A 55,594-nucleotide genomic window follows, 5' to 3' on the forward strand; every position below is an offset into this window, starting at 1 on the left:
CGACTCGAGCCCGTTGCCGATCCGGGCGATGTCGGACGAGGAGATCGCCATCACGTCGCCGGTCGCGGCCTGCGCCCGAAGCGAAGCGCCCAGCCGTGCGGTGTGCTGGGCGACCGTGCGTTGCGTGGTGGCCGCGCCGTGGATCCACATCCCGTGCGTGGTGAACATACTCGCGGCCACGAACACCGCCTGCGCGATGCCGAGCGCCACGATCAGGCCGATCGGGCCGGCCAGTGACGCACCGCGGCCCACCGCCTCTACCGCGTCGCCGATCGCCAACGGCAGCACCGCTCCGGGCAGCAAGGCCAACACACCCAGTACGCAGGCTGACACGGTGAGTCCGAGCCGCGCCCGCGCGATCGCGCCCAGGAAACGCAGGGGAGTCAGCTCCAGGGGCAGACGCATTCCTCAAACGGTACGAAACCCACCACCCCGGGGGCGACCGATTTTCGGCCCCCACACCCCCGACTGGGGGCAAGCCCCCAGACACTCCGCCCCGCGGGAGCTCCGCCCCCACACCCCGGCTGGAGGCAAGCCCCCAGACGCTCTGCCCCGCGGGGGCTCCGCCCCCACACCCCCGACTGGGGGCAAGCCCCCAGACCCCCTTTACCCTCTTGGGGTGACGGAAACGCAGGTCATCGACACGACGGCGCGTGCCGCGGACACCCCCGACGTGCCGCAGCCCTACCGCGAACTCGGGCTCGCCGAGGACGAGTACGCCCGCATCCGGGAGATCCTGGGCCGCCGGCCGACCGACGCCGAACTGGCCATGTACTCGGTGATGTGGAGCGAGCACTGCTCGTACAAGTCATCGAAGAAGCACCTGCGCTACTTCGGCGAGACGACCACGCCCGAGATGAAGGCCAAGATGCTGGCCGGGATCGGGGAGAACGCCGGCGTCGTCGACATCGGCGACGGCTGGGCGGTCACGTTCAAGGTGGAGAGCCACAACCACCCGTCATATGTGGAGCCCTACCAGGGTGCGGCGACCGGGGTCGGCGGCATCGTGCGGGACATCCTGGCCATGGGCGCGCGGCCGCTCGCGGTCGCCGACGCGCTGCGGTTCGGTCCGGCGGACGCGCCCGACACCCGGCGGGTGCTGCCCGGCGTCGTCGCCGGGGTGGCCGGATACGGCAACTGCCTCGGCCTGCCCAACGTCGGTGGCGAGGTCGTATTCGACCCGAGCTATGCGGGAAACCCGCTGGTCAACGCGATGTGCGTGGGCGCGATGCGGACCGAGGACCTGCACCTGGCATTCGCCTCGGGGGCCGGCAACAAGATCATCCTGTTCGGCGCGCGGACCGGGCTGGACGGCATCGGTGGGGTGTCCGTGCTGGCCAGCGACACATTCTCCGGTGACGAATCCGCCGGTGGGCGCAAGAAGCTGCCCAGCGTGCAGGTGGGCGACCCGTTCACCGAGAAGGTGCTCATCGAGTGCTGCCTGGAGCTGTTCGGGAAGAAGCTCGTCGTCGGCATCCAGGACCTCGGCGGCGCCGGATTGTCCTGCGCGACGTCGGAGCTCGCCGCGGCGGGTGACGGCGGCATGCACATCGAACTCGACCAGGTTCCGTTGCGCGCCACCGGAATGAACCCGGCGGAGATCCTCTCCAGCGAGTCGCAGGAGCGGATGTGCGCCGTGGTCGAGCCGTCCAATGTGGACGAGTTCATGCGCGTGTGCGAGAAGTGGGACGTGCTCGCCACGGTGATCGGCGAGGTCACCGAAGGCGACCATCTGGTCATCAGCTGGCACGGGGAGACGGTGGTCGACGTGCCGCCGCGCACCGTCGCGCACCAGGGCCCGGTCTACGACCGTCCGATCACCCGGCCGTCCAACCAGGACACCGTGCAACAGGACACCCCGGACCGGCTGCCCCGGCCCGCCACACTCGAGCAGCTACGGGAGACGCTGCTGCGCGTGATCTCCTCGCCCAACCAGGCGTCCAAGGAGTGGGTCACCGAGCAGTACGACCGGTACGTGCGGGGCAACACCGTGCTCGCGCAGCCCGCGGATGCGGGGCTGATCCGGATCGACGAGGAAACCGGCCGGGGCGTGGCGGTGTCGACCGACTGCAACGCGCGGTTCGTCTACCTCGACCCGTATCTGGGCACCCAGCTCGCGCTCGCCGAGTCCTACCGGAACGTGGCGACCACCGGCGCGATGCCGCTGGCGGTCACCAACTGCCTGAACTTCGGCGCGCCCACCGACCCCGGCGTGATGTGGCAGTTCGAGCAGGCCGTGCACGGCCTCGCCGACGGTTGCGCGCAGCTCGGCATCCCGGTGACCGGCGGCAACGTGAGCTTCTTCAACCAGACCGGCGAAACCGCGATCCTGCCCACGCCGGTGGTCGGCGTGCTCGGCGTGATCGACGATGTGCGGCGGCGGATTCTGCCGGGCATCGGCGCCGAAGCCGGAGAAACCCTGCTGCTGCTCGGCGAAACGCACGACGAGTTGGGCGGTTCGGCCTGGGCGCAGGTGATGCACGGGCATCTCGGCGGACTGCCGCCGAAGGTGGACCTGGCGCGCGAACGGTTGCTCGCCGAGATCCTGGTCGCCGGCTCGCGGGACGGCATGATCTCGGCCGCGCACGACCTGTCCGACGGTGGTCTCGCCCAGACGCTGGTGGAAACGGTGCTGACCGGCCAGTGCGGTGCGCGGATCGTGCTGGACCCCGACGCCGATGAGTTCGTGCAGCTGTTCTCCGAATCGTCGGGCCGGGTGCTGGTCGCCGTGCCGCGGACGGAGGAACTGCGGTTCACCGAGATGTGCGACGCCCGTGGCCTGCCGTGGCGCCGGACCGGCGTGGTCGACCCGGAGTCGGACGCACTGGAAATCCAGGACGTGGCGACGTTCTCCCTGGACGAGCTGCGCGCGGCTTGGGAAGGCACGCTACCGGCCCTGTTCGGCTGAGCCAGCCATGATGCGTTGATGGCGATGATGGGGCATCATGACATCATGCGCACCACGCTGGATATCGATGACGGCGTACTTGCCGCCGCCCGAGCCATCGCTGAGGCCGAAAAACGGTCGATCGGCTCGGTGATCTCCGATCTCGCCCGCCGCGGGCTCGTGCCGGATCAGCGCGGCGGGAAGTCCTTTCCGACCTTCGACGTCCCCGAAGACGCGGCGCCGATCACCCCTGAACTGGTCAGCCGCGCGCTCGACGAGTAGCCGTGTCCGTTTCTCTACTTGACGTCAACGTCCTCATCGCACTGGCCTGGCCGAATCATGTTCACCATCACGCTGCCCGCCGATGGTTCGAGGCCACAAGTGGTGAAGGGTGGGCGACCACGCCAGTGACCGAGCTTGGCTTCGTCCGAGTGTCGTCGAACCGGAAGGTGATTCCCACCGCGGCCACGCCAGGCACTGCCCTGGAGGTGCTCCGCGCACTCTGTGACCTCCCGGGGCACGAGTTCTGGCCGGACGAAACCCGTCTTGCCCAGCCACCGTTCGCGCTCGATCGGATTGGCAGTTACAAGCAGGTCACCAACGTCCATCTCAGCGCTTTGGCGGCGAAACAGCGGGGACGGTTGGTGACCTTCGACCGAGGCATCCAAAACGGGCTGCACCCAGGCGACCAGGGTCTGGTCCTAGTGCTCCCCGTAACCTGATCAGCCACGATGCTGCGCGCGGGTGGTCAGGAACGCGGGTCGGTGATGCGGGCGCTGCCATCGGGGAGCGGTGACAGCGTCCAGAAGGGCGGCAGCTTGACCAGGTCGGGAACGAGGCCGGGATCGACCAGGGTGTTGTAGAGCGAGACCGGGTCCGGCCGGCCGCTCATCCGCAGATCGGCATACCCGGCGAACCGGGCGCGGTCCAGGTCGAGCGAGGAACCGAAGGACGCATCACGCAGAATCGCCTCGTCGGCGAAGATCGCTTTCCGGAAGTTCGATTCACCACGGAAAGCGGTGTCGGTGAAGTAGACCGGGAAACCGAATTCGGTGCGATGGAACCAGGCGCGGTCGTGGAAGGTCGCGCCCTGGCAGTGAAAGTGGCCCCGCAACCTGCCCTGGCCGAAGGTGGCGTCGGTGAACCAAGCCGGGCCGGTGATCTCGCAACGGTTGAAGTTCGTCCGGCTGAGCAGCGTCGCACGACGCAGGCTGAGCTCACCGATCTTGCGACCGGAGAGATCGAAGTACTCCAAGGACGCGCCGGTCAGATCGAGATCGAAGCTCGCTTGCTCGGAACCCGCCGGCGGCAGCAGGTCGACGATCAGCCGTTGCGCGGTCAGCCGGACCTGGAGCTCACGCTCGGCGCCGAGGTCGCGTTCGACGCCGAGGCCGGATTCGTCGCCGAGATTGTGTTCCTTGCCGAGGTTGGGATTCTCGAACGGCCGGCGTAAATAGGAGCACAGCACGTCGAGGACGGTTTGGCTGTAGTCGGCCCGGTCGCGCGCCAGCGCTGCGAGGGCGTGCAGGGCACCGACGCGAACCTGGTCGGCGTCGTGGCCCAGCAGTTCGACGGACCTGGCGAAGCGCTCGTCGGTGACCCGCTCCCGGTCACGTTCGGCACGCAGCAGTTCGAGTTCGTGGCGTTCCCGCTCGACCCGCTGGCGGCCCTCCTCGACCTGGCGTCGCCGGTCGTTGAGCCAAAGCGCATAGAGCGCGACCACCGCGCCGGCGGCGAGCCCACCGGTCCGCAGTGCGTCGGCCCGGGTGGTCGCCGGGTCGGTCAGCAGCCATCCACTCACCGCCACCAGCAGCACCACGGACAGGGCGAAGGTGAGCACCAGAGGCGACGGCCCTCGCGGTGTTTTCCCGCGCTCACGCATGAACCGGCACCCTAACCGAGACTGCACCGCAGCGACGACGACGCTCGGCTCCGCCGACCGCGCCGATGCGCAGTGCGCCTTTCCCGTGGCGGCAACAGTCATGCGGCCGAGGCGCGCTGGCCTCGGCCGCATGCTTTGCGATCACCAGGAGGAGTGGTCAGAAGGCGGAGAACAGGTCCACGCAGGCGCCACCGCCGGGCGCGTCGTCCGTGCCGATGGAACCGTAGGTGATCTGCTCACCCCCGACCGTGCCCTTGAGCGAGCCGAGGCTGAAGTTGCCGGTGCCGGACAGCTCATCGATGGTCAGGTTGGTTCCGGACACCGCGGCCTCGGCGATGTCGGATTCGTAGTGACTCTGGTCGGCCGAGCACACCAGGTTCAGCGCACCAGACTTGTCCCCGCTGTTGATCTTGTCGAGGAAGGCCTGCGCGGTCGCGCGGTAGCCACTGTCACTGGACCCAGAGCTGGAGCTGGAGCTGGAGCTGCTCGACCGCGACCGGGAGGAGCTGGTCGAAGTGGACGTCGAGGAGGTGGTGCCTCCGTCGTTCACGTCGCCGTTGTCCTTCCAGCACCAATTGCCGTTCTGCTTCTCCATCAGCACGGTGCCATCACCGGACTTGCTGTCGATGGTCACCGAGATCTTCGCGGTGGCCTGGTTGCCGTTCTCGGTGACCCCGTTCAACTTCATGTCTTTGATGCGGCTGACGTTGGTGATGGCAGCCAGCACGTCCTCGCTCGCGTTCTGACACTTCAGTGTGTTCAGCTTCGCCGCGTCGTGCGCGTTGATGCCGTCCACGACCTGCTGCGCGACGCTCTTCGGGTCGGACGACTTGCTCAGGAAGAAGCCCGGGAGCCAGAATCCGGTGATGCCGAGCGCGGCGAGGATCACCACGAGGCCGACGCTCAGCCCGATCCACAACCCCTTCTTGCTGCCACCACCGGGTGGTGGCGTGCCGTATCCGCCAAACTGGCTGGTGGGCGGGTACCCGCCCCCACCGCCCGCGTCGTAGCCGGTGTAGGGCTGCTGCGGGAAACCGCCAGACTGCGGGAAACCGCCTGGCTGCTGGCCGTACGCGCCACTCTGGTCATATCCGCCAGGCTGGCCGTATGCGCCAGGCTGGCCGTATCCGCCGGGCTGCTGGCCATAGGGATTCGGCTGCTGGCCGTAATCCGGCTGCCCCGGTTGCGGTGGATAGGTCATCGACTCGCCTTCCCAGTAGATCGCTCTGTCGCTCGGACGTCACGATCCCGCACCTGGTTCCCCTAACGGGTTAGGGGGTAGCGAGAGCTTCGGCACTCAATCGGTACCGAAGCTGAAGGTAACCGCTTTCTGACCAACCGTACTAGTCCGGGTTCGCGGCGAAGGCCACCAGACGGTCATAGGTGCCGTTGAACGAGTCCTGGTCGATGGGGTTCGAGCTGTACTGCCAGATCGTGTGGAAGCCCCAGCTGTCCGGCAGAGCCCCGACGGCGGAGGCGTAGCGGGCAACCCACAGCGCGTTCGTCGAGCTGAAATCGCCGCTCACGCATTGGTTCCACCAACTCGTGCTGGTGTAGATGACCGGCCACTTGTTGGTCTGGCTGTGGTAGGTGTTGCTGAAATCCAGTATCCAGGCCGCCATGTCGCTCTTGGACAACCCGTAGCAGGTCCCTCCGTTGTAGGGGTTGTACTCCATGTCGAGCGCGCCGGGCAGCGTCTTGCCGTCGGGGGACCAGCCGCCGCCGTGTGCCAGGAAGTAGTTCGCCTGTGCGGCCCCGCTGCCACCGTTGGGCACCGCGAAGTGGTAGGCGCCACGGATCATGCCGACGTCGTAGGAACCGTTGTACTGCTGCCCGAAATACGGGTTGGTGTAGTAGGTGCCCTCGGTCGCCTTGACGTAGGCGAACCTGGTTCCCTGGTTCCAGTTGTCCGTCCAGTTCACGTTGCCCTGGTGACCACTGACGTCGATCCCGCGCACCGTGGCCGTGTCGTCGGATCGCGACCCGGGCTGCTCGCCTTCCACCCGCTGGATCTGCGAGCCCATCGCGTGGTCGTACTTCGCCACGTACTGATCGGTCGGCATGCCGCTCACCGTGGGCGGCGAGTCCGCACTGGCCGGAGTCGGCATGCCGAACAGGAGCACACCGGCGACGGCGATGATCGTCCCCGCGGCGAAGCGCGTCCGCTTTCTTCGTGTGTGCAAAACGAACTACGCCTTCACTGATCGAGGGCGATGTCGCGGAGGCGGTCTTGCGACCCGTCGAACGTGTCCTGGTTGCCCGGCAGCGCTCCCGCGGCGGCGAACTGCCAGATCCACTGACTGGTCCAGCCGGCCGGCAGCGCACCCACCGAAGTGTTGTAGCGAGCCACCCAGAGCGGATTGTTCGGCGCGAAGTTCGGGTTGGCGCCGGTGCACCGGTTCCACCAGGTGGTCGAGGTGTAGATCACCGGGTAACGCCCGGTCCGGTCGCGATAGGTGTCCGAGAAGTCGCGCAGCCACCAGCTCATCGCAACCGGGTCCAGGCCATAGCAGGTATCGCCGTAGGGGTTGTACTCGATGTCCAGCGCGCCGGGCAGCGTCTGCCCGTCGGGAGACCAGCCGCCGCCGTGGTCCACGAAATAGTTGGCTTGATCGGCGCCGCTGGAGACGTCGGGCCGGGCGAAGTGGTAGGCGCCACGGAGCATGCCGGCGCCGTAGGCACCGTCGTACTGCTGGGCGAACCAGGGGCTCGCGTAAGCGTTTCCTTCGGTCGCCTTGACATAGGCGAACCGGGCACCCCCGGCCCACGCCCCCGCCCAGTCGACCTTGCCCTGATGCGAACTCACGTCGTGGCCGGAGAGGCCGTCCTGCCGGCCGGACGGCATCGCCTCCGCACGTTCGTGCTTGGCCACCTGTGAACCGACGAAGGTGACCCCCGCCAGCCGATATTCCTCGCCCGCCGCGGTTGCGGCCGACATCATCAACAAACCAGAAACCCACAGGGCCGTGGCGGCCCCGAAAGCCCAGTAGCGCACGACTTCTCCCATCCTCCGCCAGATGGGATCACCATGCCCCCGCCCTGTCCGCGCCGCGACTCGATGATCACTCGAAAGAGCCGTGCCGCGCGGGATTTTCCTTCTAGCGGCGGTCTTCCTCGGCGAGCGCCTTCTCCAGATGCTCGGCGGGCACCACCGCGGTCACCACATCGTGGGGATTGATCGCGACCGGATGGCCGGCCAGCAGCGGCACGATGTCCCGGCCGAGCACGGCACGGGCGTGCGGCCACTCGCGCGGCACCAGCGCCTTCGAGGTGTATGCCGGCACCAGCACCCGCCCGTCGGTGTTGTGGAAGCCGATCACGGTGCGCTGCACGGGCGAAAGCGCGTAAACGAACAGGGTGGCCTTCAGGATGGCCGGCGGCAGGTCCTCGGCCGGGCGGTGGTCGGTTCGCACCAGTTGCAGCAGGCGTTCGAGGTCGTTGCGCGGCTCCGGGAAGCCGAGTGCCTTGGGAGAGGGGCGATACCGGTCGTTGGGGTGGAAGTCCTCGACGATCTGGCCGGCGGCGTTGACCGGGTAGGCGCCGACGACGGCCCACGACGGCACCGGGCCGTTCGGGTCGAACGCCTCGTCGATCACGTAAAGCCAGCTGTTCGGGTTGGTCCGCGCGTTGGCCCGCATTTCCGCGGTGATCCTGGGCTTGGTGAGCCGTTCACTGGCTTGCGGATTCGGTACGAGCCGGTCTGCTTCGTCCCGCTGCGCCATGTTCAACCCCACGTCTCGCGTGCCTTGCTGCCACTGGCCACTCTACTGTTTCCATGTGTCTTCTTCGCGTACGGGCGACCCCGATCAGTTACGTGCGGCGGTGCTCGCCGTGTGGCCATGGCTGGGCGGAACGGGACCCCAACCGGGCCGGGCCGAGCTGGCGGCCGCGGTGCGGCTGAGCCTGCGTGCACTGGCCGCCGACGCCCCCGGACGCAGCGTCGAGGTGCGCGTGCCGCCGTTCGCCGCCGTGCAGTGTGTCGAGGGACCCCGGCACACCCGCGGCACTCCACCGAACGTCATCGAGACCGACCCGCGCACCTGGCTCGAACTGGCCACCGGCCGTCTACAGTGGACGGATGCGGTGGCGGCGGGCCGGGTCACCGCCTCAGGTACCCGGGCCGACCTGTCGCACTGGCTGCCGATCGTGCGGGTCTGAGCCACCGGATTCCGCGGTCCGCACCGCCACGCAAGCCACGTCAAACGAGTCTCTTGCGGCCGACACCGCCCGCAATGCAGTGCTGCACCTGGTTCAGCGGCCGGCTACGCGGACCATCCGGCCACCAGTCGACGCACCGGGTCACGCCCGGCGGCACCAGGTCCAAGCCGGCGAAGAGCTGCTCAATCTCGGCCTTGGTGCGGAAGGTGCCGGAGCCCAGCGTGCTGCTCCGGAAGGCCTGCTCCATCCGGCGGGCAACCGCGCTGTGCGCGTTCTCCGGATCGATGAAGTGGCTGATCGCGACGAACGAACCCAACGGCAGGTAGTCGAGGTACTCGCGCATGATCCGCGCCGGGCCGTCCCGGTCGCCCTCGTAGTGGTGCAGGGTGCCGACCTGAAGGAAGGCGATCGGCCGGGTGAAGTCGAGACAGGCGCGCAGCCGGTCGCTCTCCATCAGCGGTTTCGGCTGGAAGATGTCGGCCCCGACGAACCGGACGTTGTCGTTGTCGGCCAGCAATGCACGCCCATGTGCCAGGACCACCGGGTCGTCGTCCACGTAGACCACCGTGGCCTCCGGGTTGATCCGCTGCACCACCTGGTGCGGGTGCTCCCCGGTGGGCAGCCCGAATCCGCAGTCGAGGAACTGGGTCACCTCGGGTCGCCGGGCGAGAAAGCGGCAGACGCGGACCAGAAACGCTTGGTTCTCGCGCGCGAGGTCGCGTGCCTCCGGCGCGACCTTGCGTACCCGGCGGAGAACCTCCCGGTCGACCGCGTAGTTGTCCTTACCACCAAGAAAGGCGTCGTACACCCCGGCGATGCTCGCCCGCGTGGTGTCGTCGTCGGCCAGGTCCGGGACGGCGACGATGGGATCCCGCATGCGTGTCCATCTCCGGCGAAATTCGGACTGTGATCAGGCAGTGTTGTTCAGAACGTGGTCGGGTGGACAGGCCGTGACTTCTCCTCGTCGGCCGCCGGTTGACCACGCTGGCGGCCCGCATCCCCGCCCACGTGCATCGTTGTGCGGTGTCACAAACGTGCTCATCTCGCGTTTTGGATCTCTCTCAGGCCAGAACCGGAAAGAGGGTATAGGTATCGATCGTGGTCGTAAACCTGTATACGGCGTTTAAGCCCGTCTCACAGCGGTGTAACTTGAGGGAGCGGGTGATAGATCACTCCGACTTCCCCTGACCCAGGAAGGCGGGCTCCATGGCCTTGATCGACGCCCTGGGTGCCGAGCAAGGCACCGGGCCCACCGCACGCCGGATGATTCTGGGCACTCAGCTGCGCAGACTGCGGGAACGCGCCGGGATCACCCGCGCACAGGCCGCCTGGGAGATCCGCGCCTCGGAGTCGAAGATCAGCCGGATGGAACTGGGGCGGGTCGGCTGCAAGGAACGCGATGTCGTCGACCTGCTGACCATGTACGGGGTCTACGACTCCGACGAGCGCGCGTGGGCCGTCGAAATGGTCAAGCAGGCCAACCAGCCGGGCTGGTGGCACCGGTTCAGCGACCTGGTGCCCCCCTGGTTCGAAAACTACATCGGCCTGGAAGAGGCGGCGAGCCGGATCCGCACCTACGAGCTGTTGTTCGTACCGGGCCTGCTTCAGGTCGAGGGGTACGCGCGAGCGGTGTGCAGCCACGGCAACCCGGACGTCCAGGACGAGAACATCGAGCGGCGGGTCGCGCTGCGCATGCGGCGGCAGAAGGTGCTCACCGGGCCGAAACCACCGCGGTTGTGGGCGGTCGTCGACGAGTCGGTGCTGCACCGGCCGGTCGGCGGCGCGCGGGTACTCAAGCAGCAGATCGACCACCTGCTGGAAGTGACCGAACTGCCGCACATCTCCCTGCAGATCGTGCCCTACGACCAGAGCGGCTACGCGGCCGAAGGCGCGTTCACGCTCCTTCAGTTCGCCGAGCCCGAACTGCCGAACATCACCTACATCGAGCACGGGTACGGCGCGATCTACCTCGAGAAGCCGGACGAGATCGAGCTCTACGGCCGCGCGTTCGACCGGCTCACCGTCGACGCCGAAACACCCGAACGAAGCCGCCAGCTGCTCACCAAACTGCGCGCCGAGATCTGACCCGGTTCGCCCTTCCTCCTGTCGCGAAGTCCGTCCGCACCATGGTGCGTCGAGCCTCGACGCCGGCGTTTGCACGTGCATACAATCGTGCGACTACTAATGGTAATGTGCCCGACACGAATTCGGCGGGCCGTCGACCCGGCACTCGATACGTCAAGAGGTAAGGACATGGCAGACAGGCACCCGACCGGTGATTACGTCAAGTTGCTGGCCGGCGCCCCCTGGCGCAGAAGCAGGCACAGCGGCGCGTCCGGCAACTGCGTCGAGCTCGCGCCGCTCGTCTCCGGCGAGGTCGCCGTCCGCAACTCGCGGTTTCCGCACGGCCCGGTGCTCGTCTACACCAGGGCCGAGATGGCCGCCTTCCTCGCCGGCGCCAAGGACGGCGAGTTCGACGACGTGTTGAGCTGACGGTCGCCGCCCGGCGGCACGGTCGGCGAGCGGGGCCGAACGAGCTGACCGTCACGTTGGGCCGTACTTGTCGGAAACGAGCCCTACACTGGAGTCGGCCCGCCCTCGTCTTCAGGAGCACCTGCGGTGGTTTCCGACCACAATTGCAACCAGACCGACCTCGACCAGCCAGAGTCCGAACCCCGGGAAGAATGCGGCGTGTTCGGTGTGTGGGCACCGGGCGAAGAAGTCGCGAAGATGGCCTACTACGGGCTCTACGCGTTGCAGCACCGCGGCCAGGAGGCCGCCGGGATCTCGGTGTCCGACGGCAACCAGATCGTCGTGTTCAAGGATCTGGGCCTGGTCAGCCAGGTCTTCGACGAGCAGGTGCTCTCCTCACTGCAGGGCCACATCGCGGTGGGGCACTGTCGCTACTCCACCACCGGGTCCTCGACCTGGGAGAACGCGCAACCGACCTTCCGCACCACCGACACCGGCAGCGGGCTTTCCCTGGCGCACAACGGAAACCTGGTCAACACCGCCGAGCTGCGGGACCGCACGAAGGCCGCGGGGCTCAAACCGCATGCCGGGCTGACCGGTTCCTCCAGCGACTCCGACCTGGTCTGCGGCCTGCTGGCCGCGCATGCGGCGGACACCGGCATCGAAGCCGCCGCACTCGAGTTGCTGCCCACCCTGCGCGGTGCCTTCTGTCTGGTGTTCTCCGACGAAGACACGCTTTACGCGGCCCGAGACCCGCAGGGCGTGCACCCACTCGTGCTCGGCAGGCTGGAACGGGGCTGGGTGATCGCCAGCGAAACCGCGGCGCTGGACATCGTCGGCGCGTCGTTCGTCCGGGAGGTCGAGCCGGGCGAGCTGATCGCGATCGACGCCAACGGCCTGCGGTCCTCGCGGTTCGCCAACCCCGAGCCCAAGGGCTGCGTGTTCGAGTACGTCTACCTCGCCCGCCCGGACACCTCGATCGCCGGCCGCAGCGTGCACGCCACGCGCGTCGACATCGGCAAGCGGCTGGCCGCCGAATGCCCGGTGGAGGCCGACCTGGTCATCCCGGTGCCCGAGTCCGGCACGCCCGCGGCCATCGGTTACGCGCAGGCGTCCGGCGTTCCCTACGGGCAGGGCCTGGTCAAGAACGGCTACGTCGGCCGCACCTTCATCCAGCCCTCGCAGACCATCCGGCAGCTGGGCATCCGGCTCAAGCTCAACCCACTGCGGGAAGTGATCCGCGGCAAGCGCCTGGTCGTCGTGGACGACTCGATCGTGCGCGGCAACACGCAGCGTGCGCTGGTGCGCATGCTGCGCGAGGCCGGGGCGGTGGAGGTGCACGTCCGGATCGCTTCGCCACCGGTGCGCTGGCCGTGCTTCTACGGCATCGACTTCGCCTCCCGCGCCGAACTCGTCGCCAACGGCGCCGACCTGGACGGCATCCGTCGCGCGATCGGCGCCGACACGCTGGGCTACGTGTCGCTGGAAGGCCTGGTAGCGGCGTCCGAACAGCCGCGGTCCCGGCTGTGCATGGCGTGCTTCGACGGGCAGTACCCGATTCCGCTGCCGGACGACGCACTGATCGGCAAGCACCTGTTGGAAGGGCTCGAGGGCACCGACGGCCCGGCCCGGCCCGTCGCCCAGGCCGGGTACGGTGCTGGCGACGCCGTCCGGCGTCCTTGAATCCGAATCGAGTCTGGAGTCCGCCCGCCGTGAGCGAATCCACGCGCGCGACCTACGCCGCCGCCGGAGTTGACATCGACGCCGGTGAAGAAGCCGTCGAACTGCTGAAGCCGCATGCCGGGCGGACGAGCAGGCCCGAAGTGCTCGGCGGGGTGGGGGGTTTCGCGGGACTGTTCGCGTTGAAGCCGGATCGGTGGCGGGAGCCGGTACTCGCCTCCTCGACCGACGGTGTGGGCACCAAGATCGCGGTCGCCCAGGCCATGGACAAGCACGACACGGTGGGCATCGACCTGGTCGCCATGGTGGTCGACGACCTCGTGGTGACCGGCGCCGAACCGCTGTTCCTGCAGGACTACATCGCCGTCGGCAAGGTGCACCCGAAGAAGATCGAGGCGCTGGTGAGCGGGATCGCCGAGGGATGCGTGCAGGCCGGCTGCGCGCTCCTTGGCGGGGAGACCGCGGAGCATCCGGGCCTGATGGGCGAGAACGACTACGACCTGTCGGCCACGGGCGTCGGCGTGGTGGAGGCGGCGGACCTGCTCGGCCCGGATCGTGTCCGCCCGGGCGACGTGGTGATCGCGATGGGCTCGTCGGGCCTGCACTCCAACGGCTACTCGCTGGCCCGGCACGTGCTGCTGGACATCGCGCGGATGCCGTTGGAGGGACACGTCGAGGAGTTCGGCCGTACCCTCGGCGAAGAGCTGCTCGAGCCGACCCGGATCTACGCGAAGGACTGCCTCGCGCTCGCCGCGGAGGCGGACGTGCGCACGTTCGCCCATGTCACCGGGGGCGGGCTGGCGGAGAACCTGGCCCGCGTCGTACCCCGCGGGCTGTGCGCCGAGTTGGCCAGGGACACCTGGACACCCGCGCCGGTGTTCGCGCTGATCGCGCACCGCGGCAAGGTCGAGCAGGCCGAGATGGAGCGGACGTTCAACCTGGGCGTGGGCATGGTGGCCGTGGTCAGCCCGGAGGACGTCGACCGGGCGCTGGCCGTGCTGACCGCCCGGCACGTCCCGGCGTGGACGCTGGGTGAGATCCGCCCGTCCGAGGACCCAGACGGCGCGCGCGCCGTGCTTTCCGGTGACCACCCCCGGTTCTGACCTCGCCGTGCTGCCCCGGCTGGTGATCCCGGCCGGGGAGCTGGCGGAACGGTTCTCCCGCTCCTCCGGGCCAGGTGGTCAGGGGGTCAACACCACGGACTCCCGGGTGGAGCTGTCGTTCGACGTCGCGCGATCGCCGTCGATACCCGCCGACCTGCGGCCGCGGCTGCTGGCCCGCCTGGCCGCCCGGCTCACCGACGGCGTGCTGACGATCGCGGCGAGCGAGCATCGGGCACAGTTGGCGAACCGGGAAGCGGCCCGGCTGCGGCTTGTCTCGGTGTTGCGGGACGCGGCCGCGCCGCCGCCACCGAAACGGCGCCCCACCAGGCCGACCCGCGGCTCGAAGGAACGCCGCCTTGCCGAGAAGAAGCGCCGCGGCGAGGTGAAGCGTGGCCGCCGCGCCCGCAACGAGGACGGCGGCTAGCGGTAGGCGATGACGGATGACATCATCCGCCGGGTGAGCACCGACACCGTCCTCGCCTTCGCAGCACTCGCCGCGGTTCTGGTCGCAATTCCCGGCCCGGCAGTCATCCTGGTTCTCAAGAGCGCCATGCTGCGGGGACGGGGATCCGCGATCGTGACCGCGCTCGGCGTACTCACCGCAGACCTGATCTGGGCGACCGCCTCGATCGCCGGCCTCACCGCCTTGCTCGTGTCCTCGCAACTCGTGTTCGACGCCGTCCGCATCGCTGGCGCCGCCTACCTCATCTATCTCGGTATCCGGCTCATGCGGACCCGCGAGTTCCAACCCACGGCAGCGGATGGCGCTCTCAAGGAGCGCGGCAGCGTAACGAGTCGCCGAGCCTTCGTCGAGGGTTTGCTCAGCGACCTGTCCAACCCGAAGACGGTGTTGGTGTACGCGAGCGTGATCCCACAGTTCCTCACGGTCTCCAGCTCAGCGTCGGATGCCTTCGTTCTCGGCGTTGTGTTCGCGCTCGCGGGGTTTCTCTCGCTGCTGGTCTATGCGCTCGTCTTCGGCGCTGCCGGCACGCTGATTCGCAACGGCAGGATTGCACGGAACGTGCTCCGCGGCGGCGGAGGCGTCCTGAGTCTCTTCGGCCTGGGCCTGCTGATCCATCGCCCAGCCCACTGAGTCACGGCCCGGCTCGCCCGGCAACGTCCGGACAGGAGTACCTGGCCGCCACGCGAACCACTGCTGGGCTGGGGAGACATGCCCCAGCCCTGCTCATGCCGCTCACGGGTAGCGCGGCGGGATTCGGTCTGAAACGCTCCTCCGCCTCCTGGTGGTGTCGTATGGTCACAGGGTCGACACGGAGCGGGAGGGGTCGTGGGGTTCGAGGTCTGGCCATGCTGCGCCGTGCCGCCGGGGATGTGTCCGACGCTATTACCGGGCTGCTCAATGGGGTGAAGGAGGTCCACAGCCTCGCAGCCGCCCACGAGTTCACCATCGGTGAAGATGGCAGCATCACCAGCCTTGCGCCGCCCCCAGTGTGCACCGACGCCGACCCCGACGGGTCGCAGGCGACACGCGACCGGCAGCGGATCGCGGTCGAGTTGCAGGATCGAATCCAGGAGGTGCTGCGTTCCGCCGAGGACGTGGACAACGACTTCTGCGCCGTGCTCGACCGCATCCTCTCCAACCGCGTCCTCGACCCGGGCAGCGATCACACGGACCTCGCGGCTGCGGGCAACTCCGGCGCGGCGCTCGGCTCGCTCAGCATCCCGGCCCCACCCCCGGCCGGCGCGACACCGGCAGAGAACGCCGCCTGGTGGGCCACGCTGTCACACGACCAGCAACTCGTCCTCATCCACGACCGCCCCGAACTGGTCGGCAACCGGGACGGGGTGGCCGCGTGGGCGCGCAGCCAGGCCAACCTGGCCATGGTCCCGAAACTGCGCACGCAGTTGCAGCAGCAGTACGACACTGTTCTGGCCCAGGCCAGCGGAAAAGAGCGGAACACCGGGGTCGACGACGCGGTCTTCTTCGGCTCACCCGGCATCACCGACAAACCGGCCCTCGGCCCCATCCCCATCAACGGCAACCCGCTACACGACCTCCAGATCCCCACCGGCCACGCCTACGACCTCGCCGCCAACGGCGACCCCATCGCCAACGACGTCCCCCTAATCGGACGCTTCGGCCCCGCGCCACAGACCCTCGACGGCATGAACCACCTCTCCACCGACGCCGCACTAACCCCCGACGGACAACAACTGACCACTTCCCACGGCCACAGCGAGTACACCACGTCCATCAACGGCATCGACACGACCAGCAAATACAACATCGCAGCCGTCGTCGCCGGACAGCCAGACCTCACCATTCCGGCACGTTAGGAAGGGAGTCACGCTCATTCGGCTTCACATCAGCGCGATCCTCATCGTGCTTGTTGCCACCGGTCTTGCCCTTACCGCATGTGGCGGACGCATTGGAACGGACACGCCCACAACCACCATGAATACCCAACAGCAAGTCCACGAGCTGGAGAGCCGGCCGGACATCAACCAGATCATGGCAAATTACACCGATATGCGAGACAAGCTGGCTCAACGACTGACGGCCGAACTTGACATGGGTGACTGGCAAGACCTTCATGATGGCAGGGAATCAGGGTGCGCAAACGAGTTCCCGAATGTCGACCGCTACGATGTCGTTCGCCATAACCTGGACCGGCTGTCGAATGATCGGAGCATCAGCACGGAGCAGTGGCCTAAGGCCGTGGAAATAATTTCCAACGTAGCTAGCACCTATGGCTTTAACCGCACTGGACCGCGGGTAGACAAGCCCCCGTCACACTACATAACCATTCTTGACCAATACGGTGCCGAGCTGTTTGTGGGAACAGAACAACAGACGGTCATTTCGGTCACCACAGGTTGCCACCTGACGCCGCAGGCGAAGGCACGAGGCACCACAGGTACGACGGCGACTCCGTGACCCACCGTCGGGTCAGTTGGCCGGGGAGAGTGCCTCGCTGCGCAGGTGCTGGAGGTGGAGGCCACGCCGGACATCGCAGGGGGTGGTCCGCGGTGCCAGTGACCGTGCGGTCTCCGCCCGGGCGCCGCCTTCCGGTCAGTCGTACGAGTAGAAGCCGCGACCGCACTTCTTGCCGAGCAGTCCGGCGTCGACCATGCGCAGCAGCAATGGCGGCGGCGAGTACAGGGGCTCCTTGAACTCCTCGTACATGGACTCGGCGATGGCCTTGATGGTGTCGAGCCCGATCAGGTCGGACAGGCGCAGCGGACCCATGGGATGCGCGGTGCCGAACTCCATCCCGCGGTCGATGTCCTCCGCCGAGGCGAACCCGGATTCGATCATCCGCACCGCAGAGAGCAGGTACGGCACCAGCAGCGCGTTCACGATGAAGCCGGCGCGGTCCTTGGACCGGATCACCGTCTTGCCGAGCGCGCCGGTGGCATGCTCGTCCGCCCGCCGGATCGTCTCTTCACCGGTGAGCAGGGACGGCACGAGTTCGACCAGCGGCAGCACCGGGACCGGGTTGAAGAAGTGGATACCGACCACCTGGGCCGGCCGGCCGGTGGCCATGCCGAGCTTCATGATCGGAATCGAGGAGGTGTTCGAGGCGAGAATGGCCTCCGGCCGCTCGACGATCTTGTCCAGCGAGCGGAACACCTCGACCTTGGCCTGCTCCTGCTCGATGATGGCCTCGACGACGAGATCGCGATCGGCGAACGCGCCCAGATCGGTGGTGAAGGACAGCCGGTTCAGCGCCGCCTCGGCGTCGTCCGCGGTGAGCTTTCCGTTGCGGACACCACGCTGCAGCGACTTCTCGATCCGCGCCCGGCCGGCGTCCAGTGCCGGCTGGCTCACCTCGGTGACGATCACGTCGGCGCCCGCCTTGGCATGCACCTCGGCGATCCCGGCACCCATCAGCCCCGCACCGACCACACCGACCTTCTCGATGTCGACCATCCGACCTCCTCATCGGCGCCACGCATACGACAGAGCCGTAGCGTGACCACTCACCACACCACGGTCACGTACACGTCACGACGCGAGGGCAGGCCCGGGGAGACCCCGGGCCCGCCCTCACCTCGTCAACAGTCAACGACGGTAGTCTTCGTCGTATTCGTCGGCGTACGGGTCCTCGTACTTGTCGTCCTCGTCGTGGGAGTTCTGAGAGGATTTACCTGACAGCTCGCGCTGCAAAGCGGCGAAGTCAGTGTCGTGAGTGCTGTACTTGAGCTCTCGCGCCACCTTCGTCTGCTTGGCCTTAGCCCGGCCGCGCCCCATGGCTCGACCCCCTCGCACAGGGACGGGGCGGCCGGGGGAAACGGCGGCCCCGCATCGTCTCGACAACTATTTCCTGTAGACACCGTACCTTGTCGCAGGGGGAGAATGCGACGCGGCTTCTCGTCTCGTGGCGAGAGTCTCCCCTCGGTACACCCGGCGGAGCGGCGACGTGCCACGATGCAAAGGTGCTTCGACCGTTCGTGGCTTATCTGCGGGTGTACGAGCCCCTGTCCACGTTCGGCGATCCGCCCCCTGGGCCGCTCGTCAAGGCGGTGAAGGACACTCGGCTGACCAGCGGGATGGCCGGGGAACGCGAGCATACGATGTGGCTCAAGTCACAGGTTTCCACGCCGGTCCGGTTGCTGCCCGCGGAGCTGGCCAACGGTCGAGCCGCGCCGAGCACGGCGACCGATGTGCTGGTGCTGGACCCGGCCGAGGTACCCGGCGAAACCGGACCCGGTCCGCTGGTCTGTCCGCTCGAACTGCGGGCCCGCTCGGCCGCCGCCCTGATCAGCTTCCTCGACGACGCACCGCCCGCGCTGCGGTCCGCCGTCGGAACGGCCACCGGATTCACCCCCGACAAGGCACGGTCCCGGGCCGGTGCCGCCCTGGGCAACCTGCCCAAGTCGGCCGTCCACATGCTGACCACCACCTGGACGGTCCCGCTGCCGTGGTTCGCGCTGGTCGACCCGGACCAGCGGCGGCTGGAGCTCGGTGACGGCCAGGATGACCCGCGGCGTGAGATGTCCTGGCGGGTGGCGATGCGGGACGCGCGGCGCCGGGTGACCGAAGCCCGGGAACTGGTGGGGCGCACGCTCGGCGAATCCGGGCCGGCCCGGATTCTCACCGAGACCGAGCGGTGGCTGACGAACTTCGATCCCGGCTCGGCGGTCGAACTCGACTACGGCGGCCTCGTACAGCTGATCACCGATGCGGACCTGGAGTCGGACACCTCCGCCGAGGAGGTGCACAGCATCCTGGCGGCGCTCCGGTCCGGGAACATCGAGCGCCTGGCCGAGCTGTTCGACGAGCTGCGCGGATACTGGAACACCATCGCCGCGCGGGAACACGCCAACTAGAAACCGGTCCGAAGTGACTTGCACAGCGGTGCAAGTGGACGGCCTCACCGCAAGCGGCTCCGCCGCTTTGAACGGCGTCAGTCCTCGCGGGCGCGCTCGGCCGCCAGCAGGTCGTCGACCGAGGCCGAGCCGCGGGCGTAACGAGCGGCGATCTCCGCGTTGAGCTGGTCCACCACGGCCTGCACCTCGCGCCGCCGCGCCGACACCGAGGTCTCTTCCTCGGCGTAGTCACCCAGAGTGGCCTCGAGCTTTTCGTCGCTGAGCGAGCTCACGTCCGACAGGTCGGCGTTGCCGACCAGAGCCTCGGCCTGCCGCCGGTGCTGACCGGTACGCGACGGTTCGAGCGGCTGGTGACGCCCCAGACCGCGGGCCGGCCGCAAGGCGTTGTCGGAGAGGATGGCCGCCAGCCGGTCCACGACGCTGAGTTCACCGCCGGTGCTGCGCCGGTCCTGTTCGGCGCGCACGATGTCGATCCGGGCGTGCAAAAGTCTTCGCAGATAGGACAGGTCGGTTTCTTCCTGTGCGGCTTCGTTACGGCGCTCACGCAGCTGGTCCAGAGACAGCTCTTCGAGGCCACGCACGTAGCCAGGGTCCAGGACGCGGTCGATACGGCGGCGCCCGCCCGGCCGGACTTCGATCACGGCGACATCCTGCTCTATCTTCCTCACCCACACCAGGGTGGATCTTTCCCGGTTACCCGCGAAGGCGGGTGGCCGCTTCCCGGCCCGGAGCCGCTCCCTCCGGGGGCACGGAGTCCGGGTCGACCGCGGCCTGCACGACCCGGTCCTCGGCGCCGGCCAGCAGCTCGGCGCCGACCGGGGTCGACCTCTTGATCAACGCGAGCGCCACCGGCCCGAGCTCGTGGTGCAGCGCCACGCTGCCCACCCGGCCGACGACCCGCTCTCCCATCCGCACCGGATCACCCGTTTCCGGGTAACGCTCGGGAGAACCGTCGAGATGCAGCAGAAGCATCCGCCGGGGCGGGCGGCCCACGTTGAACACCTTCGCCACGGTCTCCTGGCCTCGGTAGCAGCCCTTCGCCACGTGCGCCGCACTGCCGATCCAGTTCACCTCGTGCGGGATGGTGCGCTCGTCGGTGTCCACCCCCAGCCGCGGACGCAGCGACTCGACCCGTAACGCGTCGAACGCCCAGCTGCCGGCCGGACGCGCACCCGCGTCGGTGAGCCGCTGCCACCAGCCGGTGAGCTCGCCACGGGGCACCACGAGGTCCACGCTGGACCGGCCCGGCCACGGCATCCGCCGGGCGAAGCCGCCCGGCACGGCGGCCACGGCATGGGCCTCGCCGCCGAGCTCGACATCCACCGCGGCCAGGACGGAATCGGCGTCCGGGCCCAGCACGGAGAGCACGGCCAGTTCCCCGGTCACGTCGGCGATCTCCACCTGCGACCAGAACTTCATCGCTTCGAGGTACTCACGCAGCGTCTGCGGCCCGCCCTTGGGCAGGGCGCTGGTCGCGTGCGCCCCGGGATCGGTGTCGAGATAGACCGCTTCTCCCACGTGCGCCAGCACCATGTGCGTGTCGACATGACCCTGGCTGTCCAGCACCAGGGCCTCGGTGCCGCCGGCCAGCTCGGTGACGTGCTGGGAGACGACCAGATGCAGCCAGGACAACCGTTCCGGGCCGCTCACCCGCAGTACTTCCCGGTGCGAGCGGTCGACCACGGCGGCGTTCCGGGTCGCGGTGCGCTGTTCGGCGAACGGATCCCCCCAATGCCACGGCACGCCCTGCTCGGGATGAGCCTCCGGCGGGGCGATCGAACCGGGCACGTCGAGCAACGGTGACTGGTAGGGCATAACCCGATCGTAGGCCGTCAATGTTTTCACCGGATCCTCCAGTGATCATCTTGGCACGGTGAGTAGGTTGGGCTGATGACCGTTCTCGCCTTCCTCGACGGCACCCTCGCGGATCCCGGCGCGGCCCACCTCCGGGTCGACGACCTCGGCCTGATGCGCGGAGACGGCGTCTTCGAAACCATCCTCGTCACGGGCGACACCGCCCGGGAGCTGCGGCCGCATCTCGACCGGCTCGCCCGCTCGGCGGCCATGCTCGACCTGCCCGAGCCGGACGACGAGGCATGGCAGCGAGCGACCCGCCTGGTGATCGACAACTGGCGCGGCAGCCCCGAGTTCGCGATCAAGCTCGTCTACACGCGCGGCGTGGAAGGCGACCCGTCCGCCACCCCGACCGCCTTCGCGCTGGGGCTGGAGATTTCCGAACGGGTCGTGCGCGCGCGGGCCGACGGCGTCGCGGCCGTCACCCTGGACCGCGGCATCGACCCCGGTCTCGGGGAACGGGCGCCGTGGCTGCTGCTCGGCGCGAAATCCCTGTCGTACGCGGTGAACATGGCGGCGGGCCGGGAAGCGGCCCGCCGCGGCGCGGACGACGTGGTGTTCACCGCGACCGACGGCTCGGTGCTGGAGGGGCCCACCTCCACGGTGATCATCGCCCGGGAGCGGACCCTTTACACGCCACCGGCGACCATCGGCATCCTGCCCGGCACGACACAGGCGGCGGTGTTCCGCGGTGCCGAGCGCGCGGGCTGGACGACCAAAATCGAACCATTGACCCTCGACGACCTGCACGGCGCCGACGGGGTGTTCCTCGCCTCCTCGGTCCGCAAGCTCACCCGCGTGCACACCCTGGACGGCAAGACCCTGCCCGACTCGACGCCCCTACACCGCGAACTCGCCGAGGCATACGAAACCGTCTACGCCTAACTGCGTGCTGGAAAACCGCTGATCGCCTCCAGTCGGTCGGCGAGTTGCCGGGGGCGGCTGAGGGCGATCATGTGCCCGCCGTCGATCTCGTCAGGAACGATCCTGAGGCGTTGGGCGACGACGCGCCGCATGAACGCGGCGGGCAGGAACCGGTCATGACGGCAGAGCAGGAATGTCGTCGGTGTCGCCGGCCACGTGGACAGGGGCCAGGACTGGGTGAACGGGGTGGTGGACTGCGTGCGGCTGTGCGTCCGCGCCTCGGTTGCCAGCTCGGCCGGAACATCATGGAAGAACAGGGCGTCCTCGTCGTCCGGGTGTCGGCTGTCTCGTTCGTCCTGCTCGCGGCGGGCCTGCTCGTAGCCGGTGTTGGTCCACCAGTCGCCGGGGGCTTCACCAGGCTGCGGGATCATCGCGGACAGCAGCACCAGCCGCTGGACTGGGACGCACTGGCAGACCAGCGGTGCGGTGAACCCGCCGAAGGAGTGGGCGACCAGCACGGTTCCGGCGGGATCGTCGATGGCTGCGGCCACGGTGTCGGCGTACTCGAACAGCCCGGCCGCGTCATCGTCGCAGGGCAGGTCGGGAGTGGCCACGCGGTGGCCGCGGGAGCGTAGTTCGCCGTCGACCAAGTGCCAGTACCAGGAATCGGACCCGGCCCCGGGGATGAACACATACTCGGCCATCACGCCCGCCCCCGCCGCGCGAACTCGGCCGCCGTGGAGCCGCCCGGGAACCGGGTCTGGAAGTCCAGGACTCCCACCCAGACCGGGCGCACCGCGATCCGGGCCATCCGTACCCCGGGGCCGCTGACGGCCGCGACCTGGGCCGCGGCCCGCTCCTCACCGCCGTAGCGGCGCAGGGCCAGCCCGTACTCCGGTACGATCCCGTCGATCTCGGTGACCTGGGCACGACCACGCAACAGCAGCGCCCGCGGCTGGGCCGCGGCCGCGTCGATCGTGATCGCCACCTCGGGCCTGGTCCGCAGCGCCGCGATCTTGCGGGCGGGGACGAACGTGGACAGGACCACCTCGTGCCCGGTCCAGTGGAACAGCATCGGAAACACGCGCGGTGTGCCGTCCGCGGCCACATACGCCACCCGCGCTAGCTCGGTCGAGGTCAGCAGGACCTGCGCGATGTCGCTGTCCAGCAGACGGACATCGCCCTGCGGCAGCGCCGCCAGTTCCTCGCGTGTCAGTGTGTGCACACCTGGCTCCTTAGGGTCATCGACCGCGTCGGTCGCGATCGTGCCCTGTGAGACCGGTGGAACGCGGAAAAGGAATCGAAGCCGATCAGGGCAGGGTCGCAGGCAAGCCGAACGCGTCGAACACCTCAGGCTGGAACGCGGTGATCTCGGCGATCCGCCCGTCCTCGACCCGCAGCACGTTGAGCACCTGTGCCCGATAGGAACGCTCTCCCGGCTGGCGGAGGTAGCCCGCCATGGCCGGCTGCCGGTTCGCCCAGACCGGCACGCCCCGCCACTGCCCCTCGTGCAGGGGCGATCCCGGCCCCAGGGTGTGCTCGGCGAACGCGGCGACTTCCGCCCGGCCGGCGAAGGAATACGGCAACGGCGGCATGGACAGTCGCACATCCTCGCTCAACAACTCCGCGAACGCCGCGATGTCGGCGCGCTCGTGGGCCGCCATGAAACGCCGCAGCAACTCCCGCTCCTGCCCAGTCGGGGCCACCGGGGCCGGAGCCTGCCCGGCGGGTCGTTGCGGCAGATGCGCCCGCAGCACGGGCCGAGCCCGCTGCAACGCGCTCTTCACCGCGGCCACGCTCATCTCCAGCAACTCACCGGTCTCCGCCGCTGACCAGCCGAGCACGTCCCGCAGGATCAGCACCGCCCGTTGCCGGGGCGGCAAGTGCTGGATGGCCACCAGGAACGCCAACTCGATGGTCTCCCGGGCGACCACCACGGTCTCCGGCTCCGCGTCCCGGTCAGCCACCGGCTCCAGCAACCGATCCGGAAACGGCTGCAACCATCCCACCTCCGCCGGTCCGCCAGCCTCACCCGGCGCTGGCTGCCGCGAGCGCCGGTCAAGGAAGTCCAGGCACACGTTCGTCGCGATCCGATACAGCCACGCCCGAAACGTCGAGCTGCCCTGGAAACTCCCGCGATAGCGCCACGCCCGCAGCAACGTCTCCTGCACCAGGTCCTCGGCCTCGTCGAACGAGCCCAGCATCCGGTAGCAGTGCACCCGTAACTCCCAGCGGTACCGCTCAGCCAACCCCGCGAACGCCGCCTCATCCCCAGCGTGCGCAGCGGCGACGCCCTCACCCTCCACCACCGCGACCCTACCCACACTCACTCCCACCAGCGCCCTGTCCTGCTGGAACAACCGGATGCGCCGGACCGGGTCGAGAAGGGGTCCAGGCGTTCAAACGGACGATCGACGTACGACTCGGGACTTCCGTCAGCCGACGACGCGGCGCAGGTGGGCTGAGGTGTGGGGCTGCATGGGCTGCCCCATCATCGCGCGTTCCTCGACGTAGCCGAGGTCGCCGTTGTTGATGAGGCCGTAAAGCCGCTGCGCTCCCGTGACTTCCTTCGCCGACGCGGTACGCACCACCGCGTCGGTGCCCAGCTCCCACGCCGTCTGGCTGCGCGGCTTTCCGTAGAAGATCTCGACGATGCCCGTGGCGTGGGCGAGCAGGAGTTCGATCGTGTCGTCGGGCTGCGGCCGCCACCAGCCCACTTCGCGGGCCGCGGGGCGAATCACGTTGCCTTCGTCGTCGATCAGCCAGGCCCGGGACTCGTGGTACAGGAACGGCCGGCCGTCGTGCGCGATGGTCAGCTGCTGCGCGAACTTCTGCGGCCCGTCGATCGTCGGGTAGTTCACTTCGCCTTCGCCGCGCCAGACGCCGACCAGCGGGAGCAGGGCGAGGCAGGCGGCGTTGAGGTCGGCACCTTCGCGCAGGTTCGCGGTGTCGACCGGGATCGGCAGGTCGGGAAGGGTGCCGAACGGGGGCAGGTTGCGCTGGCGAGTCTGCTCAGCGCGTCGCTCCGCTGCCTGGATGGCGTCGTCGCCACTGGTCATGGGATCAGCGCTGGTCGGCGTACAGCCGGTAGACGACGTAGAACGCGAACCACAGCACGGCGATCGCGACGATCACCAGCAGCGTTGTAAACAGGATCTCCACGTCTGCAGGATAGCCGCCGCTCAGCCGCTCACACGCGCCGCACCTGCGTGGCAAGCCCCACCTTGCGTTCGGGCACGAAGACGGCCGCCTTGCCGGGTTCGGGACCGACAAGGTGGCCATGGAGACACCCGGGTCAGCTTCCCGTTCGGATCACCGCTCAAGGGCCGTTCCGCCGCCAAACGTTGCCGCCGCCTGCCGCCCGTTTGCCTGGTTCTCCGCGACGTAGGGCCGCAGTTCCGTCTCGTATGCGCCGAAGGCGGTCGGGTGGTCGCCGCCGGCCGAGGCCAGGTGGCGGGCGAGCGTCCGGGCGCCGATCAGTGCTTGTGAGGTGCCCATTCCGCTGGTCGGCGCGGCGCAGTACCCCGCGTCACCAATCAGCGCGACCCGGCCGCGTGACCAGCGGTCCAGGTGCACCTGGCAGGCCGAGGAGAAGTAGAAGTCGTCGGCCCGGCTCAACGCCTCCAGCAGTCGGGGCACCTCCCAGCCGTGCCCGGCGAAGGCGGCGCGCACCGCCTTCTCCTGCTCGTGGCGGCCGCGTCGATCCAGGGCGGGTGAGGGGTGGCGAAGGAAAGGCTGACCGTGAGCCGGTCCGCCGGATCGGCACTGAATACGTAGATCGCCGCGTCATCGAGATGCTGCAGCAACCCGGCGTGGTCGAGGCCGAGGTAGTTTGCGGTACGGGCGGGGTCTGGGGGTTGCACCCCCAGACCACACAGCCGCCTCAAGGTTTCGCTACCCACACCGCCTGCGAGCAACAGTCTCTAGCCGACGGAGATGGCGACCTGGTGTAGGCCGGGCGCCGCCGCGTCGACCGACGCTTCGCCGGTGCCGTTGCGGTGCAATGCACGAACCGTCCACGTTCCGGGAGCGGCATAGAAGCGGAAGTCGCCCCCGGCCGAAGCCTGGACCTCGCCGGCGAAGTCGCCGTCGCCGTTGAGCAGGCGCACGTAGGCACCGGCCAGCGGGCCCTGCGTGCCACTCACCTTGCCGGCCACCACGACCTGCCCCTGGGTGTCCAGATCCGCCGGGGTGCCGGTCTGCACCGGAGCGCCACAGCCGTCATTGCTCATTTCTTGACTCCAGTCTCGATCGGCACGCCGACCAGCGAGCCGTACTCGGTCCACGATCCGTCGTAGTTCTTCACGTCCGACAACCCCAACAGCTCGTGCAGGGCGAACCAGGTGTGACTGGACCGTTCGCCGATCCGGCAGTAGGCGATGGTCGCCTTGCCCTCATCGAGGCCCTCCCGCGCGTAGAGCTCGGAGATCTCCTCGTTGGTCTTGAAGGTGCCGTCCTCGTTCGCGGTCTTGGCCCACGGCACGTTGAGCGCCGTCGGGATGTGCCCGGCCCGCTGCGCGGACTCCTGCGGCAGGTGCGCGGGCGCCAGCAGCTTGCCGGAGAACTCGTCGGGCGAGCGGACATCGATCAGGTTCTTGTTCCCGATCGCGTCGACCACCTCGTCGCGGAAGGCGCGGATCGAGGTGTCCGGGTCCTTCGCGACGTAGCCGGTGCGCTCGCGCTTGACCTCGTCGCGGGTGAGGTCGCGGCCGTCCAGTTCCCACTTCTTGCGGCCGCCGTCGAGCAGCTTGACCTTCTCGTGGCCGTAGAGCTTGAAATACCAGTAGGCGTAGGCGGCGAACCAGTTGTTGTTGCCGCCGTAGAGGATCACCAGGTCGTCGTTCGAGATTCCCTTGTCGGACAGCAGGGCTTCGAAGCCCGCCCGGTCGACGAAGTCGCGGCGGACCGGGTCCTGCAGCTCGTTCTTCCAGTCGATCTTGACCGCGCCGCGGATGTGGCCGCCGTCGTAGGCGGTGGTGTCCTCGTCCACCTCGGCGAAGACCACGCCGGGGGTGTCCAGGTTCTCCTCGGCCCACTGCGTCGTGACCAGGACGTCTTCACGGCTCATTTGATTTTCTCTCTTCTCGTGGGTGGACTGCTGGGACGCCTTCTGCGGGCTCGGCGTCAAAGCACCACGGCGTCCTCGGACCGGCTACAGGCCCCAGAACAACTCCCTGTACCGGGCAGCAAGGAGAGTGGGACGGCGGAGCTCGCGGATCAGCTCACGCGCGACACAGGCTGCTACGCACGCGGCAAAGATCGACCGCGCGGCGTTGCGTCAGCAGTGTGAGAGGCAACCTGTGCACGTCCCTCACACTACCGACGCTCTCTTTCCCTGGGAACCGCGCTCAACATGTGGAACGCGTGCGTCGAGCAACCGCGGCGGCCCGCCGCAGCAGTCCGGCCACGGTCACCTCCCGGTGAACTTCACGTTCTGCGCCTCACCCTTGACGGTCACCGACCCGCTGTTCACCTGCACCGCGGTGGGCGTCACCGCGAAGGGCAGGTCGCCGGTGTCGAAGGTGGCCTTGAAGTTGGGCAGCAGCGCCTGTTGCACCGCCTGGGGAACGACCGTGGTCTCCTTGTCATTCCCGTACTGCAGGCGCTTGGGCACGATGTCGATCGACGTGCCGTGCAACTCGATCATCGCGAAGCAGAAGATCTCGATCTTCTGGCCGGCGATCTGGACGTAGCCGGAGACGCGGATGCCGGCCTTGGACTTGTCCTGTTCCTCTTCCTGCTGCTTGCCGTCCTGATCGGAACCGCTGGAATCCTTCGCGTCCTGCCCGGTCTGCACGTATTCCACGCTCGACGGCTCGATGCGCAGGTCCTCGACCCTGGTCAGCGGATCGATCTTGGCGATGTCGCTGGCCTTGATGGTGACCTGCGCCTCCAGCTTGCCGACGAGGATGGCACTGGTGTTGCCATTCATCAGGTCCGACAGCGGCGCCGTGACGTCTTTGAGCTCGGCGTTGATGTCGACGTCCTTCAGGTTCTGGATCGGCACCCCGGACGCGGACACGGAGATGCGGCTGTAGTCACCGCTGAGCGCCTGCGTGATGAACGGGAACCCGTGGATCGTCACCGACGGGTCGTCGGTCAGGCCGAGCTGTTGCCGCGCCTTCTGGGACACGGTGTGTTCGGCGAACGCGGCCAGCCCGAAATCCGCGCCGACGAGGATGGCGACCAGCACGGCGAGGCTGATCAGGATCCGGCGGGTACGGCGGCCACGGCGCTTGGCGGCCTCGGGCGCGACAGGGCTGACTGGTCTGCTCACTCTTCGTATTCCGATCTGTGGGTCCCCGCTTGACGTCGTGTGACGAGTATGGCAAGGGGGAGGTTTTTCCCGTGTTCGGCAGCTAGTCTGGCTTAACGGCGCACTGGGGGCATGCGAGGTTACGAGAAAGAAGGCGATGATGATGAGCCTTAACTTGCTCGTGCTCACCCCCGAGCCCGACGCTACCTCTGTCCTACCAGCCCTGGATCTGTTGCCGCACACCGTCCGCGTGCGCGCACCGGAGGTTACGGCGTTGCTGGACGCCGGTCACCGCGACGTCATCCTCCTGGACGCCCGGACCGAGCTGGCCGCCGCGAAGAGCCTGTGCCGGCTGCTCAAGGGCACCGGCGAGGACGAGGCCGGCTCTCCGGTCATCGCCGTCGTGGGCGAGGGCGGGCTGGTCGCGGTGAGCGCCGAGTGGCGGATGGACGACATCCTGCTGCCCACCGCCGGCCCCGCCGAGATCGACGCCCGGCTGCGCCTGGCGACCACGCGGGATGGCGCGCCGGCCCAACTCGACGCCGAACTGCGGATCGGCGACCTGGTCATCGACGAGGCCACCTACACCGCCCGGCTGCGCCGCCGCACCCTTGAGCTCACCTACAAGGAGTTCGAGCTGCTCAAGTACCTGGCCCAGCACGCGGGCCGGGTGTTCACCCGCGCCCAACTGCTCCAGGAGGTCTGGGGCTACGACTTCTTCGGCGGCACCCGCACCGTGGACGTGCACGTCCGGCGGCTGCGCGCCAAGCTCGGCCCCGAGCACGAGCAGATGATCGGCACGGTGCGCAACGTGGGCTACAAGTTCGAGCGGCCGGCCAAGAACGTCACCAAGAACCCCGTCGGCCGGCTCTCCTTCGAGACCGGCGACCTGCCGAGCGGGGTGTCGACGCACTGACTGGAGATGCCCTGACTGGAATCGTGTGGGCCGAAGAACTTGACGAGACCACCGCGCGCGAGGTCGGTGAACTACTGTTCGCCGCACGCGAAGCCGACGGGCAGCCGGAAGGCGTCACCGCTCCCCGCGGTGGCCTCCACCTGTTGGCCCGGGAGTCCGGTGAGCTGGCCGGGTACGCGCACCTCGACACCGCAGGAGACTCCTTCGGCCGTCAGGTCGCCGAACTGATCGTGCATCCGGACCACCGCGGCCGGGGCGTGGGCACCAGGCTCGCCCGCGCGCTCGCGGACCGGGTCCCGGCGAAAGAACTCCGGGTCTGGGCACACGGTGATCACCCGGCGGCCGCGCGGATCGCCGAACGCGAAGGCTTCCGCCGGGCGCGAGAGCTGCTGATCATGCACACGCCGGTGCGCGACGACTGGCCCGAACCCGTGCTGCCGCCCGGAATCTCGCTGCGCGCGTTCGTGCCGGGGCAGGACGAGCAGGCGATGATCGAGGTCAACGCCCGGGCCTTCGACTGGCATCCCGAACAGGGCAGTCTCAGCGTCGAGGACCTGACCTCGGCCGAAGCCGAAAGCTGGTTCGACCCGGCCGGGTTCTTCCTGGCCGAGCGGGACGGCCGGGTGGTCGGCTTTCACTGGACGAAGGTGCATCCCGCCCATCCGCGCCGGTTCGGCGGGGAACCGGTCGGCGAGGTGTACGTGGTCGGCGTGGACCCGGACGCCCAGAACGGCGGGCTCGGCAAGGCGCTGACCGTGGCCGGGCTGCGCTACCTGCGAGAGCGGGGACTCGGGCAGGTCATCCTCTACGTCGAGTCGGACAACCTGCCCGCGATCGCCGTCTACGGCCGGCTCGGCTTCACCCGCTACCGATCCGACATCCAGTACGAGCACTGAGCTTTAGAGTGCTGAAGTGGCTTGCGTGGCGGTGCGGGTAGCGGAACCTCAGACGCCTTCTCGCTCCGGGATCGCCTCCTCATGAATGCCCAATTCACCACGTCGGCGCTGTCCTCGCGAGAAGACGCCTGAGAACCCGCGGCGGCGCAAGCTGCGTGCCTCACAGCAAGCGGCTCCGCCGCTTCAAAACAGTTTCCTAGGCGCGCACCCTGGCGAAGCGGGCCACCAGGCGGGCGATCAGGTTCAGCGCGATGACCACCAGGATCAGGGTCAGCGCACCCGTCCACGCCCGGTCGATCGCGGTCGCGTTGGGCTGGCCGGCCTCGGCGAACACGAACAGCGGCAGTGACGCCTGCGGCCCGTCGAACGGGTTGAAGTTGATCGACTGGGCCCCGAACACGGTGAGCAGCACCGGGGCCGTCTCGCCCATCACGCGAGCGACCGCGAGCATCACACCGGTCACGATCCCCGCCGTCGCGGTCGGCAGGACCACGCGCACCACGGTGATCCATTTGGCCACGCCCAGGGCATACGACGCCTCACGCAGGCTGTGCGGAACCAGCTTGAGCATCTCCTCGGTGGAGCGGATCACCGTGGGGAGCATCAGCACGATCAGGGCCAGCGAGCCCGCGAACCCCGAGTAGCTCTGCCCGAGCAACACGATCCACAGGGCGAGGATGAACAGGCCGGCCACGATCGAGGGCAGGCCGGTCATCACGTCGACGAGGAAGCTGACCACCCGGCCGAGCCGGCCGGTGCTGTACTCGACCAGGTAGATGGCGACCAGGATGCCCAGCGGCGCGGCGATCGCGGTGGCGATGCCGACCTGCTGCAGGGTGCCGATGATCGCGTGGTAGGCCCCGCCGCCGGCATCGCCCTCGGCGACCGAGCGCATCGAGTGGGTGAAGAAGACCGGGTCGAAGCGGGCCAGGCCGCGGTAGATCGTGTAGCCGAGGACGCCGACCAGCGCCAGCACGGCGAACAGCACGGTCGCGAGCAGCACGTTGGTCATCAGCCGGTCCTTGGCGTGACGCCAACCCTCGACCAGCGTGGAGACCACGGTCAGCCCGACCACGTACAGCACCGCGGCGATCAGGATGAAACCGACGTAGCCGTCCAACGGCGTGAACAGGAACAGCAAGCCGGTGACCGCGATGGCACCCGCGGCGGTGCCCAGCAGCGCCGGCCAGGTCAGCCTTGGCCGGGTCAACGGGCTGGAGACCAGCGGCCGGTCGAGGACCTCGCTCACGCCTTCGCCTCTTTCGTGCCACGCCGGACGATCGCCCGGGCTCCGAAGTTGACCACCAGGGTGATCGCGAACAGGACCAGGCCGGAGGCGATCAACGCGCTCCGGCCGGCGGCGCCGGCATCGCCGAACTTGTTGGCGATGTTCGCCGCGATGGTCGCACCCGCGGGATCCAGGATCCGGAAGGTGATCACGTTGCTCGCCGAGAGCACCAACGCGACCGCGATCGTCTCCCCGACCGCACGGCCGAAGCCGAGCACGACCGCGCTGATCATGCCCGAGCGGCCGTAGGGCAGCACGGCCATGCGCACCATTTCCCAGCGGGTGGCGCCCAGCGCGAACGCGGCCTCGATGTGCTCGCTCGGGGTCTGGATGAAGACCTCGCGGCACAGCGCCGCCACGATCGGCAGGATCATCACGGCCAGCACCACGCCCGCCGCGAACATCGACTTGCCGTAGGTCTGGTTCGTCGACGCGAACAGCGGAATCCAGCCGAAGTAGCGGTTGAGGAACTCGCTGAGCGGGATCAGGTTCGGCACCAGCCAGATCAGGCCCCACAGCCCGAACACCACGCTGGGCACCGCGGCCAGCAAGTCGATCACGTAACCGAGCGGGCGCGCGATGGCCCTCGGCGCGTACTGGCTGATGTAAAGCGCGACGCCGATCGCGATCGGCACGCCGATGACCAGCGCGATCAACGAACTGAGCACGCTGCCGAAGGCCAGCGCGGCGATACCGAACACCCCGCTTTGGTCCGGATCCCAGGTCAGCGTGGTGAAGAAGTTCGCCTTGTTGGACTGGAAGGCCGGCAGCGCTTGCATGATCAGGAAGGCCGCGATGACCCCCAGGAGAACGAGGATCAGCAGCCCGGACGCCTTCGCGAGCCAACGGAAGAGCATGTCCCCGCGACGGGACGGGTGCCGGGAGAGCCGCGAGGCCAGGTCCACGGCCACCGGCGTGGTCGCGGTGCCGGGTGGCTCCGGAGGCTGGTTGCTGGTGATGGCGCGCTCCTTGATGCCGTGCCGTTACAGGTTTCCGATACCCGCATGGTCCGCCTCGCTAACCCAGCGGGCGAGGCGGACCAGCCGGTCGGTCAGCCCAGCGAGTTCACCGCCGCCGCAACCTTGGTCTGCAGGTCCGCCGGCAGCGGAACGTAGCCCTGGTTGGTCAGCGGGGTTTGCCCGTCGTTGCTGGCCAGGTAGGACAGGAAGTTCTTGAGCAGCGGCAGCTTCGCGCTGTCGTTGCCGCTCTGGCACACGATCTCATATGTCACCAGCACGGCCGGGTAGGCGTCCGCGTCCGCGTTGGTGTAGTCGAACTCCAGCTTGAGGTCGTTGCCCGTGCCGACGGTCTTCGCCTTGGCGAGGAAGTTCTTCACGTTGTCCGTGGTGAGTTCCACGAACTTGCCGCCGGCGTTGCCCAGCTTGGCGTAGGGGAGCTGGCTCTGCGTGGCGAACGAGAGTTCCATGTAGCCGATGGCACCCGGTGTGCTCTTCACCCCCTGGGCGATGCCCTGGGTTCCGTTGGAGCCCTGACCGCCCGGAGCCGGCCAGTTCTTGTTGGCCTCGAACGGGAAGTCCGCCTTGGCCTCCTTGGCCAGGTAGTTGCTGAAGTTGTAGCTGGTGCCCGACCCGTCGGACCGGTGGAAGGTCTGGATGCCCAGCGACGGCAGCTTGACGCCCGGGTTGTCGGTGGCGATCGCCTGGTCGTCCCAGTTGGTGATCTTGCCGGTGAAGATCTTGGCCAGGGTGCTCGCCGACAGGTTCAGCGGTTGCTTCACGTCGGGCAGGTTGTAGCCGACCGCGATCGGCCCGGGCACCATGGGCAGGTTGATCGCGGGGCCGGTCTTGCACCGGGCATCCGCGGCCGGCTGGTCGGAGGACGACAGTGCGAAGTCCGAACCGGCGAAGTCGATGGTGCCCTGCTGGAACTGCTGGACGCCCTTGCCCGAGCCGCCGCCCTGGTAGTTGATCGTCGCGTCTTTGCAGCTGTTCTGGTAAGCCTTGACCCACTCCGACATGGCGTTCGCCTGCGCGGTGGAGCCGGCCGCGGTCAACGTGCCGGACGCGCACTGGATGTTGGCCGTGGGCTGGTTCGGGTTCGGCGCGCCGGACGTGTTGTTGTCAGTGCCACAGGCAGCCAGCAGCAGCGCACCAGCCGCGAGAGCACTGGCCGCGACACCATGCCGCTTGGTAATCACGTGAGATTCCTCCAACGGACGCATAACTCATCGCGACGGTGCGTCGCGCAACCGGACGGTAAGCAACCCCGATGGAGCAAAAGTGGATATGACGTTAACGAGAGGTGAAACCGACGTGTGTAGTTATTCCGTCCCGGACCAGTGAACACTGGCGTACAAATGGCCAGGGTAAGCCTTTTCGCCGGCACTCGCGCCGGCACCGGCCATAGCCCGTTCAGCCGGCCACGGCAAGGTGATGCTTACCGTACGCTGTTCATCTGTCGTTCACCTTTTCTGACCTGTCCGGCCATCCACGAACCCTACCCTTGTGCCGCGGTCGACAGTTCCGACCTGGGGTGGGGACGCTCGCTACCCTGAGAGGGTCGCTGCGGCCTGGCCCGAGTCTCGAGCAGAAGTGAGCGTTTCCGCGATGGCAAAGCGAATCGACGTCAAGGACCTCGACATTTACTACGGCAAGTTCCACGCCGTGGACAGTGTGACGCTGTCCGTACCGCCGCGGAACGTGACCGCGTTCATCGGCCCGTCCGGCTGCGGAAAGTCCACGGTGCTACGCACACTGAACCGTATGCACGAGGTCATTCCGGGGGCCCGCGTGGACGGCGAGGTGCTGCTCGACGGCGAGAACATCTACGCGCCCAACGTGGACGCGGTGCAGGTACGGCGCACCATCGGCATGGTGTTCCAGCGCCCCAACCCGTTCCCGACCATGTCGATCAGGGACAACGTCGTCGCGGGCCTGAAGCTGGCCGGCAGCAAGAACAAGAAGCACCTCGACGAGGTCGCGGAACGGGCGCTGCGTGGTGCCAACCTGTGGAACGAGGTCAAGGACCGGCTGAACAAACCGGGCGGCGGGCTTTCCGGCGGGCAGCAACAGCGGTTGTGCATCGCGCGGGCGATCGCCGTTCGGCCGGACGTGCTCCTGATGGACGAGCCGTGCTCCGCGCTGGACCCGATCTCGACGCTCGCCATCGAGGATCTGATCGGCGAGCTGAAGAAGGACTACACCATCGTCATCGTGACGCACAACATGCAGCAGGCAGCCCGCGTCTCGGACCAGACGGCGTTCTTCAACCTCGCGGGGGTCGGCCAGCCCGGCCGGCTCGTCGAGCTCAACGACACCGAGAAGATCTTCTCCAACCCCGACGAGAAGGCCACCGAGGACTACATCTCCGGCCGTTTCGGCTGAGTGGACGACCCCACGAAAACGTCTCCGGCGCGATGTGCCGGGCGCGGTAGCGTCGAGGCGTGGTTTCGGTTTACGTAGAAGGTGCCGGCGAAAGGCTGCCATCCACCGGAGCGGCGGCGGTGGCCGGACGGGCGCTGGGCGCCATCCCGCCCACCGTCCAGATCCTGATCGGCATCGTCAGCGTGCAGGCCGGCGCGGCGCTGGCCAAACAGCTGTTCGCGGTCGCGGGACCGGCCGGGACGGTGGCCCTGCGGCTGTTCTTCGCCGCCGTGGTCCTGTTGCTGATGTGGCGGCCCGTGCAGGAAGCGCGGCGTCTCGGCCGGCGCGGGTGGCTGGTGGTACTGGCCTACGGCGTCGTGCTCGGCCTGATGAACCTGTGCTTCTACATGGCGCTCGCCCGCATCCCGCAGGGCATCACCGTCACCATCGAGTTTCTCGGCCCGCTCACCGTCGCGCTCGCCGGGTCACGCCGCCTGCTCGACGCGCTGTGGGCGCTGCTCGCGGCGGGCGGGGCCGTGCTGCTGACCGAAACCCGCGGCGATCTTTCCCTGGTCGGCATCCTGTTCGCGCTCGGCGCGGCGGTCTGTTGGGGAGGTTACATCCTGCTCGGCTCCGCACTGGGCAACCGCACCTCCGGCGGCAACGGGCTCGCCCTCGGGATGGCCGCCGCGGCACTGGTCGCCACGCCCGCCGGGATCGCCCAGACCGGCAGCGCCCTGCTCTCCCCGACGGTGCTGGCCGTCGGGCTCGCGGTCGCACTGCTCTCGTCGGTCGTCCCGTACTCGCTGGAGCTGGAAGCACTGCGGCGGATCCCACCGCGGGTCTTCGGCGTGCTGATGAGCCTCGAACCGGCGGTGGGCGCGCTCGCCGGTTTCGTCGTGTCGGGCGAGCTGCTGCACCCGCTGCAGTGGCTCGCGCTCTGCTGTGTGATGGCGGCCTCGATCGGTGCGACCCGCTCGACCAGCAAAAACGGCCGGTAGGCTAGGTCCCGTGAGTGTCCTCGACGGTTATCCGGAAACGGCGGTGCTCGCGCGCGGACTAACCCAGGAACTAATGGTCTACAAGTTCGCGGTCGACGAGCTGATGACGAAGTTGAAGATCCTCTCCGAGGAGTTCGACTTCGCGCACCAACACGATCCGATCGAGCACATCACCAGCCGGGTCAAGCAGCCGCAGGCGATCCTGGACAAGATGCGCCGCAAAGGTCTGCAACCGACGCTGGCTGCGGTCAAGGAACACATCGAGGACATCGCCGGGATCCGCGTGGTGTGCCCGTTCGTGCCGGACGTCTACACCGTCGCCGGGATACTCGGCCGCCAGGACGACGTGGAGATCGTCAAGACCAAGGACTACATCGCCGAGCCCAAGGCGAACGGCTACCGCAGCCTGCACCTGATCGTGCGCATCCCGGTGTTTCTCTCCGACCGGGTGGAACGGGTCAAGGTGGAGATCCAGATGCGCACGATCGCGATGGACTTCTGGGCCGCGGTGGAGCACAAGCTGTTCTACAAGTACGACGGTGAGGCGCCGAAGGACTTCGCCGCCGAACTGCTCGTGGCCGCCGAGACCGCGGCCGATCTGGACGCGCGGATGAACGCCCTGCACCGGCGCATCCGGTAGCCCCCTTTAGACGTCCTCGTCCGCGCCGTAGCCGGGCATCTTGCCGGTGGCCACGAAGATCATCCGCTTCGCCACCGAGACCGCGTGGTCGGCATACCGCTCGTAGAAGCGGCCGAGCAGGGTCACGTCCACCGCGGCGGCCACCCCGTACGCCCAGTCCTTGTCCATGATCACGCTGAACAGGTGGCGGTGGATGTCGTCGACGTGGTCGTCGTCGGCCTCCAGCGCACGGGCCGCCTCCACGTCCTGGGACTTGATGATCTCCTGGGTGCGCAGGGCGAGCTTCACCCCGAGCTCGCCCATCTCGGCGAAGTAGGGGCGGACCGGCTCGGGCAGCGCACACTCCGGATGCCGCCGCCGCGCCGTCTTGGCCACGTGCAGGGCGAGATCGCCCATGCGCTCGACGCTTTCCGCGGCGTGGATCGCCGCGAGCACCGTCCGCAGGTCGGTCGCCACCGGAGCCTGCAACGCCAGCAGGGCGTATGCCTGCTCCTCGCATTCGGCTCGCAGGTCGTCAATCTTCGCGTCGTCCCCGATCACCTGCTCGGCCAGCGCCAGGTTTGCCTCCAGCAGGGCCTCGGTCGCCCGCTCCATGGCGGTCGCCACCTGCACGGACATTTCGGCGAGCCGATCCGCCAGTTGTTTGAGTTCGACGTGGTAAGCCTCGCGCATGCCCACACTCTAAGGCCCCAGTTTGGCGAACGCCGCATCGCGGAGTGAACCCACGATGAACCGTGGGAAACGAGTTGTCGGCCGGGCTATCCGTTCCGCGTCGACGGTTTGGTGTTGCCGCCGGCCTGCGCTGCGGTGGACGACGATGCGGACCCGGAGTCGGTACCGGGCAACGGGCCGTCCTCGATGAGGGCCTGGAAGATGGCCTTCGCCTTGCTGTCCACCAGTACCTCGTTGCCCCGGCTGTTCGCTTCGCCAACCGTCGGCGCAGTCATGAAGTTGACCTTGCTCGGGTCGAGGCCCTTCATCGACTGGGCCAGCGTGAGCATCTGGTCCACACCGACGTTGTCGCCGAAGGTCGCCTTGGCGAAGGCGGTGACGAAGCCGGAGAGCTGACCGGGGTCGGTCATCACGCCCTGGGACATGACCTTTTCCATCAGGGCCTGGATGAACTCCTGCTGGCGCTTGATCCGCCCGTAGTCCGAGGTGGGGTCGCCGATCACATGGCGGGCGCGGACGAAGCTGAGAGCCTGGTCGCCGGAGATCGTGACCGCACCGGTCTGCGCCACCACCATGCCGAGCACGCTGTCCTTGATCGGCTTGTCGACCTGCACGGTGACGCCATGTACCGCGTCGACCATGTCCTTGAAGCCACCGAAGTCGATCCCGATGAAGTGGTTGATCTTCATGCCGGTCAGCTGCTGCGTCCACTTCGTCAGGCAGCGCGGGCCGCCGATGGCGTACGCGGTGTTCAACTTGACCTTCGTCGCCGCGGGCACGACTTCGTTGGTGTAGTCGTTCTTCGTCACGTCGAACCGGTTGCACTCGGGACGGGAGATCTCCAGGTCACGGGGGAAGGAGATGATCACGGCCCGCTGCCGGTCGGCCGGGACGTGCGCGAGCATGATCGTGTCCGAGCGCGCGCCCTGGACCTCGTCGGCGTTGCCGACGTTCTCCTCATCGGTGGCCCCGGCGCGCGTGTCCGAGCCGGCGATCAGGAAGTTCTCGTCGCCGGTCTGTGCGCCCGCGTCCTGGATGTCGGCCGAGTTCTCGTCCAGCGCGGAAACCTGGGTGAACTTGCTGTTGAACCAGGTCTTCGCGCCCCAGGCCGTGCCAATGCCGAGGAAGATCAGGGCGGCCAGCACGACCGCGACGATGCGGCCGATCTTGAGCGACCGCTTGATGCGGCGCTCCTTCTTCTCCTGCAGCCGGGTCTGCGATGGCGCCTCGTCCGGCTCCGCCGCGTTGCGGGCGGACTCGTCGCCGCCGCGGATCGGCGCGACCACCCGCTGCAGCCGCGTCCTGGTCTGCTCGATGAGCTGCATGGGACGGGACGTGAAGCGCTCGAAACGCTGTTTTCGCCGGGCTTCCTCCGCGGCGAGCTCGTCATGCGCGGCAGAGAACCGGGCCAGCGTGTTGTCGATCTTGCGCCGGACCTTGGTGCTGTCGTCGATCGGCTCCATCTCGTCGGTCATGGTGAGCCGGTCTTCGAGCGAGGCCGGCGGTCGCCGCGACGAAAGGGGAGACGGCCGGGCCTGCCTCGGCGGCGCCGCGGCGCCATTCGGGCGAGGGGCCGGCGGCCGTTGCGCGGGCGGTTGCGGTGCCGGTTTCGATGCCGTCGGCGGTCCAGCCGCCGCGGACTGCTTCGGTGCCGGTTTCGATGCGGTCGGCGGCCCGGCCGCCGCGGGCGGCTTCGGCGCCGGTTGCGGTGCCTTCGACGGTCCAGCCGACGGGGGCGGCGCGACCGGCGCCACCTGTCTGGTCGGAGCGGCCGGCGGCGCCGGCTCGGGCTCCGGTCTCCGGCGCGGCGGAGTGCCTGGCTTCGGCGGCTCCGCCACCGGCGGGCGCCGCACGGGCGGCTGGGGCGGCGCGGGTGGGCGCGGCGGACGGTTGGCGGGCGGTGGCGTCGAGGCGCGCCGCTGTGCCGGTGGGGTAGGCGCGCGGCGCTCACGGGGGCGAGGTTCGGCGGGTGGGGCGGGCGGCGGCTGGCGCCGGGCGACCGGCGGCAGCGACGGATGCCGATCGTGATGGCCACGCTCGGGCGCGCTCGCGCCGTTGCTGCTGGGGGCATCGAACTGCGGTCGGACCCCGGTGCGCTGGGCGATGACGTCGGCGACGCTGATACCGCCCGGACTGTCGATGGAACGGCGCCGCCGGCCCGGTGCCGGGCCGCCGTTACCCCGGGGACCGGAGCCGGCCGAACGATCGTCTGGCACCCGGTCTCCTTTCGCTCGTAGCAGGCGGGTGGGCCCCACCATGGGATTCATCGCCTGGGTGGCGAGCATCGTTATCGTACGGATACATGCCCTTCCTGACGACACCCTGCGGCAGATTTTTTTTACGTAGCGTGGGAGAACCATGCGCTATGCGACGAACTGGGTGAACCACCGGGCCGGTCGACAGGGTGATCTACGAGCTATTACTACGCAAAGTATTCGACGAGCTCGCGCCTCGCGCTCGGCGCACCCGCCCGGCCAGCGCACCGAGCAGGCCGGCTTCGCACCGCGGCCACCGGGACGCGATGTCCGGTTTCCGCCAGCTTGCCCCGGGCCCGCACTCGATCATGGCTTTATGGCGCACGAAGAAATACAGCCGAACATCCTCTATTTCGGCACTCCCGTAGTGCTGTTGAGCACCGGAAACGAGGACGGAACGGCCAATCTTGCCCCAATTTCGTCGGCCTTCTGGCTCGGCTGGCGGGCAATTCTGGGGATCGGCGCGAGCGCACAATCCGCACGAAACCTGCGGCGCACCGGGGAGTGCGTGCTGAACCTGCCGTCGGTGCGTGAGGCCGCGGCGGTGGACCGGTTGGCCCTGACCACCGGCGCGAACCCGGTGTCACCGACCAAGCTCGAGCGCGGATACCGATACGAGCCGGACAAGTTCGGTACCAGCGGGTTGACGGCCGTGCCCTCGGACACCGTCGGCCCGCCCCGGGTGGCCGAATGTCCGGTCGCCTTGGAGACCGTGGTCGCGGCGATCCACCCGATCGCCGCGGACGACCCGCGACAGAACGGGAAGGTTCTGTGCGTCGAGGTCCGGGTGAAGAAGGTCCACGTGCACCCGGAGATCCGTATGGCGGGTACCACCGACCGGATAGATCCGGACCGGTGGCGCCCGCTGATCATGAGCTTCCAGCAGTTCTACGGGCTCGGTGACCGGGTCCGGCCCTCCCGGCTGGCGGGAATTCCGGAGCGGATGTACCGCAGCCCGGAAGTCGATCAGGCCGCGACCGCGATGTGAAAACCCGTTGACCCGCTCGGCGGCGAGGCCTGAAGCGACGGCCATCAGGCCCGAAAGCGGGCCGGCAACCCTGGCCATCCGGCCGATGGCGCACGGCCCTTCGTCCGATACGACGCGCATCCGCCGCCCATAGCGTCGAAGTCATGACAAACGCTCAGCTCAGGCGCCTGGTCGCGGCCATATCGGTGCTGGTCTACGCCTGCTTCGTCGCGTCGGCCGTGTTCTTCCCGTTGCCCGGGCCGTACACCACGCCGCCGAGCCAGGGCCTCCAGCTCGTGCCCTTCCAATGGGTGGACGACGTGTGCCGTGAGCTGCGGTACACCGGGTTTTCGCTCACGGACGTGTTCACCGCACCCGCGTTCGAGGGCACCGCGCTCAACGTGCTGCTGTTCGTGCCGCTGGGGATCTTCGCGCGGATGTTGTTCAAGCGCGGCTTCGTCGGCACGATGCTGATCGGGTTCGCCTGCTCGCTGTTCATCGAGACGACCCAGCTGACGGCGAACTGGGGCACCGCGCGCTTCCAGTACCGGATCTTCGACGTGGACGATCTGATCAACAACACGGTCGGCGCGACGCTCGGCTGGATCGCGGCCGCGCTTTTCCTGGCGCTGGTCGGTGCGACGCGGCGTGCGGACACGCCCAGCTACCCAGACAGGTTCAACCACACAGACAGGTTCAACTATCCGAACAGGTTCAGCCGCCCCGCTGGGTTCAGCCATCCGGACCGGCTCAGTTATACGGCGGCCTCAGCCGCGAAGGCCCGTCCAGTTCACCAAGGCGCGCCAGCCGAGCCGCCCTACGCGCGGCCGCCCGTCGCGTGGCTCGCCGGTCCTCCCAGGCAACCGTCGCAGCGGCGGCCATGAAGATCAGCACCACGAGCCCGAGGACGATCGCGATCTCCACGCCGCCTCCCTGGCATCTTGTGTGATAAGTCACAGAGCGTACGCGCCCTTTGGCCGATTCGCCACCTTCAGCCGCCACGACTGGGCGTTGACGGCAAGCCCGGACCGCTTCTCGGAAGCAGAACCCCGGCGGATGCCGCCACCGTTCGCCGGAAAGTTCGGCAAACCGCACCAGCCCGTGCACGGAGCGTAGTTCACATTTCAAAGTCGAAGGACCCGCGTCACGTACTCGGTCAGGCCTGGTTACACAATGGACAGGGGCGTTATACCTGGCCGGTCTCAGCAGGGAAGATCGGATTCGCGACCCCGGAGGAGCCCGGGCAGGCCATCGAGGGGGATGACCTGCCCGGGCCGGACTCGCGCCCAGGTTTGACCGCGTCGAGACGGAGTCGCCATGACGCACAGTAATGATCCGGCGAAGACGCCACAGGCCGCGGCCTCGAGCCGCAGTTTGGGTGTCGCGGTGGTCGATCCCATCCCGATCTATCGCGATGGCCTGTCCACACTCGTGCAGCGCACGCCGGGAATGCACTGGGCCGGGTACGCCTCGAACCCGCACGCCGCGCTTCAGCTGGCGGAGCAGACCCATCCGGACGTGATAGTGATCGACACCGGCCTCGATCCGCACGGCCACCTGACCAAGATGTTGATGAGCGCGGATCCCGCGCTACTGGTGATCATGCTGCTTCGCGAGACGCACCGGACCCCGCGCTTCCTCAGCAGCGCTCTGTCGCTCGGCGCCCATGCCGTCGTGCCGCGCTCGGCCGAGGGCCGGCGGATGGTCGATGCCATCCGGCGCGCGTACCTCGACCGCCGCTACATCGATCCCGCGCTGGTGCCGCTCGCGGTGCCGCCGAGCCGGTCCTCCTCGCGGGGCGCGGATACGGCGCAGGGCAGGCAGCCCCGGATGCCGCTGTCCCGCCGTGAGTACCAGGTGCTGCAGTTGGTCGCGGAGGGGCTGGAGAACGCGGCGATCGCGAAGATCCTCTACCTGTCGGTGGAAACGGTGCGGACCCACGTGAAGAGCATTCTGCGCAAGCTGTCCGCGCGCGACCGCACACATGCGGTGACCATCGCCTTTCGCGCCGGGATCCTGATCACTCAGCCCGAGGACGCGCCGGAACACGCGTCGGGACAGGCCACCCCGGGCCTGGCCGACAACCGCACCCGCTGACGGAAAGCCCTTCAGCGAATGAAAGACGCGCCGCCGAAGGCCTCGCGAACGCGGCTGCGGACCGTCGGCGACCGTTAACCGAGGGTGGGTTGCTGGATCACGGTCCGTAGACACGCTCGTCGATGGCGCGTATCGAACAACACTGAGATCCGAAGAAATTTCACTTGCCCGTGGTTACCGACAGGTAATATGCTCATGTTACCGGCGAGTAGGGGAGCGCCCTGCCGAAAACCCGAGAACCACGGAGCAACGACATGGGCCATTACAAGAGCAACGTCCGAGACCTCGAGTTCAACCTGTTCGAGGTGCTCGGCGTCCAGGATCGCCTCGGCAAGGGCGTGCTGGCGGACTCCGACGAGGAGACCGCCCGCGGCGTCCTCTCCGAGCTGAACGCACTCGCCGTCGGACCGCTTGCCGAATCCTTCGCCGACGCGGACCGCAACCCGCCCGTGTACGACCCCAAGACCTTCTCGGCCACCCTGCCGGAGTCGTTCAAGAAAAGCTACCGGGCACTGTGGGACGGCGAGTGGTGGCGCCTCGGCCTGCCGAACGAACTCGGTGGTTTCGGCCTGCCGCCGACGGTCAGCTGGGCCGCCGCCGAGCTCATCCTGGGCGCGAACCCGGCGCTGTTCATCTACCTGGCCGGCCCGAGCTTCGCGGCGATCCTCGACCGCAACGGCACCGAGGAGCAGAAGCGCTGGGCGCGCATCCTGATCGACCGGGCCTGGGGCGCCACCATGGTGCTGACCGAGCCGGACGCCGGGTCGGACGTGGGCGCCGGGCGCACCAAGGCGGTGCGGCAGGAGGACGGGTCGTGGCACCTGGACGGGGTGAAGCGGTTCATCACCTCCGGTGACCAGGATCTGACCGAGAACATCATGCATCTGGTGCTGGCCCGCCCGGAGGGCCCGGGCATCGAGGCCAGGCCGGGCACGAAGGGGCTGTCGCTGTTCCTGGTGCCCAAGTTCCACTTCGACACCGAGACCGGCGAACTCGGCGAGCGCAACGGCGTCTTCGTCACCAACATCGAGCACAAGATGGGCCTGAAGGTCTCCACCACGTGCGAGCTGACCTTCGGCCAGCACGGCGTACCCGCCACGGGCTGGCTGCTGGGCGAGGTGCACGACGGGATCGCCCAGATGTTCCAGGTGATCGAGTACGCGCGGATGATGGTGGGCACGAAGGCGATCGCGACGCTGTCCAGCGGGTATCTCAACGCGCTGGAGTTCGCACGGGAACGGGTGCAGGGCGCGGACCTGCCGCGGATGATGGACAAGACCGCGCCGCGGGTGACCATCACCCACCACCCGGAGGTGCGGCGGTCACTGATGCTGCAGAAGGCGTACGCCGAGGGCCTACGGGCGGTTTACCTGTACACGGCCTCCTTCCAGGACCAGGTCTGGACCGGGGAGGGAGACGAGGAGTCGCGACGGCTGGCCGAGCGGGTCAACGACCTGCTGCTGCCGATCGTGAAGGGGGTCGGCTCGGAGCGGGCCACCGAGCAGTTGGTGCAGTCGTTGCAGATCCTGGGCGGTTCGGGCTTCCTGCAGGACTACCCGATCGAGCAGTACATCCGCGACGCCAAGATCGACTCCCTGTACGAGGGCACCACGGCGATCCAGTCGATGGACTTCTTCTTCCGCAAGATAGTCCGGGACAAGGGCCAGGCGCTGGCCTACCTGGCCGGCGAGATCACCCGGTTCATCGACTCCGAGGCCGGGAACGGGCGGTTGAAGAACGAGCGGAACCTGCTCAAGCAGGCGCTCGAAGACACGCAGGCCATGCTCGGCGCGATGATCGGCTACCTGACCGCCTCGCAGGAGGACCCGGCGAGCATCTACCAGGTCGGCCAGCACACCGTGCGACTGCTCATGAGCGCCGGTGACCTGCTGGTCGGCTGGCAGTTGCTCCGGCAGGCCGAAGTCGCGCTGGCCAAGCTCGACGGCGAGGTCGCCGCGAAGGACCGCGCGTTCTACCAGGGCAAGGTCGCCGTCGCGTCGTTCTTCGCCAAGACGGTTCTCCCGGAGCTGACCGCCCGCCGGGCCATCGTGACCAGCGCCGACAACGACCTGATGGAGGTCGACGAGGCCGCGTTCTGACCCGACAACGCCCGCGCCGGAGCGCGGCGATGGTTGGATGCCGTCGTCACGGGTATCCGGGGGGTCACGGTGACTGTGCCCAGCGGAGGCACAGCCCAGACCCACTGGAGGAGGCTCGATGACCATCAGCGGCATCATCTCGGCGATTATCGTTGGTCTCGTCATTGGTGCGCTCGGGCGGCTGGTCGTGCCCGGAAAGCAGCGAATCCCGATCTGGCTGACCATGCTGATCGGGATCGTGGCTGCCTTCATCGGCTCGGCCATCGCCCGTGCCGCGGGCTATGCGGTGACACCCGGCTTCGACTGGCTCGAACTGATCACCCAGGTCGGCCTCGCGGCGCTCGGTGTCGCGGCGGTCAGCCGCACGTACCACAGAAAGCGCTTGCTCCGCTGACCCGGGCGAGCCCGCCTCAGATGCAGACAGTCCCGGGCACGGGCTGGTAGCGCACGACGCGAGTGTCACGGCCGACCTCGGCACCAGTGGCAACGTCGTAGCGGATCCGGGTGTCGGTGACGGAAAATCCCGGCGCGCCCGGATTCGGCTGGCAGCCCGGCCCGGGCTGCTGCACGAAGGTCGGGGCGACGATGTCGCGCCACGGGCTGGTCTCGCTGTTCACGCGGTACTGGTGCGTTCCCCAGATCCGCACCGTCACGCTCTGCTGGTCGCCGAACGCCTGGATCGCCACGCCCGAGGCCAGGCTGTCGGTGAAGCGCAGGTCGATCCGGGAGCCGTCTTCGCGCAACGCTTCCGCGTCCCGTCCGGGCGGGTACCGGTCCAGGTAGTACGCGTGGTCGGTGTGTCCGGCGTCGGTCAGGCCGGCCAGATATGCGGCGTTGTAAAGGGTCGTGGCGAACTGTGAAACTCCGCCGCCGACCACCTGCGGCCCGGTGCCGTCCTCGTTCAGCGGCGCGGGCACGAAGCCCTGCCACGGGCCGGTCCGGTCGATCAGGCTGAACGTCTGCCCCGGCCGCAGGATCACCCCGTTCACCCTTTCCGCCATGGCCCGCACGTTCGTCGCGGCGGCGCCGGAAAGACCGCTGGTGCTGAACTGCGCGATGATCTCGCCGATGCCGAGCCGGCCGGCGTCGGCGGTGGTCACCCCGGGCGGTGTGGTCCGGTACCGCACGGTCAGGTCCCGTCCGTCGGGTTTGATCAGCACGGCGGTCAGCGGCGCGAAGGTTCCGTCCCAGTCGATCTGGTGCGCGTCTTCCGACGAGGTCACGGTCGGCGGGCCGGCCCCGAAGATCATCCGTGCGTCCTTGCCCGGTTGTTCGGTGGTGGCGAGCTGGGGTGACAGGCTCCCCCGCAGCGTCGGCGAGTCCAGGGTCGCCGCGAGCGAGCCGTCCGGGCGAGCGGTGAACCGCATGGCCGCCGCGATCGCGTCGGGCTTGAGCCGGGCGTCCGCGCCGTCGCCGTGCACCGCCACGGGCTTGCTGATCGCCGGAACGACGAACCCGTTGAGCGTCGCGTGCACACCATCCGTGGTGGCGAGCACCGGCGTGAAGGCGACGGGAAGGGAGACGCCGTGCGGGTCCAGCCAGTGGCCCTTGACCAGGTCCGCCGCGCCCGGCAGGTCGTAGAGCGTCTGCCCTTGACGTGGCTCGATCGGAAACGCGGTGACGCCGCCATCGCTGTTCGGAACCGGCCGGAACCCGATGCTCCCCTCGGTCTGCGGGTGGTTCACGTGCTGCTGCGCGAGCTGGGAAACGGCCTGGTCGAGCGCCTGCTCGTCGGTCGTGGTGACGACGGCTACGGGGCGCTTGACGAAGAAGGATTCGATCCTGGCGATCGGATCCAACGACTGGCTTCCCGCGCGGGCGAGGGTGGCCGGCCAGTCCACGCCGAGCCCGGCGGTGACCGGGTCGAGCGTGGCCTGGACATCACCGGCGACGATCGGCACGGGCTGATCCAGCCGGGGCTCGAGTTCCCGACGCAGCTTCACCTCGGCGTCGTGACGGCTCAGCCCGCCGACGTCCACGCCGGCGACCACGGTTCCGCGCGGCACGTCGCCGGCACTGGTCATCAGGTCGATGGCATAAAACACCGCGCCGAGCGCGAGCACGCCGCCGGCGACCGCCAGCGTCCAGCCCACGAACCGCTTCGCCCGGGTGCGCCGGCGATGCTTGTCCCCGTCGCCGGAGAGGATCTCGTCGGCCAGTCCGTGATCGAGCGCCGACCATTCGTCGATGGGCGCTCCGGGGAGGGGTAGTTGTCCCGTCTCCCGGAAGTCTTCCGGGTCGGAGTTCGGCCAGTGGGGGTTGTCTGGGTCTGGCACCTACCCCTCCCGTGTGTGCGCTACAGGTAAAGCCCCGTTCCGTGCTCCGTGCGCTCCGAGGCCACGGCATGAATATCCCGCTCGCGCATCACCAAGTACGTCTCACCTTGGACCTCCACCTCGAGTTGGTCCTCGGGGTTGAAGAGCACGCGATCGGAAACCTTCACGTTCCGCACACTACTGCCTACACCCAGTACATCACCCCACGCGAGTCGACGTGCCACCTGGGCGGTAGCGGGAATGACGATGCCTCCGCTGCTACGCCGCTCGCCTTCCTCCGGGGCCAACCGAACAAGCACCCGATCGTGCAGCATCTGAATTTCTAGTTTGGCGCCGGCAACCGGCACACTCGTGGCATCCGACACCTGAACAATGCTACGGCGTCAGCCGCCCGCGAGAATCAGCCGCAACTGGACCGTGCCCCCCGGCTCGACGCGAATCGGGACGCCCCAGTCCTGCCGGGTGACCCGGCACACCGGGTGCTCCGCGGTTGCGTCACAACTGGCCGCCTGCGCCACGATTTGCAGCACACCTTCGGTGTGGCCGCCGGCCAGGGTGATCGTGCGGGTCAACTCGGTGCCGACCCCGCCGCCGGCCACGAGCAGTTCGGGCGGCGAGGCACTGACCTCCAGGCGCGTCGCCGGGCCATCCCGGTCGTCGAGCTTTTCCCCTGGTGGTGGCGTGTACACGACGGAGAGCGTCACGGCACCGGGCGCGATGATGCTCGGCGGCCTGCGTACCGCGTGCGCGCCGCCATCAACGTGCTGAGTGGACGCGGCCACGGGTGACAGTGGCCGGAGCCGGTGCGCGGCCGACTCGACCACGAACAGCGTGTCGCCGGTGACGAGCAGCCCCGACGGCTCGGCCAGGCGCTCGGCGATCGTGTCGACCTTGCCGCTTTCCAGGTCGTAACGCCGGATCGCCCCGTTGTAGGTGTCGGCGACGGCGATCGTGCCGTCCGGCAGCACCGCGAGACCGAGTGGATGCTGCAGCAACGCGTCGGCGGCGTCGCCATCGCGGTGGCCGAAGGAGAAGAGGTCGGTGCCGATCGCCGTGTGCACCACGAATCGGTCCGCCTCATCGTGGGTGATCCACCGGAGCGCGGACGTTTCGGCGTCGACCAGCCAGAGCCGGTCTCCCGCCACCGCCAGGCCCGAGGTCTGCGCGAAGAACGCGGTGGACGTCTCGCCGTCGCGCAAGCCCTCCACGGTGGTGCCGGCGAACCGCGAGATCGTGCCGTGCACCGGGTCGAACAGACCGAGGGTGTGGTTTCCCGCCATGGCGACCACGGCCCCGCCCGCGGCCTCCCACCAGATCACGTCCCACGGGCTGGTCAGATCGATCTCCCGGGCCGGGCCGCCCGTTTTCCCGTCGCGCCACTGACGCCCGGTACCGGCCACAGTGGACACTTCGCCGGTGTCGAGATCGATCCCGCGCAGCAGATGGCCGGCGGTGTCGGCGACGAGCAGGTGGTAACCCACGCGCTCGGCGACCTCGGGCGGAAGCAGGGCGAGCCCGGACGGCTCGGCGAAGCTCGCGACGTCGAACGCGCCGTCCGCCGCACCGCGCTCGCCGCTGCCGAAGCGCCGGATGACCGTCTCGCCATCGGCGGCGAGTTCGACTACGGAGTGATGCCCGGTGTCGGCGACCAGGACGCGCCCGTCGGCGGTAGCCACCGCCTTGCTCGGGAAGCGCAGCTCCGCCGCCCGGGCTTCGGCCGGCACGTATGGGTTGCCGCCGCGGCGCAGCGTGCCCTTCTCTTCGTGGCGCGCGACGAGATCCGCGATCACCCGGCGCAGCGCCTCGCCGTGGCCTTCGCCCGCGGCCACGTGCACCACGTAACCCTCGGGGTCCACGATCACCAGCGTCGGCCACGCCTTCACCGCGTACTGCTGCCACGTGGTCAGGTCGGGATCGTTGAGCACGGGATGGTGCACCTCGTAGCGGCTGACCGCAGCCTCGATCGCGGCGGCTTCGCCCTCGTGCAGGAACTTCGGCGAGTGCACGCCGATGGTGACCAGCACGTCGGCGAACTCCGCTTCCAACGGGCGGAGTTCGTCGAGCACGTGCAGGCAGTTGATGCAGCCCGACGTCCAGAAGTCCAGCAGGACGATGCGTCCGCGCAGATCAGCGAGCTTGATCTCGTTGCCGCCGGTGTTCAACCACTGGCGGCCCACAAGCTCGGGAGCTCGGACACGGGCGCGTGGTTTCTCGATGCTCACGATCGGAGTCAACAACACCGGGCGACCCGATGTCTCGGCGAGGGTGGCCTCCGGGGCCACGCCTCACCTGTCAGATGCGAGAACCGACACTCCCGCCACATTTTCCATACCAAGTCTTATTTCAGACCAAGTATGGTATGTTTCTGCGCATGGCAGGGCTTCGCGAGCGCAAGAAGGAACAGACGAGGCAGCGGATCCTCGCGGTCGCCTCGAAGTTGTTCGCCGAACGCGGCTTCGACGCGGTGACGGTCAACGAGATCGCCGAGGCGGCCGAAGTGGCCAGGGCCACCCTCTTCACGTACTTCCCGAACAAGGAATCGCTCGCGCTCCAGGGCGTAGGGGAGGACGATCCGGCCGGCGTCGTCGCCCGACGGCCGCCAGGTCAGTCCCCCCTGCAAGCTTTGCGGGCTCACTACCGTTCGTTCGCCGCCGAGCAGATGGCGACAATGGACCGGGACGAGGTGATCGCCCGGATGCGTGTGATCTTCGACAGCCCAGCGCTCAGCGGAGCCGCGAACAAACTCCTCTACCGGCAGCGCGAAGAACTGGCGCGAGTCCTGGCCGAAGAACACGAGCAGTTGGCGGCCACGCTGATCGCCGCTCAGATCGCGGCGACCCTGCTCACCCTTCAGGAGTCGTTCTTCCACCTCCTGGCCGACGGCGCATCGCCGAAGGACGCGGCCCGCGCGCTGGCCGATCACACCGAACTCGCCTTCGACCTGCTGGAACACGGCATCAATCAGCTGAAGGAAAAGTGACATGCGCGCACGCGGAATCAACTACGACACCGGGTTCCTCCCCGGCGACGACCTCTCCCGCAAGACCTTCGATCCCGAGATCGTCCGGCGGGACATGGGGGTGATCTCCGGAGACCTGCACTGCGACGCCGTGCGCATCTCCGGCCGCGAACCCGAGCGTTTGACCATCGCCGCCCGACACGCCGTGGACGCGGGTCTCGAAGTCTGGTTCGCCCCGTTCCCCGTCGACCTGCCCGCCGATCGGCTATTGCCGTTCTTCGCCGACTGTGCCCAGCGAGCCGAAGCCCTGCGGCGCGAAGGCGCCCAGATCGTGCTCGTCGCCGGGTGCGAGCTCAGCGCCTTCTGCGGCGGCTTCATCCCGGGCGAGACGTACGGGGACCGCCTGCGGGCGATGGCCACCGCTGACCTGGCTTGGTGGTCCAGCCTCGCCTCGGCAAGCGAACGGCTCAACAGCTTCCTCTCCGCGGTCGCGGCAACGATCCGAACCGAGTTCGGCGGAAGGATCACCTACGCCAGCGCGCCCTGGGAATTCATCGACTGGACCCCGTTCGACATCGTCGGTGTCGACGCTTACCGGGCCGCCTACAACGCCGACACCTTCCGGTCCGAAGTGCGAGGACACCTCGCACATGGCAAGCCCGTCGCGATCACCGAGTACGGCACCTGCGCCTACTCGGGCGCGAGCGAGCGCGGTGGCTCGGCCTGGCAGGTGCCGCCGAACGTGACGGTGGACGAGGACGAGCAGGTCCGCTACCTCACCGAACTGCTGGACATCTTCGAAGAGGAGGGAGTGGACACCGCGCTGTGGTTCACCTTTGCCGCCTTCAACCGGCCCGGCCCCCTGGACCTCGGCTCCTACGGCGTGGTCCGGACGCTCGACGAGACCCGCTGGGAACCGAAGAAGGTGTTCCACGCGATGGCGGCCAGGTACCGACGAAACTGAGCAGAAGCATTTGTTCCCAGTCCTATCCTGACCATCGTGCGGCGCGTACTCGTCATCGGATGCAGCGGTTCAGGCAAATCCACCTTCGCCCGGAGACTCGCAGCGCTGCTCGACCTTCCGGTCACCCACCTGGACCGGCATTACTGGCGTCCGGGCTGGGTCGAAGCACCGGACGACGAGTTCCGCGCGGCCCAGCAGGCCGTCGTCGTGGGCGAGCGCTGGGTGATCGACGGGAACTACAGCGGCAGCATGGACATCCGGCTTCCGCGTGCGGACACGATCGTCTTCCTCGATCTTCCTCGCTGGCGCTGCCTGCTCCGGATCGCGCGCCGCACCCTGCGCGGGTGGGGTCGCGACGGTCAGGCGGCGGGTTGTCCCGAGCATCTGGATCCCGCGTTCTGGCGCTGGGTCTGGCGGTGGCACCGCGGCTCACGCCCCCACCTGCTGGCGCGGCTCGCCGAACAGGGCAGCCACACCCGCCAGGTGGTGCTTTCCTCCCCGCGCGAGGTCACCGGCTTTCTCAACGCGGTTTCGGTAGGCGGCCGGGAGTAAATCCGGCCTTCAGCTCGTTGAACCGGTATGGCTGTCGTGCTCCTGCTCTATCTGGTCGCCGAGGTGGCCGCCGTCTGGGCGGTGGGCTCGGCCGTCGGCATCCTCGGCACCCTCGGTCTCCTGCTTGCCGGTGCGGTGCTCGGATCCTGGCTGGCGCGGCGGGAAGGCGCCCGCGCCGCTCGCGCGTTCATGACGACGGCGCGCGCCGGGCGCCCGGCCCACAACGAGGTCACCGACGGGATGCTGATCGCCTTCGGCGGTTTGCTGATCATGGTGCCCGGTTTCGTGAGCGACCTTGCCGGGCTGTTCCTGCTGTTCCCGCCGACGCGCGCGCTGGTGCGCCGCGCCTGGCTGCGCCGGGCGGAACGGCGGATGGCGGCCGCGAACCCGAACCGGGTGATCGTGGTCGACAGCGAGATCGTGCCGGACGACCAGCGGCATCCGATCATCGAAGGCTAGGATCAAGACCGCGGGCTGTTCAAAACGTGAGATCACCACGCCTGGTGACACAGCACAACTGGTGACACAGCACAAGGTGTGAACAACACGGCTTCTCCAGCCGTCGAGTACCGTTTTGCGGTACTTCGGATGGCCCGCCTTCGCCAGTGAACCTGGCCCACCGACTCCGCCGCGGCGGACCGGGGCCGGTGCCAGACCGGCTAGAAGGGGTCTGGGGGCTTGCCCCCCAGTCGGGGCATGGGGGCGCCAGCCCCACAGGGCAAGCGTTTCCGGCGGAGAGGAGAACCGCGTGACCGACGATGGGCAGCGCCCGCCGGCACGAACCCGCAGACTGCCGAGGGCGGTGCGGGAACGCCAGATCCTGGACGCCGCGGTCCAGGTGTTCTCGCGGCACGGCTACCACGCGGCGTCCATGGACGAGGTCTCCGACGTGGCCGGGGTCTCGAAGCCGATGATCTACGCCTACCTCGGCGCGAAAGAGGACCTCTTCGCCAAGTGCATCGGGCGCGAGGCGGCCCGGCTGCTGGAGGCGGTACGCACCGGCGTCCACGCCGAGCTGCCGCCGGACATGCAACTGTGGCACGGGCTTCGCGCCTTCTACCGGTTCGTGGCCGAGCACCGGGAGGCGTGGACGGTGCTGCACCGCCAGGCCCTGACCGTCGGCGGGCAGTTCGCCGGTGAGGTCGACGCCCTGCGCAAGCGGGCGATCGATCTGGTGGCCGCGCTCGTGGTCAGCGCGGGCACCCGGCAGGGGCTCGGGGAGGCGGCCGAGTTCTCCGGCCCCGCGCTCGCCGTCGCGCTGGTCGGCGCGGCCGAGTCGCTGGCCGACTGGTGGCTCGATCATCCCGATGTCTCGGACGGGGTGCTCGCCTCCTGGCTGATGAACCTGGTCTGGCTCGGGTTCAACGATCTGGTCGAGGGGAAGGTGTGGCGGCCGCAATGACCCCCTCCAGGTGGGGCCTGGGCCGGCGCGCGTCCCACAGTTCGAAGGCCCACCCGTCGCCTTCCCGCCAGGACGTGAACGCCACCTTCGACGGCAGCGGCACCGGGCGCTTGAACCGCACGTCCACGGTGTAGCTGTCGGGGAGCCTGCCAACGAAGGCGGCCAGCGCCCGTGCCTTGGTCCACATGCCGTGCGCGATGGCGGAGGAGAACCCGAACGGCCGCGCGCTCAACGGGTGGAGGTGGATCGGGTTGCGGTCACCGGAGGCGTCGGCATAGCGGCGGCCGATGTCCGCCGGCACTGGCCAGATCGCCTTCGGCGCGGGCGGGGCCAGCTGACCGGCGCGCCGCGACTCCGCCGCGCCGCCGCCGCGCCGGAGATAGGTGCCCACCTCCGTCCACACCAGACCATCCTCTGTGGACAATTCGGTGACCAGGTCGAACTGGCGGCCCTTCTCGTGTGGCCGGAGGTTTTCCGCGCGCACCCGCGCGGTGTAACGCTCGCCGAGGCGGACCGGCTGGTGCTGTGTGATCCGGTTCGCCACGTGCACCATCCCGAGCAGCGGGAACGGGAAGTCCCGCTCGGTCAGCAACGCCAGTTGCACCGGGAAAACCAGTACATGAGGAAAGGTCGCCGGCGCCTCGCCGGAAAGCCGGAACCCGCAAACCCGGTTGTAGGCGACCAGATGTGCCGGATCGACCGCTATTCCGGGCCGCACGTATTCGTGCCCCGGCAGCGTGTCACCGGTGCCCTTGGGCAGCAGCGCCCTGACGTACAAAGTGGACAGTGACGGCGATGCGGTGAGCTCCCGGACGGTCATCACGCCCCCAACAGCGACTGGCCGCAGACCCGCACCACGTTGCCGTTCACCGCGCCGGATGCCGGGTTCGCGAACCAGGCGACGGTTTCCGCGACGTCGACCGGCAGCCCGCCCTGGCCGAGGCTGGACAGTCGCCGGCCCACCTCGCGGATGAACAGCGGGACCTGCGCGGTCATCTTCGTCTCGATGAAACCGGGCGCGACCGCATTGATCGTGCCGCCGTTGTCGGCGAGCACCGCCGCACCCTCCTGCACCATCCCGATCACCCCGGCCTTGCTGGCGGCGTAGTTCGTCTGGCCCACATTGCCGGCGATGCCCGCGATCGACGACACGCCGACGATCCGCCCGTTCGGCCGGAGCACGCCGCCGGCGAGCAGTTTGTCGTTGATGGCAAGAGGCGCAACGAGATTCACTCTGAGCACGGCATCCCAGCCCGCTTCGGTGAGGTTGCCGAGCGTCTTGTCTCGGGTGATCCCGGCGTTGTGCACGACGATGTCGACACCCTCGTGCCGTTGCTCCAGGTATTCGGCGAGCCGGCCGGGCGCCTCCGCCGTGGTGATGTCGAGTTGCAGCGCCGACCCGCCGATCCGGTTGGCGACCTCGGACAACTCGGCTCCCTGAGCCGGGATGTCCAGCGCGACCACCCGCGCGCCGTCGCGGGCGAGGACCTCGGCGATGGCCGCGCCGATGCCCCGGGACGCGCCGGTGACCAGCGCGACCTTCCCGTCGAGCGGTTTGTCCCAGTTCCCGGGCGGGTGGATCGCCGGAAGGCCTTGCGTGCCAACGCGGATGACCTGGCCGTCGACGAACGCGGATTTCGCGGACAGCAGGAACCGCACCGTCGACTCGATAGCCTCCTCGGCACCGGCCGCGACGTGGACCAGGCCGGCGGTCGCCCCGCGCCGGAGTTCCTTGCCGACCGAACGGACGAACCCCTCCAGCGCACGCTGGGCGATCCGCTCCCGGCCGTGCACCAACTCTGGCGGGGTACCCAGCACCAGGACCCGGCCGCAGGACCCGACCTTGCGGATGACCGGATGGAAGAACAGGTGCAGCTCTCGCAGCTGCTTCGGGTCGGTGATGCCGGTCGCGTCGAAGACCAGGGCACCGTAGGTTACCGCGTCACCGGTGACTTCGATGCCTGCTTCGGCGAGCTTGTCCCGCAGGAGCTTCTCCAGCCTCCCGCCGGGCGCGGAACCCACCAGCGCGGGACCGTCCAGGGGCGGCTCGCCCGGCCGGTGACGGCGCAGCGTCGCAGGGTTCGGCAGGCCCAGCCGGGGCACCAGGAACCGGCCGAGGTGCGTCTTGGCGAACTGCTGGTAGCGATCGGCCATCTGTCCCTCCTCAGCACATACCTACTTGCGAGTAGGTTACTCTTGGGTCAGTGCTCCACAATGCGAGGACCCGCAAGGCAGGCAGGAGGAAGCATGGACGCCCGCAGGGTGGCGATCATCGGCGGTAACCGGATCCCGTTCGCGCGCGCCAACGGGCCCTACGCGAACGCCTCCAACCAGGACATGTTCACCGCCGCGCTGGACGGCCTGGTCAGCCGGTTCGGCTTGCAGGGCGAGCGAATCGGCGAGGTCGCGGCGGGGGCCGTGCTCAAGCACTCGCGTGACTTCAACCTGGCGCGCGAATCGGTGCTGGGCAGCAGGCTGTCCCCGGACACACCGGCGTCGGACGTGCAGATGGCCTGTGGCACCGGGCTACAGGCGATCATCAACGTGGCCAACAAGATCGCGCTCGGGCAACTCGACTCCGCGATCGCGGGCGGCGTGGACACCGCCTCCGACGCACCGCTGGCACTCAACGACGACCTGCGGCGCATCCTGGTCGGGCTGAACGCGGCGAAGACGCTCGGCGCCCGGCTCAAGCTGCTGACCAGGCTGCGGCCGGGGCAGGTCGTTCCGGAGATCCCGCGCAACGCCGAGCCACGCACCGGCCTGTCCATGGGCGAGCATGCGGCGATCACCGCGAAGGAATGGGAGATCTCGCGGGCGGAACAGGACGACCTCG

Annotated in this window: 61 protein-coding genes (2 of these 61 cut by a window edge); 31 read left to right on the plus strand and 30 right to left on the minus strand. The window is 68.5% G+C overall.

Annotation, left to right across the window (positions count from 1 at the left end; translation table 11 throughout):
- Positions 1–405, minus strand: the 5' portion of a protein-coding gene (locus A3CU_RS0105935; protein ID WP_027941495.1) for an ABC transporter transmembrane domain-containing protein. Its footprint begins 1,173 nt before the window's first position; only the first 405 of its 1,578 coding nucleotides appear in the window; its start codon is at positions 403–405; the stop codon falls past the left edge of the window.
- Positions 406–619: 214 nt separating this feature from the next.
- Between A3CU_RS0105935 and purL the strand changes: the two genes are divergently transcribed.
- The 3 genes from purL to A3CU_RS0105950 are packed head-to-tail and all read left to right on the plus strand — an operon-like array spanning position 620 to position 3,609.
- Positions 620–2,908 carry a phosphoribosylformylglycinamidine synthase subunit PurL gene (purL, locus tag A3CU_RS0105940; protein ID WP_027941496.1) on the plus strand — a complete coding sequence of 763 codons (2,289 nt, stop codon included), beginning with the start codon at positions 620–622 and terminating at the stop codon, positions 2,906–2,908.
- Between the two features lie 18 nt (positions 2,909–2,926).
- The gene (locus A3CU_RS0105945) at positions 2,927–3,169 is read left to right on the plus strand and encodes an antitoxin (RefSeq protein ID WP_245616892.1); all 243 of its coding nucleotides are present in this window, start codon (positions 2,927–2,929) and stop codon (positions 3,167–3,169) included.
- A 2-nt stretch (positions 3,170–3,171) separates the two neighbouring features.
- Positions 3,172–3,609: a TA system VapC family ribonuclease toxin gene (locus A3CU_RS0105950; RefSeq protein ID WP_027941498.1), complete on the plus strand. Its 438-nt coding sequence runs from the start codon at positions 3,172–3,174 to the stop codon at positions 3,607–3,609.
- A 26-nt stretch (positions 3,610–3,635) separates the two neighbouring features.
- Here A3CU_RS0105950 and A3CU_RS0105955 read toward each other — a convergent pair whose 3' ends face one another.
- The 5 genes from A3CU_RS0105955 to A3CU_RS0105975 form a co-directional block, all read right to left on the minus strand.
- Entirely contained in the window at positions 3,636–4,769 is a 1,134-nt protein-coding gene (locus A3CU_RS0105955; protein WP_027941499.1) for a pentapeptide repeat-containing protein, read from the minus strand.
- A 157-nt stretch (positions 4,770–4,926) separates the two neighbouring features.
- On the minus strand, positions 4,927–5,970 hold the full coding sequence (locus tag A3CU_RS0105960; protein WP_027941500.1) for a mediator complex subunit 15 domain-containing protein: 1,044 nt from the start codon (positions 5,968–5,970) through the stop codon (positions 4,927–4,929).
- A 142-nt stretch (positions 5,971–6,112) separates the two neighbouring features.
- Positions 6,113–6,952, minus strand: a complete 840-nt coding sequence (locus A3CU_RS0105965; RefSeq protein WP_027941501.1) for a lysozyme — start codon at positions 6,950–6,952, stop codon at positions 6,113–6,115.
- 14 nt (positions 6,953–6,966) lie between these two features.
- Positions 6,967–7,776 carry a lysozyme gene (locus tag A3CU_RS0105970; protein WP_084143099.1) on the minus strand — a complete coding sequence of 270 codons (810 nt, stop codon included), beginning with the start codon at positions 7,774–7,776 and terminating at the stop codon, positions 6,967–6,969.
- Between the two features lie 91 nt (positions 7,777–7,867).
- Entirely contained in the window at positions 7,868–8,491 is a 624-nt protein-coding gene (locus A3CU_RS0105975) for a type VII secretion system-associated protein (protein ID WP_084143100.1), read from the minus strand.
- Positions 8,492–8,546: 55 nt separating this feature from the next.
- On the opposite strand from A3CU_RS0105975, the gene A3CU_RS0105980 reads away from it, so the two are divergent.
- Complete coding sequence (locus tag A3CU_RS0105980) at positions 8,547–8,927, plus strand: sterol carrier family protein (protein WP_027941504.1); 381 nt, start codon at positions 8,547–8,549, stop codon at positions 8,925–8,927.
- Positions 8,928–8,967: 40 nt separating this feature from the next.
- On the opposite strand, the gene A3CU_RS0105985 is transcribed toward A3CU_RS0105980, so the two are convergent.
- Entirely contained in the window at positions 8,968–9,804 is an 837-nt protein-coding gene (locus A3CU_RS0105985; RefSeq protein WP_052371480.1) for an SAM-dependent methyltransferase, read from the minus strand.
- A 329-nt stretch (positions 9,805–10,133) separates the two neighbouring features.
- Between A3CU_RS0105985 and A3CU_RS0105990 the strand changes: the two genes are divergently transcribed.
- The 8 genes from A3CU_RS0105990 to A3CU_RS50890 all read left to right on the plus strand — a co-directional run bounded on the left by A3CU_RS0105990 (position 10,134) and on the right by A3CU_RS50890 (position 17,081).
- Positions 10,134–11,012 carry a helix-turn-helix domain-containing protein gene (locus A3CU_RS0105990; protein WP_027941506.1) on the plus strand — a complete coding sequence of 293 codons (879 nt, stop codon included), beginning with the start codon at positions 10,134–10,136 and terminating at the stop codon, positions 11,010–11,012.
- A 168-nt stretch (positions 11,013–11,180) separates the two neighbouring features.
- Positions 11,181–11,420: a DUF397 domain-containing protein gene (locus A3CU_RS0105995; protein ID WP_027941507.1), complete on the plus strand. Its 240-nt coding sequence runs from the start codon at positions 11,181–11,183 to the stop codon at positions 11,418–11,420.
- A gap of 126 nt (positions 11,421–11,546) precedes the next feature.
- Entirely contained in the window at positions 11,547–13,082 is a 1,536-nt protein-coding gene (gene purF, locus A3CU_RS0106000; RefSeq protein WP_027941508.1) for an amidophosphoribosyltransferase, read from the plus strand.
- Between the two features lie 29 nt (positions 13,083–13,111).
- Positions 13,112–14,182, plus strand: a complete 1,071-nt coding sequence (purM, locus tag A3CU_RS0106005; RefSeq protein WP_027941509.1) for a phosphoribosylformylglycinamidine cyclo-ligase — start codon at positions 13,112–13,114, stop codon at positions 14,180–14,182.
- Complete coding sequence (gene arfB, locus A3CU_RS0106010; RefSeq protein WP_027941510.1) at positions 14,163–14,606, plus strand: alternative ribosome rescue aminoacyl-tRNA hydrolase ArfB; 444 nt, start codon at positions 14,163–14,165, stop codon at positions 14,604–14,606. Before purM ends, arfB begins: the two co-directional genes overlap by 20 nt.
- A 9-nt stretch (positions 14,607–14,615) precedes the next feature.
- A complete protein-coding gene (locus A3CU_RS0106015; RefSeq protein ID WP_052371481.1) occupies positions 14,616–15,275 on the plus strand; it encodes a LysE family translocator in 660 nt (219 codons plus the stop codon).
- A gap of 215 nt (positions 15,276–15,490) precedes the next feature.
- Positions 15,491–16,480 (plus strand): hypothetical protein, encoded by a 990-nt coding sequence (locus tag A3CU_RS49650; RefSeq protein ID WP_027941512.1) that lies wholly within the window; start codon positions 15,491–15,493, stop codon positions 16,478–16,480.
- Between the two features lie 46 nt (positions 16,481–16,526).
- Positions 16,527–17,081, plus strand: coding sequence for an LppA family lipoprotein (locus A3CU_RS50890; RefSeq protein WP_156960250.1), 555 nt, complete (start codon positions 16,527–16,529; stop codon positions 17,079–17,081).
- A gap of 135 nt (positions 17,082–17,216) precedes the next feature.
- On the opposite strand, the gene A3CU_RS0106025 is transcribed toward A3CU_RS50890, so the two are convergent.
- A complete protein-coding gene (locus A3CU_RS0106025; protein ID WP_084143102.1) occupies positions 17,217–18,077 on the minus strand; it encodes a 3-hydroxybutyryl-CoA dehydrogenase in 861 nt (286 codons plus the stop codon).
- A 132-nt stretch (positions 18,078–18,209) separates the two neighbouring features.
- The gene (locus A3CU_RS0106030; protein ID WP_027941514.1) at positions 18,210–18,398 is read right to left on the minus strand and encodes a DUF3073 domain-containing protein; all 189 of its coding nucleotides are present in this window, start codon (positions 18,396–18,398) and stop codon (positions 18,210–18,212) included.
- A gap of 185 nt (positions 18,399–18,583) precedes the next feature.
- On the opposite strand from A3CU_RS0106030, the gene A3CU_RS0106035 reads away from it, so the two are divergent.
- Positions 18,584–19,477, plus strand: a complete 894-nt coding sequence (locus tag A3CU_RS0106035; protein WP_027941515.1) for a DUF8083 family protein — start codon at positions 18,584–18,586, stop codon at positions 19,475–19,477.
- Between the two features lie 77 nt (positions 19,478–19,554).
- Here A3CU_RS0106035 and A3CU_RS0106040 read toward each other — a convergent pair whose 3' ends face one another.
- The gene (locus A3CU_RS0106040) at positions 19,555–20,118 is read right to left on the minus strand and encodes an RsiG family protein (protein WP_027941516.1); all 564 of its coding nucleotides are present in this window, start codon (positions 20,116–20,118) and stop codon (positions 19,555–19,557) included.
- 52 nt (positions 20,119–20,170) lie between these two features.
- Complete coding sequence (gene ygfZ / locus A3CU_RS0106045; protein WP_027941517.1) at positions 20,171–21,292, minus strand: CAF17-like 4Fe-4S cluster assembly/insertion protein YgfZ; 1,122 nt, start codon at positions 21,290–21,292, stop codon at positions 20,171–20,173.
- A gap of 75 nt (positions 21,293–21,367) precedes the next feature.
- Between ygfZ and A3CU_RS0106050 the strand changes: the two genes are divergently transcribed.
- Positions 21,368–22,216, plus strand: coding sequence for an aminodeoxychorismate lyase (locus A3CU_RS0106050; protein WP_027941518.1), 849 nt, complete (start codon positions 21,368–21,370; stop codon positions 22,214–22,216).
- On the opposite strand, the gene A3CU_RS0106055 is transcribed toward A3CU_RS0106050, so the two are convergent.
- The 9 genes from A3CU_RS0106055 to A3CU_RS0106095 all read right to left on the minus strand — a co-directional run bounded on the left by A3CU_RS0106055 (position 22,213) and on the right by A3CU_RS0106095 (position 28,472).
- The gene (locus A3CU_RS0106055) at positions 22,213–22,899 is read right to left on the minus strand and encodes an alpha/beta fold hydrolase (protein ID WP_027941519.1); all 687 of its coding nucleotides are present in this window, start codon (positions 22,897–22,899) and stop codon (positions 22,213–22,215) included. The genes A3CU_RS0106050 and A3CU_RS0106055 overlap by 4 nt on opposite strands.
- Positions 22,899–23,420, minus strand: a complete 522-nt coding sequence (locus A3CU_RS0106060; RefSeq protein WP_027941520.1) for a pyridoxamine 5'-phosphate oxidase family protein — start codon at positions 23,418–23,420, stop codon at positions 22,899–22,901. The genes A3CU_RS0106055 and A3CU_RS0106060 overlap by 1 nt, the downstream gene beginning before the upstream one ends.
- A gap of 85 nt (positions 23,421–23,505) precedes the next feature.
- Positions 23,506–24,519, minus strand: a complete 1,014-nt coding sequence (locus tag A3CU_RS0106065; RefSeq protein ID WP_245616894.1) for an RNA polymerase subunit sigma-70 — start codon at positions 24,517–24,519, stop codon at positions 23,506–23,508.
- A gap of 111 nt (positions 24,520–24,630) precedes the next feature.
- Entirely contained in the window at positions 24,631–25,254 is a 624-nt protein-coding gene (locus A3CU_RS0106070) for a heme-binding beta-barrel domain-containing protein (RefSeq protein WP_027941522.1), read from the minus strand.
- 253 nt (positions 25,255–25,507) lie between these two features.
- Positions 25,508–25,867, minus strand: a complete 360-nt coding sequence (locus A3CU_RS43625) for an FAD-dependent monooxygenase (protein ID WP_027941523.1) — start codon at positions 25,865–25,867, stop codon at positions 25,508–25,510.
- Between the two features lie 251 nt (positions 25,868–26,118).
- Positions 26,119–26,427: a DUF1416 domain-containing protein gene (locus A3CU_RS0106085; protein ID WP_027941524.1), complete on the minus strand. Its 309-nt coding sequence runs from the start codon at positions 26,425–26,427 to the stop codon at positions 26,119–26,121.
- The gene (locus A3CU_RS0106090; protein WP_027941525.1) at positions 26,424–27,263 is read right to left on the minus strand and encodes a sulfurtransferase; all 840 of its coding nucleotides are present in this window, start codon (positions 27,261–27,263) and stop codon (positions 26,424–26,426) included. Before A3CU_RS0106090 ends, A3CU_RS0106085 begins: the two co-directional genes overlap by 4 nt.
- 154 nt (positions 27,264–27,417) lie before the next feature.
- Positions 27,418–27,510: a putative leader peptide gene (locus A3CU_RS55545; protein WP_425388224.1), complete on the minus strand. Its 93-nt coding sequence runs from the start codon at positions 27,508–27,510 to the stop codon at positions 27,418–27,420.
- Positions 27,511–27,605: 95 nt separating this feature from the next.
- Complete coding sequence (locus tag A3CU_RS0106095) at positions 27,606–28,472, minus strand: LmeA family phospholipid-binding protein (protein ID WP_169739595.1); 867 nt, start codon at positions 28,470–28,472, stop codon at positions 27,606–27,608.
- A 142-nt stretch (positions 28,473–28,614) separates the two neighbouring features.
- On the opposite strand from A3CU_RS0106095, the gene A3CU_RS0106100 reads away from it, so the two are divergent.
- Both A3CU_RS0106100 and mshD read left to right on the plus strand, forming a co-directional pair.
- A complete protein-coding gene (locus A3CU_RS0106100; protein WP_027941527.1) occupies positions 28,615–29,367 on the plus strand; it encodes a response regulator transcription factor in 753 nt (250 codons plus the stop codon).
- 11 nt (positions 29,368–29,378) lie between these two features.
- Positions 29,379–30,263 carry a mycothiol synthase gene (gene mshD / locus A3CU_RS0106105; protein ID WP_156960252.1) on the plus strand — a complete coding sequence of 295 codons (885 nt, stop codon included), beginning with the start codon at positions 29,379–29,381 and terminating at the stop codon, positions 30,261–30,263.
- Between the two features lie 196 nt (positions 30,264–30,459).
- On the opposite strand, the gene pstA is transcribed toward mshD, so the two are convergent.
- The 3 genes from pstA to pstS form a co-directional block, all read right to left on the minus strand.
- The gene (gene pstA / locus A3CU_RS0106110) at positions 30,460–31,512 is read right to left on the minus strand and encodes a phosphate ABC transporter permease PstA (protein ID WP_027941529.1); all 1,053 of its coding nucleotides are present in this window, start codon (positions 31,510–31,512) and stop codon (positions 30,460–30,462) included.
- A complete protein-coding gene (gene pstC / locus A3CU_RS0106115) occupies positions 31,509–32,456 on the minus strand; it encodes a phosphate ABC transporter permease subunit PstC (protein WP_245616896.1) in 948 nt (315 codons plus the stop codon). Before pstC ends, pstA begins: the two co-directional genes overlap by 4 nt.
- Positions 32,457–32,602: 146 nt before the next feature.
- Positions 32,603–33,709, minus strand: a complete 1,107-nt coding sequence (gene pstS / locus A3CU_RS0106120; RefSeq protein WP_027941531.1) for a phosphate ABC transporter substrate-binding protein PstS — start codon at positions 33,707–33,709, stop codon at positions 32,603–32,605.
- Between the two features lie 409 nt (positions 33,710–34,118).
- Here pstS and pstB point away from each other — a divergent pair, with 409 nt between their 5' ends.
- From pstB to A3CU_RS0106135, 3 genes are all read left to right on the plus strand, one after another.
- A complete protein-coding gene (gene pstB, locus A3CU_RS0106125) occupies positions 34,119–34,895 on the plus strand; it encodes a phosphate ABC transporter ATP-binding protein PstB (protein ID WP_027941532.1) in 777 nt (258 codons plus the stop codon).
- A gap of 59 nt (positions 34,896–34,954) precedes the next feature.
- Positions 34,955–35,875, plus strand: a complete 921-nt coding sequence (locus tag A3CU_RS0106130) for an EamA family transporter (protein WP_027941533.1) — start codon at positions 34,955–34,957, stop codon at positions 35,873–35,875.
- Between the two features lie 73 nt (positions 35,876–35,948).
- Positions 35,949–36,515, plus strand: a complete 567-nt coding sequence (locus A3CU_RS0106135) for a GTP pyrophosphokinase (protein ID WP_084143104.1) — start codon at positions 35,949–35,951, stop codon at positions 36,513–36,515.
- Between the two features lie 6 nt (positions 36,516–36,521).
- Here A3CU_RS0106135 and phoU read toward each other — a convergent pair whose 3' ends face one another.
- Together phoU and A3CU_RS52220 are read right to left on the minus strand one after the other, a co-directional pair.
- Complete coding sequence (phoU, locus tag A3CU_RS0106140; RefSeq protein WP_027941535.1) at positions 36,522–37,187, minus strand: phosphate signaling complex protein PhoU; 666 nt, start codon at positions 37,185–37,187, stop codon at positions 36,522–36,524.
- An 86-nt stretch (positions 37,188–37,273) separates the two neighbouring features.
- The gene (locus tag A3CU_RS52220; RefSeq protein ID WP_043840656.1) at positions 37,274–38,662 is read right to left on the minus strand and encodes an LCP family protein; all 1,389 of its coding nucleotides are present in this window, start codon (positions 38,660–38,662) and stop codon (positions 37,274–37,276) included.
- Position 38,663: 1 nt separating this feature from the next.
- Between A3CU_RS52220 and A3CU_RS52225 the strand changes: the two genes are divergently transcribed.
- From A3CU_RS52225 to A3CU_RS0106170, 6 genes are all read left to right on the plus strand, one after another.
- Positions 38,664–39,215, plus strand: coding sequence for a hypothetical protein (locus A3CU_RS52225; protein ID WP_169739596.1), 552 nt, complete (start codon positions 38,664–38,666; stop codon positions 39,213–39,215).
- A gap of 543 nt (positions 39,216–39,758) precedes the next feature.
- Positions 39,759–40,430 (plus strand): flavin reductase family protein, encoded by a 672-nt coding sequence (locus A3CU_RS0106150; protein WP_027941537.1) that lies wholly within the window; start codon positions 39,759–39,761, stop codon positions 40,428–40,430.
- A 143-nt stretch (positions 40,431–40,573) separates the two neighbouring features.
- Positions 40,574–41,293, plus strand: coding sequence for a VanZ family protein (locus tag A3CU_RS43640; protein ID WP_052371485.1), 720 nt, complete (start codon positions 40,574–40,576; stop codon positions 41,291–41,293).
- Between the two features lie 433 nt (positions 41,294–41,726).
- Positions 41,727–42,506, plus strand: a complete 780-nt coding sequence (locus tag A3CU_RS0106160; protein ID WP_027941538.1) for a response regulator transcription factor — start codon at positions 41,727–41,729, stop codon at positions 42,504–42,506.
- A gap of 254 nt (positions 42,507–42,760) precedes the next feature.
- A complete protein-coding gene (locus A3CU_RS0106165; RefSeq protein ID WP_027941539.1) occupies positions 42,761–44,605 on the plus strand; it encodes an acyl-CoA dehydrogenase in 1,845 nt (614 codons plus the stop codon).
- 118 nt (positions 44,606–44,723) lie between these two features.
- Entirely contained in the window at positions 44,724–44,999 is a 276-nt protein-coding gene (locus A3CU_RS0106170; protein WP_027941540.1) for a GlsB/YeaQ/YmgE family stress response membrane protein, read from the plus strand.
- A 16-nt stretch (positions 45,000–45,015) separates the two neighbouring features.
- Here the strand turns inward: A3CU_RS0106170 and A3CU_RS43645 are convergent, their stop codons facing one another.
- From A3CU_RS43645 to A3CU_RS0106185, 3 genes are all read right to left on the minus strand, one after another.
- Positions 45,016–46,881, minus strand: a complete 1,866-nt coding sequence (locus tag A3CU_RS43645; protein ID WP_052371486.1) for a VanW family protein — start codon at positions 46,879–46,881, stop codon at positions 45,016–45,018.
- 20 nt (positions 46,882–46,901) lie between these two features.
- The gene (locus A3CU_RS0106180) at positions 46,902–47,195 is read right to left on the minus strand and encodes a GroES family chaperonin (protein WP_052371487.1); all 294 of its coding nucleotides are present in this window, start codon (positions 47,193–47,195) and stop codon (positions 46,902–46,904) included.
- Positions 47,196–47,264: 69 nt separating this feature from the next.
- Positions 47,265–49,103, minus strand: coding sequence for an NHL domain-containing thioredoxin family protein (locus A3CU_RS0106185; protein WP_425388225.1), 1,839 nt, complete (start codon positions 49,101–49,103; stop codon positions 47,265–47,267).
- A 149-nt stretch (positions 49,104–49,252) separates the two neighbouring features.
- On the opposite strand from A3CU_RS0106185, the gene A3CU_RS0106190 reads away from it, so the two are divergent.
- The 5 genes from A3CU_RS0106190 (at position 49,253) to A3CU_RS0106210 (ending at position 52,758) form a co-directional block, all read left to right on the plus strand.
- Positions 49,253–49,861, plus strand: coding sequence for a TetR family transcriptional regulator (locus A3CU_RS0106190; RefSeq protein WP_043840658.1), 609 nt, complete (start codon positions 49,253–49,255; stop codon positions 49,859–49,861).
- A 1-nt stretch (position 49,862) separates the two neighbouring features.
- The gene (locus A3CU_RS0106195) at positions 49,863–50,804 is read left to right on the plus strand and encodes a glycoside hydrolase family 113 protein (protein WP_027941544.1); all 942 of its coding nucleotides are present in this window, start codon (positions 49,863–49,865) and stop codon (positions 50,802–50,804) included.
- 36 nt (positions 50,805–50,840) lie between these two features.
- Positions 50,841–51,356 (plus strand): P-loop NTPase family protein, encoded by a 516-nt coding sequence (locus A3CU_RS0106200; protein WP_027941545.1) that lies wholly within the window; start codon positions 50,841–50,843, stop codon positions 51,354–51,356.
- A gap of 27 nt (positions 51,357–51,383) precedes the next feature.
- On the plus strand, positions 51,384–51,815 hold the full coding sequence (locus A3CU_RS0106205; protein ID WP_027941546.1) for an FxsA family protein: 432 nt from the start codon (positions 51,384–51,386) through the stop codon (positions 51,813–51,815).
- A 289-nt stretch (positions 51,816–52,104) separates the two neighbouring features.
- Positions 52,105–52,758: a TetR/AcrR family transcriptional regulator gene (locus tag A3CU_RS0106210; protein WP_027941547.1), complete on the plus strand. Its 654-nt coding sequence runs from the start codon at positions 52,105–52,107 to the stop codon at positions 52,756–52,758.
- Here the strand turns inward: A3CU_RS0106210 and A3CU_RS0106215 are convergent.
- The gene (locus tag A3CU_RS0106215) at positions 52,718–53,578 is read right to left on the minus strand and encodes a MaoC/PaaZ C-terminal domain-containing protein (protein WP_027941548.1); all 861 of its coding nucleotides are present in this window, start codon (positions 53,576–53,578) and stop codon (positions 52,718–52,720) included. The two genes, A3CU_RS0106210 and A3CU_RS0106215, sit on opposite strands and share 41 nt — an antisense overlap.
- Complete coding sequence (locus A3CU_RS0106220) at positions 53,578–54,912, minus strand: 3-oxoacyl-ACP reductase (RefSeq protein ID WP_027941549.1); 1,335 nt, start codon at positions 54,910–54,912, stop codon at positions 53,578–53,580. Before A3CU_RS0106220 ends, A3CU_RS0106215 begins: the two co-directional genes overlap by 1 nt.
- 93 nt (positions 54,913–55,005) lie before the next feature.
- Between A3CU_RS0106220 and A3CU_RS0106225 the strand changes: the two genes are divergently transcribed.
- Positions 55,006–55,594, plus strand: the beginning of a protein-coding gene (locus A3CU_RS0106225) for an acetyl-CoA C-acetyltransferase (protein WP_027941550.1). 683 nt of this gene lie beyond the right edge of the window; only the first 589 of its 1,272 coding nucleotides appear in the window; it begins with the start codon at positions 55,006–55,008; its stop codon lies off the right edge, out of view.

Origin of the sequence: Amycolatopsis taiwanensis DSM 45107 (genome assembly GCF_000519205.1) — a bacterium.
In the GTDB taxonomy this organism is placed as follows: domain Bacteria; phylum Actinomycetota; class Actinomycetes; order Mycobacteriales; family Pseudonocardiaceae; genus Amycolatopsis_E; species Amycolatopsis_E taiwanensis.

Excerpts from the sequence above, each read along its gene's own strand:
- A3CU_RS0106215 (WP_027941548.1), bottom strand. The coding sequence starts at position 53,578 with ATGACCGTCCGGGAGCTCACCGCATCGCCGTCACTGTCCACTTTGTAC.
- A3CU_RS0105985 (WP_052371480.1), bottom strand. The coding sequence starts at position 9,804 with ATGCGGGATCCCATCGTCGCCGTCCCGGACCTGGCCGACGACGACACC.
- A3CU_RS0106195 (WP_027941544.1), top strand. The coding sequence starts at position 49,863 with ATGCGCGCACGCGGAATCAACTACGACACCGGGTTCCTCCCCGGCGAC.
- A3CU_RS0106030 (WP_027941514.1), bottom strand. The coding sequence starts at position 18,398 with ATGGGGCGCGGCCGGGCTAAGGCCAAGCAGACGAAGGTGGCGCGAGAG.
- A3CU_RS0106150 (WP_027941537.1), top strand. The coding sequence starts at position 39,759 with ATGGCGCACGAAGAAATACAGCCGAACATCCTCTATTTCGGCACTCCC.
- A3CU_RS0106170 (WP_027941540.1), top strand. The coding sequence starts at position 44,724 with ATGACCATCAGCGGCATCATCTCGGCGATTATCGTTGGTCTCGTCATT.
- A3CU_RS0105955 (WP_027941499.1), bottom strand. The coding sequence starts at position 4,769 with ATGCGTGAGCGCGGGAAAACACCGCGAGGGCCGTCGCCTCTGGTGCTC.
- A3CU_RS0105990 (WP_027941506.1), top strand. The coding sequence starts at position 10,134 with ATGGCCTTGATCGACGCCCTGGGTGCCGAGCAAGGCACCGGGCCCACC.
- A3CU_RS0106220 (WP_027941549.1), bottom strand. The coding sequence starts at position 54,912 with ATGGCCGATCGCTACCAGCAGTTCGCCAAGACGCACCTCGGCCGGTTC.
- A3CU_RS0106135 (WP_084143104.1), top strand. The coding sequence starts at position 35,949 with ATGGTCTACAAGTTCGCGGTCGACGAGCTGATGACGAAGTTGAAGATC.
- A3CU_RS0106070 (WP_027941522.1), bottom strand. The coding sequence starts at position 25,254 with ATGACCAGTGGCGACGACGCCATCCAGGCAGCGGAGCGACGCGCTGAG.
- A3CU_RS0106165 (WP_027941539.1), top strand. The coding sequence starts at position 42,761 with ATGGGCCATTACAAGAGCAACGTCCGAGACCTCGAGTTCAACCTGTTC.
- A3CU_RS0106025 (WP_084143102.1), bottom strand. The coding sequence starts at position 18,077 with ATGGTCGACATCGAGAAGGTCGGTGTGGTCGGTGCGGGGCTGATGGGT.
- A3CU_RS0105945 (WP_245616892.1), top strand. The coding sequence starts at position 2,927 with ATGGCGATGATGGGGCATCATGACATCATGCGCACCACGCTGGATATC.
- A3CU_RS0106090 (WP_027941525.1), bottom strand. The coding sequence starts at position 27,263 with ATGAGCCGTGAAGACGTCCTGGTCACGACGCAGTGGGCCGAGGAGAAC.
- A3CU_RS0106100 (WP_027941527.1), top strand. The coding sequence starts at position 28,615 with ATGAGCCTTAACTTGCTCGTGCTCACCCCCGAGCCCGACGCTACCTCT.
- A3CU_RS0106160 (WP_027941538.1), top strand. The coding sequence starts at position 41,727 with ATGACGCACAGTAATGATCCGGCGAAGACGCCACAGGCCGCGGCCTCG.
- A3CU_RS0106180 (WP_052371487.1), bottom strand. The coding sequence starts at position 47,195 with ATGCTGCACGATCGGGTGCTTGTTCGGTTGGCCCCGGAGGAAGGCGAG.
- A3CU_RS0105995 (WP_027941507.1), top strand. The coding sequence starts at position 11,181 with ATGGCAGACAGGCACCCGACCGGTGATTACGTCAAGTTGCTGGCCGGC.
- A3CU_RS0105975 (WP_084143100.1), bottom strand. The coding sequence starts at position 8,491 with ATGGCGCAGCGGGACGAAGCAGACCGGCTCGTACCGAATCCGCAAGCC.
- A3CU_RS0106055 (WP_027941519.1), bottom strand. The coding sequence starts at position 22,899 with ATGGCCGAGTATGTGTTCATCCCCGGGGCCGGGTCCGATTCCTGGTAC.
- A3CU_RS52220 (WP_043840656.1), bottom strand. The coding sequence starts at position 38,662 with ATGACCGACGAGATGGAGCCGATCGACGACAGCACCAAGGTCCGGCGC.
- A3CU_RS0106190 (WP_043840658.1), top strand. The coding sequence starts at position 49,253 with ATGGCAGGGCTTCGCGAGCGCAAGAAGGAACAGACGAGGCAGCGGATC.
- A3CU_RS0106085 (WP_027941524.1), bottom strand. The coding sequence starts at position 26,427 with ATGAGCAATGACGGCTGTGGCGCTCCGGTGCAGACCGGCACCCCGGCG.
- A3CU_RS0105970 (WP_084143099.1), bottom strand. The coding sequence starts at position 7,776 with ATGGGAGAAGTCGTGCGCTACTGGGCTTTCGGGGCCGCCACGGCCCTG.
- ygfZ (WP_027941517.1), bottom strand. The coding sequence starts at position 21,292 with ATGCCCTACCAGTCACCGTTGCTCGACGTGCCCGGTTCGATCGCCCCG.
- A3CU_RS0105960 (WP_027941500.1), bottom strand. The coding sequence starts at position 5,970 with ATGACCTATCCACCGCAACCGGGGCAGCCGGATTACGGCCAGCAGCCG.
- A3CU_RS0106015 (WP_052371481.1), top strand. The coding sequence starts at position 14,616 with ATGACGGATGACATCATCCGCCGGGTGAGCACCGACACCGTCCTCGCC.
- A3CU_RS0106205 (WP_027941546.1), top strand. The coding sequence starts at position 51,384 with ATGGCTGTCGTGCTCCTGCTCTATCTGGTCGCCGAGGTGGCCGCCGTC.
- A3CU_RS43640 (WP_052371485.1), top strand. The coding sequence starts at position 40,574 with ATGACAAACGCTCAGCTCAGGCGCCTGGTCGCGGCCATATCGGTGCTG.
- pstB (WP_027941532.1), top strand. The coding sequence starts at position 34,119 with ATGGCAAAGCGAATCGACGTCAAGGACCTCGACATTTACTACGGCAAG.
- A3CU_RS0106050 (WP_027941518.1), top strand. The coding sequence starts at position 21,368 with ATGACCGTTCTCGCCTTCCTCGACGGCACCCTCGCGGATCCCGGCGCG.
- A3CU_RS49650 (WP_027941512.1), top strand. The coding sequence starts at position 15,491 with ATGCTGCGCCGTGCCGCCGGGGATGTGTCCGACGCTATTACCGGGCTG.
- phoU (WP_027941535.1), bottom strand. The coding sequence starts at position 37,187 with ATGCGCGAGGCTTACCACGTCGAACTCAAACAACTGGCGGATCGGCTC.